At 34.5% G+C, this 57671-nt stretch carries 52 protein-coding genes and 4 tRNA genes (2 of these 56 cut by a window edge); 20 read left to right on the top strand and 36 right to left on the bottom strand.

Annotated features, from left to right (window positions below; translation table 11 throughout):
* Positions 1-175 carry the 5' portion of an RNA methyltransferase gene (locus K0R77_RS12270; RefSeq protein ID WP_300352644.1) on the bottom strand. It extends 497 nt beyond the left edge of the window, so the window shows 175 of its 672 coding nt (coding positions 1-175); its start codon is at positions 173-175; its stop codon lies beyond the left edge, outside the window.
* Positions 176-259: 84 nt separating this feature from the next.
* On the opposite strand from K0R77_RS12270, the gene K0R77_RS12265 reads away from it, so the two are divergent.
* Entirely contained in the window at positions 260-1276 is a 1017-nt protein-coding gene (locus K0R77_RS12265) for an asparaginase (protein WP_300352609.1), read from the top strand.
* Positions 1277-1331: 55 nt separating this feature from the next.
* Positions 1332-1418, top strand: a tRNA-Ser gene (locus K0R77_RS12260).
* Between the two features lie 217 nt (positions 1419-1635).
* Here the strand turns inward: K0R77_RS12260 and K0R77_RS12255 are convergent.
* From K0R77_RS12255 to K0R77_RS12235, 5 genes are all read right to left on the bottom strand, one after another.
* Entirely contained in the window at positions 1636-2331 is a 696-nt protein-coding gene (locus K0R77_RS12255; protein WP_300352606.1) for a hypothetical protein, read from the bottom strand.
* A 248-nt stretch (positions 2332-2579) separates the two neighbouring features.
* The gene (locus K0R77_RS12250) at positions 2580-4022 is read right to left on the bottom strand and encodes a TolC family protein (RefSeq protein ID WP_300352604.1); all 1443 of its coding nucleotides are present in this window, start codon (positions 4020-4022) and stop codon (positions 2580-2582) included.
* Positions 4009-7203 (bottom strand): efflux RND transporter permease subunit, encoded by a 3195-nt coding sequence (locus tag K0R77_RS12245; protein ID WP_300352602.1) that lies wholly within the window; start codon positions 7201-7203, stop codon positions 4009-4011. The genes K0R77_RS12250 and K0R77_RS12245 overlap by 14 nt, the downstream gene beginning before the upstream one ends.
* 7 nt (positions 7204-7210) lie before the next feature.
* Positions 7211-8296 carry an efflux RND transporter periplasmic adaptor subunit gene (locus K0R77_RS12240; RefSeq protein ID WP_300352599.1) on the bottom strand — a complete coding sequence of 362 codons (1086 nt, stop codon included), beginning with the start codon at positions 8294-8296 and terminating at the stop codon, positions 7211-7213.
* 134 nt (positions 8297-8430) lie between these two features.
* Positions 8431-8820, bottom strand: a complete 390-nt coding sequence (locus K0R77_RS12235) for a hypothetical protein (protein WP_300352596.1) — start codon at positions 8818-8820, stop codon at positions 8431-8433.
* A gap of 247 nt (positions 8821-9067) precedes the next feature.
* Between K0R77_RS12235 and K0R77_RS12230 the strand changes: the two genes are divergently transcribed.
* Complete coding sequence (locus tag K0R77_RS12230; RefSeq protein ID WP_300352593.1) at positions 9068-9448, top strand: hypothetical protein; 381 nt, start codon at positions 9068-9070, stop codon at positions 9446-9448.
* A 33-nt stretch (positions 9449-9481) separates the two neighbouring features.
* Here K0R77_RS12230 and K0R77_RS12225 read toward each other — a convergent pair whose 3' ends face one another.
* The 8 genes from K0R77_RS12225 to K0R77_RS12190 all read right to left on the bottom strand — a co-directional run bounded on the left by K0R77_RS12225 (position 9482) and on the right by K0R77_RS12190 (position 19662).
* Positions 9482-10513 carry an FAD-binding oxidoreductase gene (locus K0R77_RS12225; protein WP_300352591.1) on the bottom strand — a complete coding sequence of 344 codons (1032 nt, stop codon included), beginning with the start codon at positions 10511-10513 and terminating at the stop codon, positions 9482-9484.
* 54 nt (positions 10514-10567) lie between these two features.
* Positions 10568-11506: a gliding motility protein GldN gene (gldN, locus tag K0R77_RS12220; protein WP_300352589.1), complete on the bottom strand. Its 939-nt coding sequence runs from the start codon at positions 11504-11506 to the stop codon at positions 10568-10570.
* Between the two features lie 22 nt (positions 11507-11528).
* Positions 11529-13121 (bottom strand): gliding motility protein GldM, encoded by a 1593-nt coding sequence (gene gldM, locus K0R77_RS12215; RefSeq protein ID WP_300352586.1) that lies wholly within the window; start codon positions 13119-13121, stop codon positions 11529-11531.
* A gap of 41 nt (positions 13122-13162) precedes the next feature.
* Complete coding sequence (gene gldL / locus K0R77_RS12210) at positions 13163-13855, bottom strand: gliding motility protein GldL (RefSeq protein WP_300352584.1); 693 nt, start codon at positions 13853-13855, stop codon at positions 13163-13165.
* A gap of 63 nt (positions 13856-13918) precedes the next feature.
* Positions 13919-15331, bottom strand: coding sequence for a gliding motility lipoprotein GldK (gldK, locus tag K0R77_RS12205; RefSeq protein ID WP_300352582.1), 1413 nt, complete (start codon positions 15329-15331; stop codon positions 13919-13921).
* Between the two features lie 108 nt (positions 15332-15439).
* Positions 15440-17293: a glutamine--fructose-6-phosphate transaminase (isomerizing) gene (gene glmS / locus K0R77_RS12200; RefSeq protein ID WP_300352579.1), complete on the bottom strand. Its 1854-nt coding sequence runs from the start codon at positions 17291-17293 to the stop codon at positions 15440-15442.
* A 25-nt stretch (positions 17294-17318) separates the two neighbouring features.
* On the bottom strand, positions 17319-18866 hold the full coding sequence (locus tag K0R77_RS12195; RefSeq protein ID WP_300352576.1) for a DUF4270 family protein: 1548 nt from the start codon (positions 18864-18866) through the stop codon (positions 17319-17321).
* Positions 18867-18891: 25 nt separating this feature from the next.
* Positions 18892-19662 carry a glycogen/starch synthase gene (locus K0R77_RS12190; RefSeq protein WP_300352573.1) on the bottom strand — a complete coding sequence of 257 codons (771 nt, stop codon included), beginning with the start codon at positions 19660-19662 and terminating at the stop codon, positions 18892-18894.
* 168 nt (positions 19663-19830) lie between these two features.
* Between K0R77_RS12190 and panC the strand changes: the two genes are divergently transcribed.
* The gene (panC, locus tag K0R77_RS12185) at positions 19831-20679 is read left to right on the top strand and encodes a pantoate--beta-alanine ligase (RefSeq protein ID WP_300352570.1); all 849 of its coding nucleotides are present in this window, start codon (positions 19831-19833) and stop codon (positions 20677-20679) included.
* 99 nt (positions 20680-20778) lie between these two features.
* Here the strand turns inward: panC and K0R77_RS12180 are convergent.
* The 3 genes from K0R77_RS12180 to K0R77_RS12170 all read right to left on the bottom strand — a co-directional run bounded on the left by K0R77_RS12180 (position 20779) and on the right by K0R77_RS12170 (position 21105).
* Positions 20779-20851: transfer RNA gene (locus tag K0R77_RS12180), tRNA-Lys, on the bottom strand.
* Positions 20852-20915: 64 nt separating this feature from the next.
* Positions 20916-20998: transfer RNA gene (locus K0R77_RS12175), tRNA-Leu, on the bottom strand.
* 34 nt (positions 20999-21032) lie between these two features.
* Positions 21033-21105: transfer RNA gene (locus tag K0R77_RS12170), tRNA-Lys, on the bottom strand.
* Positions 21106-21220: 115 nt separating this feature from the next.
* Here K0R77_RS12170 and K0R77_RS12165 point away from each other — a divergent pair.
* Complete coding sequence (locus tag K0R77_RS12165) at positions 21221-21736, top strand: shikimate kinase (RefSeq protein WP_300352567.1); 516 nt, start codon at positions 21221-21223, stop codon at positions 21734-21736.
* On the opposite strand, the gene K0R77_RS12160 is transcribed toward K0R77_RS12165, so the two are convergent.
* Positions 21731-22177: an RNA-binding S4 domain-containing protein gene (locus K0R77_RS12160; RefSeq protein ID WP_300352565.1), complete on the bottom strand. Its 447-nt coding sequence runs from the start codon at positions 22175-22177 to the stop codon at positions 21731-21733. The two genes, K0R77_RS12165 and K0R77_RS12160, sit on opposite strands and share 6 nt — an antisense overlap.
* A 54-nt stretch (positions 22178-22231) precedes the next feature.
* On the opposite strand from K0R77_RS12160, the gene K0R77_RS12155 reads away from it, so the two are divergent.
* Positions 22232-22978 carry a hypothetical protein gene (locus K0R77_RS12155; protein WP_300352563.1) on the top strand — a complete coding sequence of 249 codons (747 nt, stop codon included), beginning with the start codon at positions 22232-22234 and terminating at the stop codon, positions 22976-22978.
* 59 nt (positions 22979-23037) lie between these two features.
* Here the strand turns inward: K0R77_RS12155 and K0R77_RS12150 are convergent, their stop codons facing one another.
* From K0R77_RS12150 to K0R77_RS12140, 3 genes are all read right to left on the bottom strand, one after another.
* Positions 23038-24540 (bottom strand): FMN-binding glutamate synthase family protein, encoded by a 1503-nt coding sequence (locus tag K0R77_RS12150; RefSeq protein WP_300352560.1) that lies wholly within the window; start codon positions 24538-24540, stop codon positions 23038-23040.
* 56 nt (positions 24541-24596) lie between these two features.
* On the bottom strand, positions 24597-25943 hold the full coding sequence (gene mtaB, locus K0R77_RS12145) for a tRNA (N(6)-L-threonylcarbamoyladenosine(37)-C(2))-methylthiotransferase MtaB (RefSeq protein ID WP_300352558.1): 1347 nt from the start codon (positions 25941-25943) through the stop codon (positions 24597-24599).
* A gap of 67 nt (positions 25944-26010) precedes the next feature.
* Positions 26011-26652, bottom strand: coding sequence for a hypothetical protein (locus tag K0R77_RS12140; RefSeq protein WP_300352556.1), 642 nt, complete (start codon positions 26650-26652; stop codon positions 26011-26013).
* A 134-nt stretch (positions 26653-26786) separates the two neighbouring features.
* On the opposite strand from K0R77_RS12140, the gene K0R77_RS12135 reads away from it, so the two are divergent.
* The gene (locus tag K0R77_RS12135; protein ID WP_300352554.1) at positions 26787-27122 is read left to right on the top strand and encodes a nuclear transport factor 2 family protein; all 336 of its coding nucleotides are present in this window, start codon (positions 26787-26789) and stop codon (positions 27120-27122) included.
* Between the two features lie 47 nt (positions 27123-27169).
* Here the strand turns inward: K0R77_RS12135 and K0R77_RS12130 are convergent, their stop codons facing one another.
* Positions 27170-29272, bottom strand: coding sequence for a T9SS type B sorting domain-containing protein (locus K0R77_RS12130; RefSeq protein ID WP_300352551.1), 2103 nt, complete (start codon positions 29270-29272; stop codon positions 27170-27172).
* Between the two features lie 136 nt (positions 29273-29408).
* Positions 29409-30206, bottom strand: a complete 798-nt coding sequence (locus tag K0R77_RS12125) for a hypothetical protein (RefSeq protein ID WP_300352548.1) — start codon at positions 30204-30206, stop codon at positions 29409-29411.
* Between the two features lie 201 nt (positions 30207-30407).
* On the opposite strand from K0R77_RS12125, the gene glgP reads away from it, so the two are divergent.
* Entirely contained in the window at positions 30408-32072 is a 1665-nt protein-coding gene (glgP, locus tag K0R77_RS12120) for an alpha-glucan family phosphorylase (RefSeq protein ID WP_300352545.1), read from the top strand.
* Between the two features lie 48 nt (positions 32073-32120).
* Here glgP and K0R77_RS12115 read toward each other — a convergent pair whose 3' ends face one another.
* The gene (locus K0R77_RS12115) at positions 32121-32312 is read right to left on the bottom strand and encodes a DUF6496 domain-containing protein (RefSeq protein ID WP_300352542.1); all 192 of its coding nucleotides are present in this window, start codon (positions 32310-32312) and stop codon (positions 32121-32123) included.
* Between the two features lie 12 nt (positions 32313-32324).
* Positions 32325-32798, bottom strand: a complete 474-nt coding sequence (locus tag K0R77_RS12110; RefSeq protein ID WP_300352540.1) for a hypothetical protein — start codon at positions 32796-32798, stop codon at positions 32325-32327.
* Positions 32799-33013: 215 nt separating this feature from the next.
* Here K0R77_RS12110 and K0R77_RS12105 point away from each other — a divergent pair, with 215 nt between their 5' ends.
* Positions 33014-35143: a S9 family peptidase gene (locus K0R77_RS12105; protein ID WP_300352538.1), complete on the top strand. Its 2130-nt coding sequence runs from the start codon at positions 33014-33016 to the stop codon at positions 35141-35143.
* Positions 35144-35194: 51 nt separating this feature from the next.
* On the opposite strand, the gene K0R77_RS17185 is transcribed toward K0R77_RS12105, so the two are convergent.
* The gene (locus K0R77_RS17185) at positions 35195-35497 is read right to left on the bottom strand and encodes a type II toxin-antitoxin system RelE/ParE family toxin (protein ID WP_367182739.1); all 303 of its coding nucleotides are present in this window, start codon (positions 35495-35497) and stop codon (positions 35195-35197) included.
* On the bottom strand, positions 35487-35732 hold the full coding sequence (locus K0R77_RS12100) for a hypothetical protein (protein ID WP_300352536.1): 246 nt from the start codon (positions 35730-35732) through the stop codon (positions 35487-35489). The genes K0R77_RS17185 and K0R77_RS12100 overlap by 11 nt, the downstream gene beginning before the upstream one ends.
* 84 nt (positions 35733-35816) lie before the next feature.
* Between K0R77_RS12100 and K0R77_RS12095 the strand changes: the two genes are divergently transcribed.
* From K0R77_RS12095 to K0R77_RS12070, 6 genes are all read left to right on the top strand, one after another.
* Positions 35817-37466 carry a peptide MFS transporter gene (locus K0R77_RS12095; protein ID WP_300352534.1) on the top strand — a complete coding sequence of 550 codons (1650 nt, stop codon included), beginning with the start codon at positions 35817-35819 and terminating at the stop codon, positions 37464-37466.
* 134 nt (positions 37467-37600) lie between these two features.
* Positions 37601-39289, top strand: a complete 1689-nt coding sequence (locus K0R77_RS12090) for a peptide MFS transporter (RefSeq protein WP_300352532.1) — start codon at positions 37601-37603, stop codon at positions 39287-39289.
* Positions 39290-39426: 137 nt separating this feature from the next.
* Positions 39427-40905 carry a peptide MFS transporter gene (locus K0R77_RS12085; RefSeq protein ID WP_300352530.1) on the top strand — a complete coding sequence of 493 codons (1479 nt, stop codon included), beginning with the start codon at positions 39427-39429 and terminating at the stop codon, positions 40903-40905.
* A 29-nt stretch (positions 40906-40934) separates the two neighbouring features.
* On the top strand, positions 40935-41468 hold the full coding sequence (locus K0R77_RS12080) for a thioredoxin fold domain-containing protein (protein ID WP_300352528.1): 534 nt from the start codon (positions 40935-40937) through the stop codon (positions 41466-41468).
* 113 nt (positions 41469-41581) lie between these two features.
* A complete protein-coding gene (gene recG, locus K0R77_RS12075) occupies positions 41582-43666 on the top strand; it encodes an ATP-dependent DNA helicase RecG (RefSeq protein WP_300352834.1) in 2085 nt (694 codons plus the stop codon).
* 19 nt (positions 43667-43685) lie between these two features.
* Positions 43686-44177 (top strand): hypothetical protein, encoded by a 492-nt coding sequence (locus tag K0R77_RS12070; protein WP_300352526.1) that lies wholly within the window; start codon positions 43686-43688, stop codon positions 44175-44177.
* Positions 44178-44186: 9 nt separating this feature from the next.
* Here the strand turns inward: K0R77_RS12070 and K0R77_RS12065 are convergent, their stop codons facing one another.
* The 3 genes from K0R77_RS12065 to dapA form a co-directional block, all read right to left on the bottom strand.
* Positions 44187-44849 carry a hypothetical protein gene (locus K0R77_RS12065; RefSeq protein ID WP_300352524.1) on the bottom strand — a complete coding sequence of 221 codons (663 nt, stop codon included), beginning with the start codon at positions 44847-44849 and terminating at the stop codon, positions 44187-44189.
* A gap of 10 nt (positions 44850-44859) precedes the next feature.
* Complete coding sequence (locus K0R77_RS12060) at positions 44860-45360, bottom strand: GNAT family N-acetyltransferase (RefSeq protein WP_300352522.1); 501 nt, start codon at positions 45358-45360, stop codon at positions 44860-44862.
* 279 nt (positions 45361-45639) lie between these two features.
* Complete coding sequence (dapA, locus tag K0R77_RS12055; protein ID WP_300352520.1) at positions 45640-46512, bottom strand: 4-hydroxy-tetrahydrodipicolinate synthase; 873 nt, start codon at positions 46510-46512, stop codon at positions 45640-45642.
* Between the two features lie 170 nt (positions 46513-46682).
* On the opposite strand from dapA, the gene K0R77_RS12050 reads away from it, so the two are divergent.
* Genes K0R77_RS12050 through recO form a run of 4 tightly spaced genes read left to right on the top strand, consistent with a single transcriptional unit; the run spans position 46683 to position 51346 of the window.
* Positions 46683-47438 (top strand): 5'-nucleotidase C-terminal domain-containing protein, encoded by a 756-nt coding sequence (locus K0R77_RS12050; RefSeq protein WP_300352518.1) that lies wholly within the window; start codon positions 46683-46685, stop codon positions 47436-47438.
* Positions 47438-48388 (top strand): bifunctional UDP-sugar hydrolase/5'-nucleotidase, encoded by a 951-nt coding sequence (locus K0R77_RS12045; protein ID WP_300352516.1) that lies wholly within the window; start codon positions 47438-47440, stop codon positions 48386-48388. Before K0R77_RS12050 ends, K0R77_RS12045 begins: the two co-directional genes overlap by 1 nt.
* A 1-nt stretch (position 48389) precedes the next feature.
* Positions 48390-50660, top strand: a complete 2271-nt coding sequence (locus K0R77_RS12040; RefSeq protein WP_300352515.1) for a hypothetical protein — start codon at positions 48390-48392, stop codon at positions 50658-50660.
* Positions 50660-51346, top strand: coding sequence for a DNA repair protein RecO (gene recO, locus K0R77_RS12035; protein WP_300352514.1), 687 nt, complete (start codon positions 50660-50662; stop codon positions 51344-51346). Before K0R77_RS12040 ends, recO begins: the two co-directional genes overlap by 1 nt.
* Positions 51347-51349: 3 nt before the next feature.
* Here recO and K0R77_RS12030 read toward each other — a convergent pair whose 3' ends face one another.
* The 6 genes from K0R77_RS12030 to K0R77_RS12005 form a co-directional block, all read right to left on the bottom strand.
* Complete coding sequence (locus K0R77_RS12030; protein WP_300352513.1) at positions 51350-52159, bottom strand: glucose 1-dehydrogenase; 810 nt, start codon at positions 52157-52159, stop codon at positions 51350-51352.
* A gap of 61 nt (positions 52160-52220) precedes the next feature.
* Positions 52221-52712 (bottom strand): GNAT family protein, encoded by a 492-nt coding sequence (locus K0R77_RS12025; protein WP_300352511.1) that lies wholly within the window; start codon positions 52710-52712, stop codon positions 52221-52223.
* Between the two features lie 4 nt (positions 52713-52716).
* Entirely contained in the window at positions 52717-53343 is a 627-nt protein-coding gene (locus tag K0R77_RS12020; protein ID WP_300352509.1) for a DUF1684 domain-containing protein, read from the bottom strand.
* Positions 53344-53346: 3 nt separating this feature from the next.
* On the bottom strand, positions 53347-53742 hold the full coding sequence (locus K0R77_RS12015; protein WP_300352507.1) for a hypothetical protein: 396 nt from the start codon (positions 53740-53742) through the stop codon (positions 53347-53349).
* Between the two features lie 85 nt (positions 53743-53827).
* A complete protein-coding gene (gene mqo, locus K0R77_RS12010; RefSeq protein ID WP_300352505.1) occupies positions 53828-55333 on the bottom strand; it encodes a malate dehydrogenase (quinone) in 1506 nt (501 codons plus the stop codon).
* A gap of 636 nt (positions 55334-55969) precedes the next feature.
* Positions 55970-57010 (bottom strand): NAD(P)H-dependent glycerol-3-phosphate dehydrogenase, encoded by a 1041-nt coding sequence (locus tag K0R77_RS12005; protein WP_300352503.1) that lies wholly within the window; start codon positions 57008-57010, stop codon positions 55970-55972.
* 220 nt (positions 57011-57230) lie between these two features.
* On the opposite strand from K0R77_RS12005, the gene K0R77_RS12000 reads away from it, so the two are divergent.
* On the top strand, positions 57231-57671 hold the 5' end (the start) of the coding sequence (locus tag K0R77_RS12000; protein WP_300352502.1) for a M23 family metallopeptidase. Its footprint extends 585 nt past the window's final position; 441 of the gene's 1026 nt are visible here — the first part of the coding sequence; it begins with the start codon at positions 57231-57233; its stop codon lies beyond the right edge, outside the window.

Below are 57671 nucleotides of genomic sequence, written 5' to 3'. Positions count from 1 at the left end.
AACCACAAGCTTCAACAGAACGTACAATTGCCGCCGCATTCCTAAACTGATAAACATCTTCCAAAACGGGCAGCACAAAATCTGAACTTTCCGGAGCAAAATGTTCGATTTTTCTCAATCTTTCTTCCGTTAAAAACTGTTTTAAATACTCGTAGGTTTTAGCTAAATCTTCCATCTATTTTCAAATCTTTGCAAATTAACGTAATTTTGAAATTCTGAACCTGAAAAGAAACTCAAAATCTTTAATTTAAAGTAAAAAATGAAGCGAAAAGTCCTTCTTATTTATACCGGTGGAACGATCGGTATGGAAAAAGATTACGAAACCGGAAGTCTCCGTGCCTTTGATTTCGGAAATATTTTTGAAAAGATGCCCGAAATGAAACTGATGGAATGCGAAGTTTTTGTACATCCCTTTGCAAAACCGCTCGACTCTTCCGATATGGGACCAGAAGAATGGAGAATTATCGCCAATTATATCTTTGATAATTATAAAAAATATGACGGATTTTTAATTCTTCACGGGACAGACACGATGTCTTATACTGCTTCAGCATTAAGTTTTATGCTAAAAGGTTTGACAAAACCTGTTATTCTTACAGGTTCACAACTTCCGATCGGAGATTTAAGAACGGATGCGAAGGAAAATCTTCTGACAAGTTTGTATTACGCAAGTTTGTATGAGCAAAACGAAGCAGTGATTCAGGAAGTGGCGATTTATTTTGAATATAAATTGTTAAGAGGAAACCGTACTTTGAAATATTCCGCGGAATACTTTGATGCATATTCGAGTCCGAACTACCCTATTCTAGGACAATCCGGAGTTCACCTTAAAATTGACAAAGACAATTTGCTCCGTTGTGACGGACGAATTGAATTTCATGTGGACGGACATATTTCTGAAGATGTTTTGTTCTGGAGAATTTTTCCCGGAATGAAACTGAATCATTTTAAAGAAATCCCGAAAATGAAAGTTCTGATTTTGCAGGTTTTCGGTTCGGGAACAATTTTCAGCAGTGAAAAAACTTTGCAAACGCTTCAGGAAATTAGAAATAACGGAACTGAAATCGTGGTGGTAAGTCAGTGTATTTCAGGAGGTATATCATTTGGAAAATATGAAAACAGTAATATTTTTGCAAAGATCGGAGCAATCAGCGGAAAAGATATGACCGCTGAATCTGCGATCACAAAATCAATGCATTTGATTGATAACCCGAATTACAAAGGAAGTTTTGCGGATAATTTCTCAAGAAATATTTGTGGAGAAATCAGCGAATAAGGAGATAAGAATTTGTTAATTCGATAAAATAACCTATTTTTGCAGTCTTCAAAACAGAGAGGTGTCCGAGTGGTTGAAGGAGCTACCCTGGAAAGGTAGTATACGGGTAACTGTATCGTGGGTTCGAATCCCATCTTCTCTACAAAACAAAAACCAGATCAATCGATCTGGTTTTTTGCTTGAAATGCAGTTTCAAAAATGCACTTCGACAATATAATGAAGTATGAATGTTGGTGTTTGCTTGACTGAATTACGGACTTCTTTCCTAGCCCGGATTGAACGGTCTGTTTGAGCTCTTTTTATATGCAAAGCAATATAAAAAAGCGAGTAGTGAAAGCCGGATTAAGCTCCTGAAAAAATCAATTACAAACCGTAAGGAAAGTCTGGTTTCTCATGTGAATTTTGATCATCGCTTCAGATCTCAACTCGCTATACGTACTTTTTTCGAAAGCTTCAACGGCTTTCAGTTTGTAATCGATGAAATCTGCAATTCTTACGACCGAAAAATAGAAATTTCTGTACAAAGCCATATCGACTGTACTTCCAAAATGAGGCAGAAAAGCATTTAAAAACGGAAGTTTCTTTTGGTGCAAATTGTAATCCGGGCAGAAGCCTGTCTTTTCTTTTGCCGTGATGATTTCGTAATGATTGATATAGTTTAAAATTGTCTCATTTTCTTTCATTGAAATTTTATTTTTCTGAAAGTAATGATGAATTCTGTCTAAAATATGTTGGGCATATTCCATCATGCTGATGGTTTTCCACTCTGAAACATGGTTGATCTTAGTTTTAAAGTTTTTAGCTTTTTCGTGATTGTTAAATGAAATTCCGAAATTTTCGTTGTATGGAAAAAAACAGTTTTTTACTCTAATAACAGCTTCTGTCTGTAATTTATCTTCCGAAAAATTGTAACACAGATAAGGTTTATAAAGTTCTTTTGTGGCGAGAAGAAAATCTGTTTCGTTGGTATTTTGATAGTTCTCAAACCACTTTTCAAGATTGTTATAATATTCATTTTCAAATTCTCTGAAACTTAAATAGAATGGAATTTTCATAGCTCTAATATTTATAATGCAAAGCTATTGGTGTAATGCGACAAAACTTGACGTGTTTTATTTTGATATAAATATTTTTAAAAACAATTTGTTTTTATTATTTTAAAACCTGAAAGCCAGCTTATTACAAACAACCCTTTTTTTGAATTTCATAATTTTCTTTTGAAATCATTTTTAATAAAAGTCCGGCTCTGAAAACAGAACCGGACTCCACGATTGAAATAATGATATATGAATAAAAAACTAACTTACTTCCAGCCGCCGCCTAAGCTTTTGTAAATATCGACAACGGTACTTAATTGTTTCTCTTTGGCTTCAATTAACTCCATTTTCGCGTCTAAAGCATCTCTCTGGTTTAATAAAACTTCAAGATAATCTGCTCTTGAGTTCATAAAAAGCTGATTGGCAATATTGATAGATTGGTCTAAAGCCTGAGTTTCCTGAGACTTTAACTGATAATACTGATCAATATTTTTCACTTTAGACATCAGGTTTGAAATATCCAGATATGCATTCAGAATAGTTTTGTCGTATTCGTACAAAGCCTGAATCTGTTTTGCATCTGCTGTCTGAAAGTTGGCTTTGATCGCACTTTTGTTGATCAGCGGTCCTGCCAATTCGCCAACTAAACTTGTAACGATTGACTCGGGCAATTTAACCAGATAAGAAGGCTTAAAAGCTTCCAAACCTAAAGTTGCTGAAATTTCCAGTGAAGGATAGAACTCTTTTCTTGCTGCTTCAACATCTAATTTCGCTGCTTTTAATTCTAATTCTGCCTGCTTAATGTCAGGACGATTTGCCAATAACTGAGACGGAATCCCAGTATAAACCGTTTGCGGAATGATCGACATAAAACTTTCTTTCGTTCTCACGATCGGTTGCGGATAACGGCCACAAAGCGCATTGATCTGATTTTCTTTTTCAGTAATCTCCTGACGAATCGTATATTCTGTCGCTTTTGATTTTGCCAGTTCAGCTTCAAACTTTTTCACTGCCAACTCTGTTGCAGCTGCTGCCTGCTTCTGAATTTTAGCAATTTCTAAAGCTCTCGTCTGCAATTTGATATATTGCTGAATGATATCCAGCTGATTATCCAGAGCCAACAATTCGTAATAATTATCAGCCACTTCTTCAATAAGATTAGAAAGAACAAAATTTTTCCCTTCAACAGTCGAAAGATAATGTGCAACCGCAGCATCCTTCTCGGTTCTTATTTTTTTCCAGATGTCAATTTCCCAATTGGCCATCAAACCTCCTTCAAAATTCCCAAGTGGATCTGGCATTTCTTTTCCTGGTTCTATTTCTGTACTCGCATCTCCGGCTCCTGTACTTGTGTAGCGACCTACTTTTTCAACTCCGACACCTAATCCTGCCCTTACAGTCGGACTTAGTCTGCCTTTTTTGGCAACAATTCCGCTTTTTGCAATCTCTATTTCCTGAAGCGTAATCATTAACTCCTGATTATTCTTTAAGGAAGTTTCAATTAAACTTACCAAATTCGGATCTGTGAAAAACTGTCTCCACGGTGTAGTTCCGCTGTTGTTATTTGTGTCCTGCTGTTCGTTTTGATTAAAATTTTCAGGAATATTATTTTTTACTTCATCGTTGATGACAGTCGCCATTGGCGCCTTACAACTTGCTAAAGCAAGCGATAAGGCGATGGTTGCTATATATTTATTATAAATCTTCATGTTTATCATCGTGTTGGTAAGGTTCTGTTTGTTCGGTTAAAGGATTTTCTTCTTCATATTTTGCCAATCGGGATTTATCGGCAATGGTTCCGAAAATGTAGTATAATCCCGGAATAATCAGCAGTCCGAAAACGGTTCCGATGAGCATCCCCCCTGCTGCTGCAGTACCAATCGTTCTGTTTCCTACAGCTCCAGGTCCCGTTGCCATTACTAATGGAATCAATCCGGCAATAAATGCAAATGAAGTCATCAGAATCGGTCTGAAACGTATGGCTGCACCTTCAATAGCTGCCTGCGCCACAGGAATTCCTTCTTCTGCTTTTTTCTGAACGGCAAATTCAATGATCAATACGGCATTTTTACCTAAAAGTCCAATGAGCATCACCATCGCAACTTGTGCGTAGATGTTATTTTCTAATCCTAATAATTTCAGGCATAAAAATGCTCCGAAAATACCTGTTGGTAATGAAAGGATAACCGGTAGAGGAAGAATAAAGCTTTCATACTGCGCAGAAAGAATTAAATAAACAAATCCTAAACAGATCAGGAAGATGTAAACAGCTTCGTTTCCACGGCCTACTTCATCTTTTGAAATTCCTGCCCAGTCGATTCCAAAACCTCTTGGTAAAGTTTTATCGGCAACTTCCTGAATGGCTTTAATTGCCTGCCCAGAACTATAACCCGGTGCTGGAGTTCCGCTCACCTCAGAAGAATTATACATATTATGTCTCGTGATTTCAGAAAGACCATACACTTTTTCCAAATGCATAAAATCTGAATACGGGACCATCTGATCTTTGTCGTTTTTCACATATAATTTCAACAAATCACTCGGTAAAGCACGATACTGAGGACCAGCCTGAACAATTACTTTATAAGGCCTATCGAAACGGATGAAACTGGTTTCGTAGTTTGAACCGATTAATGTTGACAAATTATCCATTGCTTTCTCGATACTTACGCCTTTTTGCTCGGCTAAATCATTATCAATTTTAAGCATATATTGAGGGAAACTCGCAGAATAAAAAGTGAAGGCAGAACCTAATTCCGGACGTTTTTTCAATTCTTTTACGAAATCGGTGCTTACCTGTTCCATTTTTTGGTAATCACCACTTCCTGCCTTATCCAAAAGTCTTAATTCAAATCCACCTGCGGCTCCATAACCAGGAATAGAAGGCGGCTGGAAAAATTCAATATTGGCTCCCGGAATATTTTTAGCTTTCTCTTCAAGCTTTTCAATGATTTCGGCGGCAGATTCTGAACGTTCTTCCCAACTTTTAAGGTTAATTAAACATGTTCCAGAGTTTGAACCCGTTCCTTCCGTCAGAATTTCGTAACCAGCTAAAGATGAAACCGATTGTACTCCGTCAATATCTTCAGATTCTCTTAAGAGTTCTTTAGCAATCTGATTGGTTCTTTCTAATGTAGAACCTGGAGGAGTCTGAATAATCGCATATATCATTCCCTGATCTTCTCCCGGAATAAATCCTGAAGGCAATGAGTTGCTTAAAAAGTAAGTACAAGCACAGAAAATCAATAACAGAGGAAGCGTAATGAATTTTTTAGTCACCGTTTTACTCAGTAATTTTTCATATTTTCCTGCCCCTTTTGTAAATACATTGTTGAATTTATCCAAAAGAATGGTAATGGGGCTTTTCTTTTTTGCTTTTCCGTGGTTATTTTTTAAAATTAAAGCACATAAAGCCGGGGTCAACGTCAACGCCACAACTCCCGAAAGAATGATTGACGACGCCATTGTAATGGAAAACTGACGGTAGAAAACCCCAACCGGACCCGACATAAATGCCACCGGAATAAATACAGCTGCCATTACCAAAGTAATTGCGATAATTGCTCCGCTGATTTCATGCATCGCTTCCTCAGTTGCTTTTAATGCGGAAAGACCTTTTTCTTCCATTTTGGCATGAACGGCTTCAATCACGACAATAGCATCATCGACGACAACACCGATTGCCATAACCAATGCAAAGAGCGAAATCATATTTAAAGTAATTCCAAATGCGGACATCACGGCAAATGTTCCCACCAATGAAACCGGAACTGCAATCGCCGGAATCAATGTAGAACGCCAATCTCCAAGGAATAAAAACACCACAATCGCCACTAAAATAAAAGCTTCAAACAAAGTATGAACTACCTTTTCAATCGAGGCATCCAAAAATCTTGAAACGTCATAACTGATATCGTAATGCATTCCTTTCGGAAAATTGGTTTTCTCAAGATCAGCCATCAACGTTTTTACGTTTTTGATAACGTCACTTGCATTTGACCCGTACGATTGTTTTACCGTGATTGCGGCAGACGGTTTTCCGTTTAATGTAGAATAAATATCATACATTGAAGAACCAAATTCTATGTCGGCAACATCTTTTAATCTTACAAATTCTCCTGCAGATTTAGCTTTAAGAATGATATTTCCGTAGTCTTTTTCATTATTAAAACGTCCGGGATATTTTAGAATATACTCAAATGACTGAGAACGTTTTCCCGAGCTTTCACCTGTTTTTCCCGGTGAAGCTTCTAGACTTTGCTCGTTCAAAGCTTCCATTACTTCATCAGCTGAAATATTGTAGGCTGTCAAACGATCCGGTTTCAGCCAAATACGCATTGCATATTCTCTTGTTCCTAAAATATCGGCAAAACCAACTCCACTTACCCTTCTCAATTCAGACATCACATTAATATCTGCATAGTTGAAAAGGAATTTCTGATCAGCTTTGGGATCATCACTGTACAAGTTAATATACATCAGCATATTGGGTTCTTCACGGGTGATCTTTACCCCTTCGCGCACTACCAAAGGCGGAAGTTTGTTAACCACCGAAGATACACGGTTCTGAACGTTTACTGCTGCTACGTTCGGGTCAGTTCCCAAGTCGAAAACCACCTGAATTGAAGCTTCACCGTCATTTCCGGCATCGGAAGTCATGTATTTCATTCCCGGAACGCCATTCAAGCCTCTTTCTAATGGAATAACTACGGATTTGATCAACAATTCGTTGTTGGCCCCAGGATATTCTGCGGTAATATTTACTTTTGGCGGAGAAATCGCAGGAAACTGAGTAATAGGAAGTTTCATTAAGGATAAAACTCCCATAAATACAATAATCAGTGAGATTACGATTGACAGAACAGGTCTGCGAATGAATTTTTTAAACATAATTCTTCTATTCTGCTTTTAATTTTAAATTCTGAAGAACTTTCTTCGGATCCTGGAATTTCACTTTTACCCTCTGATCGTCTTTCACTTTCTGAACACCTTCCAGCAAGATTTTTTCGTCCGGAGAAATTCCTGAAGAAATAACATAGATGTCTGGAAGTTCATAAGACACTTTAATATTTTTAGATTTTGCAACACCGTTCTTATCAATCACGAAAACATATTTCTGATCTTGAATTTCGTACGTCGCTTTCTGAGGAATGATTAAAGCATTTTTAAGCGGTAAAGTCATACGAACTTTTCCTGTTTCGCCATTTCTTAAGAGCTTTTCAGGGTTTGGAAATTTGGCTCTGAAAGCAATATTTCCTGTTTCGTTATCAAACTGCCCTTCAATCGTCTGAATTTCTCCCTGCTGATTAAACATTTCACCATTTGCCATCATCAGGCTTACATTCTGGCTTCCGCGGTCTGCAACATGAGTTTGATAATTAAGATATTCGGGTTCAGAAACATTAAAATAACTGTAAATATTGGTATTATCTGAAAGCGTCGTCAATAGATCACCTTCATCAACCAGACTTCCCAATTTCAGAGGAATTCTGTCGATAACTCCAGAAAACGGAGCTTTGATATCTGTAAATGAAAGATGAATTTGTGCTAATTTCATTTCGGCATTCGCAGCATCCAGTTTAGCTTTTGCCATTGATCTTTCGTTTTTAGAAACAATGTTATTACTGGCAAGTGTGCTTGCATTTTTAAGCTCAATAGAAGCTTGCTCAACTTCCGCTCTTGCTTTGAGTAATTCAGCCTGATAAATCTGTGGCATAATTCTGAACAAGGTCTGTCCGGCTCTTACATATTGACCTTCATCGACATAAATCTTCTCAAGGAAACCTTTTTCCTGAGCACGTACTTCGATATTCTTCACCGACTGAATCTGAGCGACGAAATCTTTGTTAATAATCGTATCCATCTTTACGGGTGATGTTACCGGATACACAGAATCTTCCTGTTTTTCTTCCTTTTTTCCGTTGCAGCTAAAAAACAACAGAACTGCGCTAAGTACAACGCCTGAGACAACTCTTTTCATCATAATCTAGAGTATTATTAAAATCGTTAAATGTTTAATTTGAAATAATTCCGGGAATTACATTGCAATATCAAAATTGTAACAACGTAAAACTTCTTGCCCGATTTGGAGCAAAAAAATAATCGAAAAATGAAATTTTAAATTCTGATAGAACGAATCAGAATGAATGTTTTTACAGAATTAACGTGCTGTAAAAAATTGGAAATTAAAGGTTTGAATCTTTTTTTGAATAGAAGTCCGAAAGAATAAATCAGCCCAAAAACACATGCAAAAGTAATTACCGTCTGCAAACTGTCTGCAAACTGAAAATCATCTTCTGTAACATCGTACGAAAAATTATCTGCACTATCAGCAGATTGCTGAACAGAAAATTTCTGTGCCGAATGAGTTGACTGGTTTGTTTTTTCAGGATAATTATGAGAAATATGACCAGAAAAGTCATTGTATAAAGTTTTGACATTAAGCTTACTTTCCACTACGAATAGCAGAAAAAGCGTTGTCAAAAAGTATACGATATAGTTTCTCATTACAAGTTGCAAATGTAAGCTGAGATTTTAACACTTAATTCATTGTTAACAAAGTTTAACGCTTCTTTAAATAACCTAAAAAGTGAATGATAGAAACAGAATTTGCGTTTACCATAAAATTTAAACACAAAACTTATAGTAAAAACTTTTAAATTATTAGAAATTAACATATTTTAAAGAAAAATAGTTGTAATTTTGTCACACCACACCAATATTATATGAAACCCTTAAAAAACCACAACTACAAATGAAAAAATCAGCTTTCGGATTATTCGTAATCCTCACATTAGCAGCGTGTAAACACTCTGCAAAAGATCCCGATCTTGCAGTTACAAACACAGAAACTGCTATTTCTACAGATGACATCACAAAGCAAACTATTTCTGACCGTCATGGCGATGAAATGGAAATTATCATTAATAATACCAAAGAAATCATTACTGTACATCTGAACGGAAAAACATACGAGCTTAAAAAAAATCACGAATCACCCGGATTTTCTACGGAAGACAATAAATATCTTTTTACGAACACTAAAAGTGAAGTAACTTTTCTGCAAAAAGATGTAGATATGGTTTTATTTCATGGTAAAAAAAATCAGGCTGAAACTAAAATGGCCTCACAATAAAACAAAAAGACGCTATGAAGAGCGTCTTTTGTTTTAAAATCTGTTTAAAGAAATTTCCTGCGGTAGATCGACATTATTTTCTATGAATTCATACAAACTTCTTGAGAAATAACATCCATTAAGAATTCCCCTTGCTCCAAGACCATTAAAAACGTAAAGATTTTGATGCTTAGAATGTCTTCCCAAAATTGGTCTTCGATCTTTTACGGTTGGTCTGAAGCCAAAATGAACTTCTTCTATGTCAAAATCATTTGGATAAAATTCACATAAGCCATTTTTCAACTGCTCAACTGCAGAATCGTCAATATTTTCATGCATTTGCTCTCTGTCATACGTTCCACCATAGAAATATAAATCGTTATTTAAAGGAAACAAAAAATGTTTCTTCTTTATGGTTATATTTTGAGGCATTAGCTCAGAAAGTTTAACTCTGATGTGATGTCCCTTATTCGGAATCACCTTAATGTCTGAAAAATACGGATTGTTTTTAACTCCCATTCCTTCACAAAAGATAATGTTTTTAAATTTGAAATTCTGATAAGTAGATTCCGCAACACTTAATTGATTATAATTAAATCTCTCATTAACTAATTGAGAATTATTTTCGTGAAACTTCAATAGGTCGCTAAAAAATCCATTAACATCTAATCTGGCTGACTGTTTAACGATTCCAGCATTGAAGTTATTTTTAACAACCTTTAAGTGCTCAAAATTGTCATTTAAAAAATTTGAAAGCTCTAAGGTTTGTGATTTTTTCAACCATAATTTCTGCTCATTTTCATCATGGAAAATTCTGTGAATAGAGGCATTAATTAAATAATTTTTATCTGTATACTTTTCAATTTCAGTAAGAGAAGTTTTAAGAAAATCTAATTGTTCCTGAGCCAGCCAAAAAGTAGTAAACTTTTTTAAAACAACAGGATTTATAATTCCTGCCGATATTTGCGAAGCGCTTTTTTTGCCTTCAGAAAAAATAATAAATGACTTCTTATTTTTGGTAAGTTGATGAGCGAAAAACAAAGCTGCATATCCGTCTCCTACAATGATATAATCTACATTTTTCATAATAAAAAAACCTGAGTAAAAGTACTCAGGTTTTTTATAAATATCAAGTGAAATTTAGTAATTCCACATATCATTCTCCATTTGAAGAATTTGTTCTTTGATTTTGTCGCTTTCTTCCAACTGCTCTTCAGCATTTCTAGGAATGTAGTCTTTGATAACCCCATCACCTAAACCGTTTGAAGATTTGTAGATAACAGAAGAAAATCTTCTTGCATTGATTATATCGTCAAAAGATAAGTCTGCAGATGAGTTCTTTCTGTTGAAAACATAATTGTTTGCTAAAATCTCTCTAGCTTTTGGATAGTAAACCCAGAATAAATCTACTAATTCATCAGCTCCAATCAATGGTTGACCATCAGGACCTACTCTTCCAATCGAAGTTGGATCTGGGCCCATTGCTGCAATGCCAAGAGGTCTGTATTTCATTTGGCCATCTCTCTTGTCAATAAACCACATTCCCATTATTTTAAGAACCTTAACTTTTTCAGTTGTAGTTTTTATATAATCAGTATATTGTTGTTTTTCAGCTTCTGTTAATGGTCTACCGGAGTTAATAATTTCGATTGCTTCATCATCTAATCTTACACTTTCTAATTTTTTCTGAATTCCTTCAGGACTTAGTTTAGTAGTAAAGTTTTCATCATCATACACTTCATCAATCTGTTGATTAAGTGCTGCATCAAGCAGAATTTGATATAATGATCTAGTATTTTTAGAAAGTAATCCGTTTGGATTATCATAATAGAATGGTTGATTTATTTTATCATTCATATCAATAATCTCCCAAACCATCATGCTTTTAAGGATGTCTTTATCATCCACAAATCCGTACTCAAGTGGTTTTACCTTATTGCTAATAACAGTATCTCCCACTTTTCTCATGTTTTCAGCTCTCATTTGTCTGAATTCTTCTGGAGAAGAAGCATTTAGTATAGTTTGGGAAAATGCAAACCCAGAAGCTAAAACTAAAAGACTGCTAATATATTTTTTCATAATATGATTTTTCAAATTAATCTTATTGAACATTGATTACAACAGGTGAAATTTCTTTCAACCTCTGGTTTCCTAGACCTGTAGCAGTTGCCTGAATATCATAAATATAAACAACGTCTCCTGGTCTTAAATTTCTTGTTAATCCTTCAGCAGCAGATAACGAACTACCTTGTATCATTGTACCTGCTCTACCCGGAAGTTTCAAAATAAAGCTATTGACAGTAAATGAAACTGGGAAGTCGAAGTCTGGTAATGCTGCAGTAACAATTTGATTCTTAATTGATTCAGCAGGCATATTATTAACAGATTTTGATCTAATCTGACCTTGAGGTCTAGGAATACCTTTAATTCTGTATTCAAATACCTGAGAGACAGTTTTACCTGTTGGGTCTGTACCTGACAATGTTAATTTGACAGTATTACCAGTAGAAGGAGTAACATTCCATTTACCTTTTCCTGTACTCTTAACAACTGCACCCGGAGCAGAAAGTGATAATTTAGCATTGTCTGCACCAAGAATAGATCCAGTTACTGGGTTTTCTAATCCTCTGTACATTACATTCATCTTATCGGCAGAAAGCAATAGACCTTGCTCAAGTTTTACTTGTTGAGGACCTGCAATTACATTATAGGTATGTGTGAATGGGAATTGCTGAGCTTTTCCTGTTGCATCTGTTAAAGTAATTACACCTCCAATCTTTCTCTCTCCAAGACCTCCGGTATTTAAAGGAAGATATCCTTTACCATTTTCTTGTCTGCTTACACCGCTGATGCTGATTTTATTACTGTTAGAATAAGTTCCTAACATAATAACTGCTTCAGCTTTTTTACCAGACTGAATGTCTGAAGGAGCAGAAACAATTGCTTCATACTGATTAAACTTAATGCTTGCATCAACTTTTTCCTGAAGCATTAATGCCAATGCATCAGACTGTACGTTTCTTGCATCATTCTGAATAATTTCTAAGTTTGAGATCGCAGCGATAAGCGGCTGATGATAGAATTTATTCTGAAACCAAGTTTTTCCGTTTGGAGATTTTCCTTGAGGATACTCAGCAACAATAGATCTATTTGCTCTATCAACCAATTTCAATAACTGTGGGTTATTTCCAAAAGTAGATACAATATATGACCTTACTTCATCCATTTTCTTCTTAAGCTCTAAAGCTTTTGGAGAAGGACTGTTCTCGTCACCATCTCTGAAAAAATATTCTGTAGTTGCCTCGTTATTATTTAGTGCAGAAAAATTCTCACTAACATCCATATCCTTTCCAGTTTTTGGATCTTTGTCAAAAAATTCTGAATTTTTCTTCAAAATCACCTTAACATCTTCTGCAGAACTAACTAAACCGTCGATTTTACTTTTTAAAACTTTGTATTGTTCCCAAGGCTGAGCATAAGTATCTGGTACTTGTTGTGCCTTTGCTTCTAAAGTAACTTCAAAGATATCCTGATTTTTATCTTCAGTTAAATGTCTTGTTTCATTTAATGCTCTTGTAGAATCGTAATATGATCTGATGATTTCAACATCAATGTTTAGGGCCATCATTGCGATGAACACCAAATACATTAGGTTGATCATCTTCTGACGTGGAGTCTGTTTTCCTTTTGCCATTCTCTTTTCTTTAGTTTTTTATTAAATTAATGGGTTAAGGATTACGACTTCATTGCAGTTAACATACCACCATAAACTCTGTTTAAGCTGTTTAAGTTTGTTGTTAAACCTTGTAATTCTTGGTTAAATTTTTCAGAATGCTCAGCAGATTTTTGCATATCTTCTACATATTTTTTAGCAAAATCAGATTGTCTCTGACCGTTTTCTAACTGCATTGCATATAAAGCATTCATGCTTTCCATGTGTTGAGCAGCTTTGTTTAACTGATCGTTATACTTATGAGTAGAAGCAGAAACGTCAACAGTCTGGTTGATCTGATCTACCGAGTTTGAAAACTTATCAATTCCTGTTCTCAATCTGTCGAATAATTGTACATCAAGTTTTGCATCCTGAAGCATTTTATCCAATTTAGTCGATAAAGAATTTTCTAATTCTGCAAATTGAGCATTTGCATTTTTAGCAGAAATATTTGAGTGTAAAGGGTTTGGGTTTGCATGCTTATCTAATAATTCAGGATAAACATTTTCCCAGTGGTAAGACTCTTCAGCTGCTGGAGGGTCAAAAGCGAAAATAATAAAGATAATTGCCTCAGTAACAAGCCCTACTGTAAGTGCGATGTTACCGTTAATTGGGCCAAAAGAAATGTGAGTAATTTTAAGCCAAGCTCCAAGAATTACAATTGCAGCACCGAATGAATAGAAGAAATTCATCCAAGCATCTTTAGTCTTAAACATATAAGTTAGTTTTTTTTAATGTTAAATAATATTGTTTCAGCAAATAATTTAATTGAAAGAATCCTATCTGTTAACTCTCTTAAGTTTAACAGCAGCTTCAGGGATATCCTGTACTGTTCTGAATCCGATGTAGCTTCTTGCAGAGTCTTTCATTTCGAAATCTCTAGCTCCAGTCATCAACATATATCCAACATCTTTCCAAGAACCACCTCTTACAGATCTCTTAGTGTCTACTTTATCTTTAGTAGAAGGATTCAAAGTAGAAGAGAAACCGTATGATGAGTTGTTGTATGCAGATACCGTCCATTCAGAAACGTTTCCTGCCATATCAAATAATCCGAAACTATTTTTTTTGAATTTTTTCACAGGAGCAGTATAGGTATATGTTCCTTTTTTCTCATCTTCCATATAGTTACCTCTCTTCGGTTTGAAGTTTGCAAGGTAACAACCTCTGTCATCCATTAAATAAGGACCTCCCCAAGGATAAGTAGCATTTTGCTTTCCTCCTCTTGCAGCGTATTCCCATTCTAATTCAGTTGGAAGACGGAATTCTAAAGGTCTTTGTTTTCTTCTTTTTAAGCTTTCGTTGTAATCAGATTTCAATTTAGATCTGAAATTACAGTAAGCTCTTGCCTGATCCCAAGTTACCCCAACAACAGGATAATCTTTGTAAGCTTTGTGCCAGAAATACTGCTCAAACAATGGCTCATTATATGTAAAGTGGAAATCTTTTACCCAAACGGTAGTATCCGGATAGATTGCGATGCTTTCACTTCTAAGGTAATTGATACCTCTTTCATTTTCAGCAAGGGCAACATCCATATCTCCCCACTTATAGTTGTATTTTAATTTACTAACATCAAGAAGTCTTTCACTACCTACTCTTGAAGAAGCCGGTAAGTACATAGATTCTAAAACTTCAGCATATTCTACATCAGGATATTTTGAAGTATTCCAATGTAAAGGAATTTTCCAGTCTAATCTTTTTGTATCATCAAAACCGTCTCTTCCTCCTGCACCTTCAAGATATTCCTGATAAGCAGTAAGATTTTCTTCTTTTTTTGCAAGGTATGCGTAATCTCCGATTCCCGTACCTTTACCGCCTCCTTCTCCACCTTCTCCGGCAGCTTCAGCTAGCATAGTTCTTGCAATAGAGTCTCTTACATAATTAATGAACACCCTGTATTCTGCATTTGTAGTTTCTGCCTCATCCATAAAGAAAGATGATACAGTTACAGTTTTCAATGCTGCTTTTTCAGGACTGTCTGTGAAATCCACATCAGCTAAACCTGCAACGAAAGATCCACCAGGAATGGCAACCATACCATATGGTCTTTCTGCAACAAATGATTTTGTTTTTTCTCTAGGTATCAATTCCCCTTTTGTTCCTGGCTTCCCAACAGAAGAAGATCCACCACCTGAACAAGATACCGATGCTACCGACGCAGACAATAATAAAAGAAATATCCTTTTCATGTTAATTTTTATAATTAAGCCGTAAATATATAATTTTTTTAAGAAACTTTTAAGATTTTTTTTAGAATAACGAAAAAAATCTAAATTTATTTTATTTGCAAGTATTTTTTACTCTACAGTCACAGATTTTGCAAGGTTTCTCGGCTGGTCAACATTTGCGCCTCTGTATACTGCGATGTAATATGCTAATAACTGCAAAGGAACAGATGCTACAATGGGTGAGAAGCATTCTGAAGTTTCAGGAATCTCGATCACGTAATCTGCCATTGCACTTACCTGCGTGTCTCCTTTATTTACAACAGCAATCACTTTTCCTTTTCTTGCTTTAATTTCCTGTACATTACTTACAATCTTGTCATAATGTCCCTTTTTAGGTGCAATGATAACAATTGGCATATTTTCATCAATCAATGCAATCGGACCATGCTTCATTTCTGCTGCAGGATATCCTTCTGCGTGAATGTAAGAAATTTCTTTCAACTTTAAAGCTCCTTCCAAGGCTGCAGGATAGTTGTAACCTCTTCCTAAATAAAGGAAATTGGTCACATTAATAAAATCCTTTGCAATACTTTGAGTCAGCTCATGAGTAGCTTCTAAAACTTCTTCAATTTTTTTAGGAATAGCATTTAATTCTGCGATTAAACTCATAAATTCTGCGTTTCCTAAATTCCCATTGTGCTTTCCTAATTTCAATGCTATGAGTGAAAGAATAGTAAGTTGTGCAGTAAATGCTTTTGTAGAAGCAACCCCAATTTCCGGACCTGCATGTGTGTAAGAACCCGCATCTGTAATTCTTGCAATTGAAGAATCAACTACGTTACAAATACCGTAAATAAATGCTCCTTTTTCTTTTGCAAGCTTTAATGCTGCCATGGTATCAGCAGTTTCTCCTGACTGGGAAATGGCAATCACTACATCTTTGTCTGTAATAATCGGGTTTCTGTATCTGAATTCTGAAGCATATTCAACTTCTACAGGAACTCTGGCAAATTCTTCAATCAAATACTCACCAATAAGACCTGCATGCCAAGAAGTACCACAAGCGATAATGATGATTCGGTTTGCATTTTTGAATTTTTCAAGATGATCCCATATTCCGGCCATTTTAATAATTCCTTCTTCAACGAGAAGTCTTCCTCTCATCGTATCATGAATTGATTTTGGTTGTTCAAAGATTTCTTTAAGCATAAAATGCTCATATCCACCTTTTTCTATCTGCTCTAAATTTAATTTAAGTTCCTGAATTTCAGGAATAATTTTAGAATTATCTTTGATTGTTCTGATATCTACGCCATTCTCTAAAGAAAGAATTGCCATATGACCTTCTTCTAAATAAATAGCCTCTTTTGTAAATTCTACAAACGGTGATGCATCTGAAGCAATGAAATATTCTTTATCACCAATTCCGATCGCCAAAGGAGAACCTAATCTTCCCACAACCAAAACTCCGGGGTAATCTTCGTGCATAACCGTAATAGCATAGGCACCATACACTTCATTTAGTGCATATCTTACTGCTGTAGGAAAATCTGTTTCAACATTCAGATCCATAAAATACTGGACAAGATTTACCAAAACTTCAGTATCAGTTTCTGATTTGAAAGTGAAACCTTTATCTGTAAGCATAATTTTGATCGTATCATAATTCTCGATAATCCCATTATGAACGATCGCAATTTTACCGTTGTTTGATAAATGAGGGTGAGAATTTCTATCACTTGGAACACCATGTGTTGCCCAACGTGTATGGCCCATTCCTACTTTTGCAAATCCCTTCAACTTGCTTGAAATATTAACAAGATCATCAACTTTACCTTTTGTTTTTTCAACGTCAAATGCATTATTTTTGCCTTCCAAAACAATACCCGCGCTGTCATAACCTCTGTATTCCAGCCTTCTGAGCCCGTTGATAACTATATCGTAGGCATCTTGAAAGCCTGTATAACCAACTATTCCGCACATAACTTAATCTAGTGTTTTTTTATTTTTATTTTGTACCGTAGGTAACTCTTAACTGAATTTTATTCGCATTTGCCGGATCTGATCCTACAAAAACAGCTCTATCCAAAGCGAAAGGTCTAGAAGTATATTGATATCCTGCCAAAGTGCTTCCTGTAGAAGAAGATAGGAAATTCCCTAAATCTACTCTGAAATATTTGTCATTATCTTCTACATAGTTACCACTAGATTCAACAATATTCTTAACAGACTGAGTTACTGTAAAGTCGTAATAAGCCTGATCTTTATCTAAATTGTATGCTTTAATATATGCAAAATTAGGCGTTGAACTTAATTTCAATAAATCTTCTGTAAAGTTTGTTGTAATCTGTGCAGGATTTTTAGTACGATCTATGTCTTTTTGAAGGATAGTTAATATCGTAGGTTTTCGAAGATTTTTCGAATCTACCGATGTATACATTCTGATTTTTGCACTGATAATCGCTGCTTTATTAGTTTGATATAATGCTTTCAACTGATCAATTGTTGCTTTAGGAAATCTGATGCCGATAGAATTTCCTCCCATTCCTTGAGCAAAAAGCTTAGCATCTCCTGTGACAGTATTAATAGCTGAATTCGCACTCTTTACCACAGAGTTATCTCGGTTATAAGTATAATTTCCAATATGAGCGTTTCCGTTACCTATTGAGAAAGCGTATTTCTTTTGAGTCTTTACCGTTGCACCAGTATCAAGGGATTTATAGTACATAATCAACTCAACTGCTGAAGGTGAAAACTGAACCAAATATCCATCGGTATCGGTTACAGAAATTTTTAAACCTCTAAAATATCTGATGAAACTTGAGACATCCTTTAATTCTGGCTGTCCTTTTTTATCAATAATCTTCGTTTTAAAGAAACTTGCAGATAATGGTATTCTAAAACCAACTTCAGAAGAAAACAATGAAGTATTATCTGAATCCTTTGTAATGGCAACAGAACTTACATACCCATTGAATACTTTAGAACCTAATTCCTCATTTGCAGCATAACTTTTATTTGAATAGGCAATATCACTGTATCCATTTAAAAATTCGGTAACTTCCTGTACTTTAACAGTCAGGTTCCCTCCATTTGCTTTCGTTCTTCCATATTTGGTTGCAGGATATCTGTTAAATACTTTTTTAGCAGGTACTGCCCCATCCGGATAAACATAATTTTCATCGGTAGTTGTTGTCAAAGAATCTGAAGCATATGTCGGTTTAATCACCAATACTACAGAATCAACTTCTGCACTTGCACCAAAATCAGGATCATAAGCTGGAAGTCTTACCTGTGTATAGTAAGCAGCTTTCTGCATTCCAAACTGGCTTTCAGAAAAAGCACCTAAAGTAGCTAAACCTAATTTTGAAGCGTCACTTCTTATACTGTCATTATTATCAATGTTATAAGCAATAACATCATAAGGAACTTCATTACCCTCTGCAGCGCCATCTAAAAATAATTGCTCACCCAAAGAATCAGGATCCGGTTCGCAATTGTACACCAACATTCCGCCAAAAATCACCATAGAAAGTATAGTGAAGGCTCTTTTCATATTATAAATCATCAAAATGTTCTTTTTAATATAGTTTATTGATAGAATCTATGTCTAAATATTCTGATTTCGAAGTTGAAGTTTCGTTAAAAGCTTTATCTAAATCTCCTTCTAAAAACTCGTCACCTTTTACCACTTCATCCACATACTTCATGCTTTCGATAACAAAACTTTGAAAGCTTGGATTATTTAACGCATCTAATCCTGAAATATTATCAAACTGTAGTTTTTCTGCAATACTTTTATCCAAAGGAGCATCTTTCTCATTATATAATGAAAGGACGATTTTAGCATCTTTGAAATATGAATCTGATTGGTAGAACGTTTTTAAATAAACAGGAATAAAAGAAGCCATCCAACCGTTAAGGTGAATAACATCCGGAACCCAATTTAATTTCTTAATGGTTTCTATAACTCCTCTCGCAAAGAAAATTGCACGCTCGTCATTATCCGAAAAACCAACACCTTCATCATCAAAATAATATTGTTTTCTTTTGAAATATTCTTCGTTATCGATAAAATAAACCTGAAGTCTTTCTCCCGGAAGAGAAGCTACTTTAATAATAAGGGGCTGATCTAAATCGTTGATGATGATATTCATCCCAGAAAGACGGATTACCTCATGAAGCTGGAATTTTCTCTCACTTATCTGTCCAAATCGTGGCATAAAAACTCTTACATCATTGCCTTCTTGGTGCATTTTAAGTGCCATTTTGTTTACCACTGTTCCTAAGTTTGTATCTTCCTGATAAGGGTACATCTCTGTGGTAATGTACAGTATTTTCTGATTGGGCATATAATTTTTGTATAATTTAAATAATGCTATAAGTTGCAAAATTACAAAAAAACATCCAACATCAATGTAATTAACATTTTTTTACGATAATCATAACAATCAAACTGCTAAATCGTAAAAATTAATACCAGATAATTTAGTATTTTTGAATTGCTATTAAAATAAATTATGGAAGTTCTAAAAAATAAAAAAACACTTCAGGATTTTATTGAAAGACAGAGAGAAATGGGTAAAAAGATTGGCTTTGCCCCAACTATGGGTGCATTACATGATGGTCATCTCTCCCTTTATGAAGCTGCACGTGCAGAAAATGATCTGGTCATTTCTTCAATATTTGTAAATCCGACTCAGTTTAACAATGCTGAAGATTTAAAAAAATACCCTAGAGACACCAACAGAGACATCAAGATTCTGGAAAAATCAGGTTTGGTAGATGCTGTTTATATTCCGGAAGTTCAGGATATTTATCCCGAAAAAGCAGAAAGTCAGCATTACGATTTTGATGGCCTGGAAAATGAAATGGAAGGAAAATCACGACCCGGACATTTTGATGGTGTAGGAACTGTGGTTGAAGAACTTTTCACTCAGGTAAAGCCCGACAATGCCTATTTTGGTGAGAAAGATTTCCAACAATTAGCAATCATAAAAAAAATGGTTGATAAAAAACATCTTCCTATTAAAATAAAAGGAGTTGATATCTACAGAGCAGAAAACGGTCTGGCTCTAAGCTCAAGAAACCAAAGACTGACCGAAGACCGAAGAAAAGATTCAAAAATCATTTATGAAACATTGGTAAAAGTGAATGATTGGTTCAGAACCGTTTCTGTATCTGAAATAAAAGACAGAGTGAAAGATATTTTTGACGACCAAAAAGGTATGCAGCTTGAATATTTTTTGATCGCTGATGAAAATACTTTGAAAGAAACCGATTTCTTTTATACAGACAAAACCTACAGAGCATTTATTGTAGTGATGGTAGACGGAGTAAGATTAATCGACAATATGCATTTAGATTAATCAAATCAACAACAAAAATCAAAGGCTTCCTGAAGGAAGCCTTTGAACACCAAATCACAAAATATTAATATGAAAAAAATTTACTTTTCAGTAAACTTGTGACCCGGCTGGGATTCGAACCCAGGACCCATACATTAAAAGTGTATTGCTCTACCAGCTGAGCTACCGAGTCGGTCTTGATTTTAATTTGATAAATATAAAATAAATTTCAGACTTAACAAATATTTTTTTTGCAGTGCCTGCGACTGGACTCGAACCAGCACATCCTTAGGAAACCACCCCCTCAAGATGGCGTGTCTACCAATTTCACCACGCAGGCAAAAAATTATAAAAATATATAATATTTTTGCTAGTGACCCGGCTGGGATTCGAACCCAGGACCCATACATTAAAAGTGTATTGCTCTACCAGCTGAGCTACCGAGTCGGTCACTTATTATCAAGTTTTCATCGTAAGTAATGTCCCTTGTTTTTAGTGGTGCAAAGATAGGACTTTTTTCATTATCTCAAAACTTTTTCGCAAATTTGTTCAAAATAAATTCATGATAATTTCACTGGTTGGATACATGGGAAGTGGCAAATCTCACATTTCCAAAATTTTAAGCGAAAAAATTAATTTTAAATTAATTGACCTTGATAAAGAAATTTCCAGGCGAAACAAACTGACGATCCCGGAAATCTTCGATAAAAAGGGTGAAATCTACTTTCGCAAGCTGGAAAGAGAAACTTTGGAAGAAATTTTAGCCACAGAAGAAAACATTGTTTTCAGTTTGGGTGGAGGTACCCCTGTATATTATAATAATATGGAAATCATCAACCATAACTCAAAAAGTGTATTTCTCAGAACGTCTATCAATACTTTAATAGAAAGAATTTCAAAACAAAAAGAAAAAAGACCTTTGATTGCTAACATTTCAGATGAAAACCTCCCCGAGTTTATCGCCAAACATTTATTTGAAAGAAATGAATTTTACAGCAAAGCACAATTTCAGATCAGTACAGATTCTAAAGAACCTGAAGAGATCATGAATGAAATTATTGAAAAGCTATATTTATAACTCCTTTTCTTCTTCCTTCTCCGATGAATCATTCTCTCCAAAAAAATCATCCCAATCTGTAAAGTCAGCATCTACATCGTTTCCTACATAACCGTCGATCTCTCTTCTGTCTTTTTTGGTGGGTCTTCCCTCGCCTCTGTCTCGGTAATAGCTCTGAGACATTTTGCGGAGTTTTAATAATTCATATTGTTCTTTGTCTGTAACATCTTTAATGTGTAGCGAAACCAATTTTGCTCCAATTCTGCTTTTAGGGATTTGTATGACTTTAATTTTATAGTCAATCTGATTTTTACGGATCTTGATTACATCTCCTTCTTTTACCTCTTTAGACGACTTTACAACCGACTCTCCTATTGATACTCTGTTCTTTTTGATCTCGTCGGTAGCAATACTTCTTGTCTTGTAAAAACGAATACTCCATAAAAATTTATCTATTCTCATAATTTTTTATACTTTTGCCGTTATATTATTTGTAAAGTAATTAAAGTTTTTGAAATGAAAAAAATATTTTTGTATATCCTTGCTGGATCTTTGTGTTTTTCAGCTTGTAAGAAAGATGATGAAGTGGAAACATTTATTGAACCGGATAACATTGAAGTGAGAAACACTCTTGATGAACAGGCTATCCAAAAATTTATGGATAACAACTACTTAGACACACAGGGAAACATCAAGGCGTTTAGCAGTACAGATACTACCGATGATAGCTATAAGAAGTTATCTGAACTAAATCCTGTAAAACTTCCTTCCGGAGTTATTTATATTAAAAGAGATGGAGCTCAACCAACTCCTGGAAAAACTATAGACACCAACTCAACATCAAGCACAGCAAGCCTTATCAAAACCATGATGAGAGCTACTTACTATCGTGCTACAGATACAGATGGAAATGTAAATCTTACCTCTGGCGGAAATCTTTTAAACACCATTGATCTGGAAGCTTCTCCTGCAACTGATCCTAAATTCTATTACGTAAAAAAATCAGTCTTAGATGCAGCAACTACTGATGCAGCTAAACAAAGAAGCTATTACGAAATCGAAGGACTTCAGGAAGGATTAAAATATTTCAACGGTTTTGAAAATTTACCTAATGAAACTTTACCTAATTTACAAGGTGTAATCATTGTTCCGTCAAAAGCAGCTTTTGCGAGAGATGCCAATTATTATAGTCTTCAAAATGCAACACTTATCTTCAACTTCCAGATTTATCATACTGAAGTAAGACCAGCAGGTCAACAATAACAAATAAAAAATCCGCTTCAAATTTTATGAAGCGGATTTTTTATTTTATTGAAATTTAATTATCTCACATTTCCCAAAATATCCGGGAAATATTTATCAGAAAGATGCTCAAACTCATCACCACGCATGAACATTGTAGCATCAACTTCTTCATAAGAATCTCTTCCTGCCGCTGCAATCAATTCATTACAGGTGTGTAATGTATTTTTGTGAAAATGGTACACTCTTTCAGCTTTATCCGTCACATCAAGACCTTTGATCAGCATCTTATCCTGTGTTGCAACGCCTGTCGGACAATTGTTGTTATTACATCTCAAAGCCTGAATACAACCTAAAGAAAACATAAACCCTCTCGCATTATTGCACATATCGGCTCCCATTGCAACTGCTCTCAAAATATCTAAACTTGTCAGAACTTTTCCGCTGGCAATCACTCTCAGCTTATTTCTGACATTATAATTCTTCAATGTTTTATTTACAAAAATCAAAGCTGGTTCCAGAGGCATTCCTACTCCATCAGAAAATTCGGGCGGTGCGGCTCCCGTTCCTCCTTCAGCTCCGTCAATGGTTATGAAATCAGGATAAATCTTCAGAACGTTCATCTGAACGCAGATATCTTCAAACTCTTTCGTATCACCAATACAAAGCTTAAAACCAACCGGTTTTCCACCAGAAAGCTCTCTTAAGTGGTGTACAAATCTCAACAAACCTGCTGCATCAGAAAAAGATGAATGTGATGGCGGAGAAACAATCGTTAAACCTGGTTGTACGTGACGTATTTTTGCAATTTCCGGAGTATTTTTCACCCCGGGTAAAACTCCGCCGTGACCTGGTTTTGCACCCTGAGATAATTTAATCTCAACCATTTTTACGTTGGGAAGATTTGAATATTTTGTGAATAATTCCGGATTAAATTTTCCTTCATCATCTCTACATCCGAAATATCCGGTTCCGATTTGCCAACAAAGATCTCCTCCTTCCAAATGATGGGGAGAAATTCCACCTTCACCTGTATTATGATAGAAATTTCCTTTTTTTGCACCTCTGTTTAAAGAAATCTGAGCTCTGTCACTCAACGCACCAAAGCTCATTGCCGAAATATTAAATAACGAAGCATGATAAGGCTGCGAACATTGTTCACCTCCTACCCAAACTCGCGGAAGTTCTTCCTTCGGAGATTTGGCATAAATAGAATGTTTGATCCCTTCATACTTTCTGTGATTAACCTCTAACTGGGTTCCGAAAGGCACAGTATCACTCAGGTTTTTTGAACGTCTGTACACTGCAGAACGCTGATTTCTTGGAAATGGTTTCCCGTCTGTTTCTCTTTCGATAAAATACTGCTGCATTTCAGGAGAAATATCTTCAAAAAAATATCTGAAATATCCTAAAACAGGGAAATTTCTGAGAATTGCGTGTTTGGTTTGATATGTATTATAAACCCCTAATGCATAAATTGCCGTTAAAAGGATCGGAATCCAATAATGTGCTCTGATCAGCAATGCAACGATCCACGTTACAATGACCAACACAATTCCCCAAGATAAAAATTTATCTCTCATAAGAATGTAGATTTAAAAAAGTTAAAAATAAATTTAGTGGAAATAAAGCAAACAGACTATGCTTTTGCTAAAAAACTTTCGTAAGACGATTGCACAGAAACCGTGCCATCTGACAGTATTTTTTCTAAATTCAGAAATTCAATCTGATTGACAGAAGATTGATCAAAATCTTTTTGTACCCTCACGTAATTTTCTGTGAAGCCAAACATTTTTCCTTCTTTATTTTCGTGCTCCCAAAGTACGGGAAGTGTCTGCCCGAGCTGAGTCTGATAGAATGCCATTTTCTTTTTCTCAGAAAGAATTCTCAGCATTTTGTTGCGTCTTTTTCTCTCAGGAATCGGTACTGCTCCATCCATTTCGGCAGCTTCCGTATTTTCTCTTTCAGAATAGGTAAAAACGTGCAGATAACTGATAGGAAGCTCGTTCAGGAAATTATAGGTTTCCATGAACAGTTCTTCGGTTTCTCTCGGAAATCCAACGATGACATCAACGCCAATCGCTGCATGAGGCATCACTTCACGGATTTTATTGACTCTGTCTCTATATAATTTGGTTAAATAACGACGTTTCATTTTTTTCAACAAATCATCGCTCCCCGATTGCAAAGGAATATGAAAATGCGGAACAAAACTCTTACTTTTAGAAACCAGTTCAATACTTTCATCCTTCAAAAGATTCGGTTCAATTGAAGAAATACGGATTCTTTCGATGCCCTCAACCTGATCGAGCTCTGAGATAAGATCTAAAAAGGTATGTTCGTGTCTTTTGTTTCCAAATTCACCTTTTCCGTAATCACCGATGTTTACACCGGTAAGAACGATCTCTTTAATGTCTCTCTGAGCAATTTCTTTAGCATTTTTTAAAACATTTTCGATAGTATCTGAACGCGAAATCCCTCTTGCTAAAGGAATCGTACAGTAAGTACATTTGTAATCGCAACCATCCTGAACTTTCAGAAAAGCCCTGGTTCTGTCACCAATAGAATAGCTTCCTATGAAAAAGTCAGTTTCTTCGATTTCGCAGGAGTGAACAATACCTTCATTTTCAGATTTTTCCAAATCATCAAGATAACTCAGAATATTGAATTTTTCTTTGGCTCCAAGAACCAAATCAACACCATTAATTTGTGAAATTTCTTCCGGTTTCAACTGTGCATAACATCCGACAATCACCACCAAACCTTCAGGATTTGCTTTCATGGCTCTTTTTACGTGAAGTTTACATTCGCGGTCTGCATTTTCTGTTACCGAACAGGTATTGATGACATAAACATCTGCTTTATCATCAAAACTCACCTTATCATAACCTGCATCTGTTAATTGACGGGCAATAGTAGATGTTTCTGCAAAATTTAATTTGCAGCCAAGGGTATGAAATGCGGCAGTTCTGTGAAAATGAGACATTTATTATTACTGAATTTTAATGGGTGCAAAGATAATAATTTAAATATGAATACTAAATTGATTCGGTCTATAGTTTGTAATCGTCTCGCAGTTCCTGACTTTTCGCAAAGCAAACGGAAGAAGAATTCTGAATTTCAACCTCATCATTCTTCTGTAAATCTTCAATACACTGCTCTCTGATATTCCAGATTTCTTCTAAATTATAAGGAATCTTTTCTTCAACAATCCATTGCTTTAAAAAATCTTTGTGAAATAAAATTTTCTCTGCGAAAATTTGATCATACTCTATTTCTTTTTTAATTAAAATCTTGTTCCGGAATTGTCTGTAATCCGAATCAGGTTTAGTAAAATCAAAATATTCATTTTTAATTTTGAGATAATTGTGTGCTTCGGGAATATAATTTAAATGATATTTTCCCAGCGTTTTCTTGATTTTAAAAGTATAATCAGTATTCATTTTAAAAATACCGAGAATCAACTTTACTTCAGGATGATTATTTCCAAGTGCCAATTTTCTTAAAACTGCGTGTTTTGTACTGCAGGTTCCGGCTAATTCATCGAAAACACATTTGATATTACTTTTGTTTAAATTTCGTTTATAAGGTAATTCGGAAATGTATTTACAAGCTGAGGAAAAATCAGTAATCTTTTGACTTAGAAACTGATCAGAAATAATTCCTTTATGTTGAAGAATTGAGAAGTTTTTCATTCTTTTACTTTAATTGTATTAAAAACCCGATTATTAACCCTACATTTCCCTGATCGAATTTAAATCCAAGTTAACAAATTCCCCGTATATAAAGATAAAAGAAGTAATTTATGGTGTGCAAAATCAGTGATTTTATGAAAGATTTAAATTCTCTGAAAATTGATCAGCTGGAAAAGTGGTTTATTGACGAAAGCATAATCTGGATTCCACCTTCAAAAGAAATTTCAGGCAAAAACAGAATTTTAGCTTTATTCCGGGCTATTTTCAGGCGTTATGAGAAAATTGAATGGCATGTTTCGGAGATTTTTCACTTAGGGAATGAGAAATACTTTTATCAGACAACATCAATCGGAAACATGCCGGGATCGGGTGAATATGAAAATAACATCTGTACGATCGTTCAGTTTTCAGAACATGGTAAAATCATCTATCTTTCTGATTATTTTAAAGATACTAAAATTTTCAACTAAAAAGACCACCTTTCTCAAGATGGTCTTTTTTCTGTATTTATAACTTCTTATTCTCTATTTTTAACCATTACCCAACCTGTATATTTGAATAATGTGTTCTTTTGGTCATTCTCATTCCATGTTACAGAGTACCAATAATTTCCGGTAGGAACTTTTTTGTTTCCTGTAGTTCCGTCCCATTTAAAATTATTGAATTTATCTGCCTGGAAAATTTTATTTCCGTAACGGTCAAAGATATTGAATACCAAATTCTGTTTATTGGCTAATGCAGAATAATCAATGACATCATTTACTCCGTCTCCGTTTGGCGTGATTACGTTAATTAAATTAGGCACCACAATATCTACCTTAATCGGTTCACAATCATAAGCATCTTTCACATAGATCACATGATCACCTCTTGTGATGTTTGTAAAGACATTAGAATCCTGCCAGTTGACATTATCCATAGAATATTTATACGGTGCTTTACCCCCGTTAACATTAACAGTAACTGTAGTATTCGAAATATCAATACTTGAAACAACCGGTTGCTCAGAAGCATATACTTTTACCGTCTGATAAGAAATACATTCGCCAGTTTTTAACTTCACCCAATAATTACCAACTCCAACATCAGAAATTGTTTGTGTAGTTGCACCCGTACTCCATTCATATCCGTCAAATCCTGCACCCGCATCAAGAAAGGTCTTATCTTCGATACAGATGATTTTATCTTTTAAAACAGAAGAATAAACAGGAGGAATTACCTGCAAAGTGATTTTTGCAATAGCATAACATCCGTTTTCATTAAAAACCTTTACATAAACCACTCCATTTGGAGAAACGTATGCTGCAGCCATTGTAGCTGGTATTTCATTAGTTCCGCCGATTGCATCCTGTACTGATTTATAATATTTTTTTGTAGTTCCTGTTTGCAATGTAACATTTGCAGTAGTAAGATCAAAAGATGCAGTTACCAAATTTTCCTGCAATGCACAAAAACGTAAAACAGCATCATTTACAACCACTTCAGGATAAAAACTCAAGGTAATCGCCGCCGAATCTGAGCAACCTTCAGATGTGGTCACAAGAGCATAAACCACTCCCGGTGCAGAAACATACTGTGTAGGATTGGTAATTTGTGCAGTTCCGGCATTCAGGTTTGCCATAGTCGGATAATATTTTATGGTAATATTAGAACCAGTAAAAACATTAGCTGAATTTAAATTGAAAGTTGCCGTACCTGCTTTATTATTATTACAGGCAAATATAGTTTTGTCAAGAGCCGTAATATTTCCTTGTTTAAATTTGAACGGACCAATCTGACGGCAAAAGTTGATCGGATTATTTGGATTGACAGGATCCTGATAATGAATACTGTAATAATAAATTGTTGTCGTGTTTACAGTAATCGGAGCTGTAATAGGACTGGTTCCGGCAAGTGCATCATTCTGAGTAGTGTGATAAGAAACAATAAAATTAGGATTACCATTCAAGATTCCTGCTGTAAGCGTACTGAAATCAAAAACTGCAGGACTTACACAAATCAAAACTTCTCTCGGATCTGCGGGATTTGCTGCAGGTAATCCCGGCGGAGTAAACGCATTAGGTTGCAAAGCAGGATCAGTAAACGGAGAAGCCAATGTTGCCGTTCCGCCCCAAGTCAGAGAAAACGGTGCCGTAACTGAGCTTCCTGCACCAACCCAGTTATCAATGTATAAATAATAGGTTTGACCTGCCAAAACATCCATATACTGACAATATGGTGTAGCAGATCCTCCCGGAGCATTAGTTATTGTACTGGTCATATTTAGACCGGTAGATGCCCCGACTCCAATGACCGTTGCAGCATTACAGCGTATTGGTGAACCTAAAGTTCCACAAGTTACATTAGGACCATACACTGCCCAGTCATAATCTGCATCAGGATCGTTGGGAACCAAATTAAAAGTTAGAGTTCCGCTTGTAGCAATAGTCAGTTTGTACCAAATAGAATTGTGCTCTCCGGAGATCAGACAACCTCCTAAAGATTCGTTTACAGAACCAATTCCTGTAGGATTGTACGTAATACTTGAATTTCCACAAACCGACAATGCAGTAGAGCAGTCTGCCTGAGAAAAGAAAGTTTGAGAGATCAGGAAAATAAGCAGGAGTAAAGTTTTTTTCATATCAGATTGGTTATTAAGGTTTAAACTTTATCAAATATAATGAAATTTAATTATAATCACCAAATAATGACAAAAACAAAATATTTAACACAAAAAATATTATTTATTTAAATATTCTATATTAAATATTCAAAAATCACTTAATACTCGTCATATTCCCACAAAGATTTTCAAGGTGGAAAATTTTATGAAAAGGACTTTTGACTTCCTTCAAATGTTCCTTATCCTGGATAAAAGTGTAACGCGATGCCAGAGAATTCATATCTGAAACAATAACCAGCCAACATTCATCAACAGATCTGTCATAGTAAGGAAATTTCTCATTCTTTTTTTCTATCAATTCTAAAATTTTCTCAGAGCAGAGCTCATCAAAGAGATTCATGTTGTATTCGTGAGTGATAAAAACATTTCTGCGATGAGAAGATTTTCTAATGCTTTTCACGCATCCGAATGCTTTATTTTTTTTAATGCTTTTATAGATATTTAGAATAATTTCCTGTTGCTGTTCAGGAGTATCAAATTTTAAGTGGGCGTGAAAAGACAAAAAATAAACACCACGATATTTCGTGGTGTCTTCATGTTCTAACAATATTTCTGCCTGACGGAAAATTTTATTCAAATTGCTCTCAACTTTTTTCATTTCAAGATGATTGATCACTTCGGTCAATTCTATTCCAATTTTTTTGTCGTTGAATTTTGCGATGAAGTCGGGGCTTTCGCAGGTGAGATTCTCAAAGGTCACTTCAGGAAAATGGTGCATGAAAGAATTCAGCAATAAAATTTCAGCTTTTTTCTTGTATTTTTCTCTGTCGTGGAGAGGTGATGCATCGATTGTACGATGATATTTCTCCATTGGCTTTTTCTTCAAATGTCGGTTGAGGTAATATAAACTTAGATTTTTAATCAAATCTTCCTCTGAGAATAATTTTTTCATGAAGTGATTTTTAATTATTAAAGAATACTCTGAAACCCCCGTTTCAATATTGAAGTTTTTGATTATCAAAAATTTACATTTAAAGATAGTTAAAAAAACTATTCGATAGATTGTTTTAAAAATAATTTATCATATAATTAATGTAAAGTTTATTTTCTTAATTAATACCTTTACCCTTTTAAACACAAAACTGAATCTTTTATGGATTTTAAAAATTTTAAAATACCTTACAGCGTTAACGAAAAATACACTAAAAAAGTAGCCTATTTTTCTATGGAGTTTGCCATAGAGCAGGTGCTTAAAATATATTCCGGTGGCCTGGGATTTTTGGCGGGCTCACATATGAGAAGCGCTTACAATCTGAAGCAGGATTTAATAGGAATCGGAATTCTCTGGAAATTCGGTTATTACGATCAGGCGAGAAACCACGATCAGACCTTACAGCCAACGTGGACAAGAAAAATGTACAGTTTTCTCGAAGATACGGGAATAAAATTCCAGATCGAAATTCACAGTGCGCCGGTTTGGGTAAAAGTATGGTATCTTGATCCTGAAATTTTCCATACCGCACCGATGTTTTTCCTTTCTACAGATGTTCCGGAAAATGATCATGTCTCAAAAACAATTTGCCACAAATTATATGATGCCAATGAATCTACAAAACTGGCGCAATATATTTTATTAGGAAAAGGTGGCGCAAAACTTCTTGACGAGATGAATATCGAAAGAGAAGTTTATCACCTTAATGAAGCACACGGGCTTCCTGCAGCATTTTATTTATTGAAAAAATTTAACGGAAATCTTCAGAAAGTAAAAGAAAAGCTAGTTTTCACAACCCATACTCCGGAAGAAGCCGGAAACGAAAAACATAACCTGAGATTGTGTTACGATATGTCTTATTTTTCGGGCTTAAGCATGGAAGAAGCCAAAAAGCTGGAAGGTTCGGACGGAGAATTGTTTAATCATTCTCTCTGTGCATTGAAAATGGCAAGAATTGCAAACGCAGTTTCTCAACTTCACGGTGTTGTTTCGAGAGCAATGTGGAGCAAATATCCCGGAATTTGTGAAATCAAATCAATTACCAATGCTCAGGAATTCAAATATTGGGGTGATAAAGAACTTTATATTGCCAAAGACGAAAATAACGATACTATTTTTGATTACCGCAAAAAACTTTTAAAGAAAAGATTGTTTAAAATCGTTGCAGACCAAACCGGAAATTTATTTGATCCGAATATTTTCACTATTGTCTGGGCGAGAAGATTTGCAGGATATAAACGTGCAGATTTATTACTGCATGACAAAGACCGTTTTTACAAACTTTTAAACAATCCGAAATATCCTGTACAAATTATTTGGGCCGGAAAGCCTTATCCTATGGATTATTCGTCGATCTCAACCTTTAATACCCTTGTTGAGGAAAGTAAAAATCATAAAAATATGGCGGTTCTCACGGGATATGAATTGTCTTTAAGCAAATCTTTAAAGCAAGGTTCAGATCTTTGGTTAAACAATCCGAGAGTTCCGAGAGAAGCTTCGGGAACATCAGGAATGTCTGCTGCGATGAATGGATCTGTCAATCTTTCAACCGATGACGGCTGGATTCCTGAGTTTGCAAAGCCTGGTGAAAATTCTTTCGTAGTACCGAAGTGTGATTACGAAAACATGAGCATCTACGAGCAAGATAATTATGATCTGAATACATTATACGAAATCCTTGAGAATGAAATTCTTCCATTATATTATGATCAACCTAAAAAATGGAGAAAAATACAGCAAAATGCAATGAATGATGTGAAAGATCAATTCAACAGCGACAGAATGGCTGATGAGTATTATGAGATACTTTACAATCAGAACAAGTAAAAAAAATAAAACCGTTCGTGACAATTCACGAACGGTTTTTATTTAAGATTAATCTTTTTTCTTCTTTTCCTTAGGTACTTTCAGACCTTTTTCACGGGCTTCAGATATTCCAATGGCAACTGCCTGTGTTTTATCTGTGACTTTCTCGCCGGAAGATGATTTAAGCTTTCCTTCTTTGAATTCTTCCATCACCTTCCCGACTTTTTCCTGAGCTTTTTCTGAATATTTTGCTTTGCTCATCATCTTGATTTTTTAAGATTTGGATATCGAAACTCCTATTTCGTAAACATGTGCATGCTTGAGATACTTTGAACGTTCTCTTGACGTCACAGATTCAAATTGATCATTCTTCAGAACAACGATAGGATCTTCAGCATTTTCAATTTCAAAATTTGCTAAATATCTTTCATCAGGTGGTGATTGCTGCAGTTTTGCTTTGATCTTCTGCAATTCGTCTGCATACTGTTTAAAACCGGGATCAGAAGAATGAATAAATTTATACTCATCACCAGCATCTACAAAATAATGTAACTTTTTTTCAACCAGTCCTGCTTCGGTTGTAATTTGGGGATTATCATTTCCGTCTTTAAAACCTACTTCCACCACAGTTCCGCCCTCTCTGCCTGCATAGTCTTCTGCGTCCTTAAAGGTAGAAAATCCTGTATATATTGTTTGGTTTTCGAGCTGGTACTTGTTAAGTTTCTTGTTGTTTGCCTGCGTTTCCATAATTATCATTTTAATGTAAGAGAATAGCTTCAATTTTTTTGCCAAACCTTTATATTCTACAATAATCTTATCAAAAACAACATTTATTCACGAGTAATTTCCGTACTTATTATTTTGCTTTATTAAAACATTCAAAAAGCGGATAGAATTTTTCTGTCAGCTTTTTTTTATAAAATCACTATATTTGAAAACTTACGATATTTCTATTTTTGAAAATGAAAAAACTCTTACTTACGCTTACGATTGTTGCTGCACTTCACAACATTTCAGCACAGGAAATCACTCTAGATAAAATATATTCGGGATATTACCGCGGAAAAGGAATTGCCGGAATCACCTCAATGAAAAACGGTGAAAATTATCTTGTCATCGAACAAGATGGAATTGCAAAATATTCTTATAAAACTTCCCAGAAAGAAGGAAATCTGGTTGACGGAAATTTCGAAAGCTACGAGTTTTCTGATGATGAGTCTAAAATTCTTTTGTTAAAACAAAGTCAGCCGATTTACAGACATTCTTTCTTAGGTGTTTACGACATTAAAGATTTAAAATCTGGAAAAACAACCAGTCTGAATGAAGGAAAACCTGTTCAGGAGCCGAGATTTTCACCTGATGCAACCAAAGTTTCCTTTATCGTTGATAATAATTTATTTTATCAGGATTTAAATTCAGGAAAGATCACTCAGATTACAGAACACGGTATCAAAAACAAAGTACTCAATGGTTTGGCAGACTGGGTTTACGAAGAAGAGTTTGGTCATGCAAGATTGTATGAATGGACGAAAAATTCAGCTGACATTCTGTTCGTGAAATTGGTAGAAACCGATGTTCCGGAAATTTACATTCCGATCTATGAAAAATCTTTGTACCCGACAGAAATGCGCTATAAATATCCGAAAGCAGGGGAAAAAAACTCTGTTGCAACGGCACATATTTATCATTTGGCAGATGGAAAAAAGACTAAGGTCAATTTAGATCAATTTAAAAACTACTACATTCCAAACGTTATTCAGACTTCAAATCCTGATGAAATTGTTTTGATTACTTCACAGAGAACACAAAATGCTTCAGATGTTTTGAAAGTAAATACAAAAACTGGAGAAGCAACAAAACTGTTCACAGAAACTGACGATAAATGGATCGATACAGATAATGTAACTCTTGAATTTTTGGAAGACAACTCTTTCCTTTGGGCATCTGAAAGAGACGGCTTCCGTCATTTATATTGGTATAACAAAGACGGCAAACTAAAAAAACAGATTACAAAAGGAAACTGGGAAGTAACAGATTATTACGGTTACAATCCTAAATCTAAAGAAATTTACGTTCAGACCACAGAAAAAGGAAGCATCAACAAAGTAGTTTCTAAAATCAATATTGAAAACGGAAAGGCTCAGTTAATTTCTAATGCAGAGGGAAATAACTCCGCAAATTTCAGTAAAAATTACAATTATTTTATTGAAACTTCTTCTACTGTTGCAAAACCATACACTTTTGTTCTGAAAGACGGATCAGGAAAGACTTTGAAAGAGCTTCAGAATAACAATGATCAGTTGAAAAAACTTCAGGCTGATAATTTTACAGTAAAAGAATTTATCACGATTCCAAACGGAGCCGGAGATCAGATGAATGCATGGATTATTAAGCCGAAAAACTTTGATCCGAAGAAGAAATATCCATTATTTATGTTCCAATATTCAGGACCGGGATCTCAACAGGTTTCAAATTCTTGGGATAATGGAAATGCTCTTTGGTTTGAAATGTTGGCTCAGAAAGGTTACATCGTAGCTTGTGTTGATGGTCGCGGAACAGGTTTTAAAGGAGCTAAATTTAAGAAAGTAACGTATAAAAATTTAGGAAAATACGAAATCGAAGATCAGATTACCGCTGCAAAATGGTTGGGAACTCAATCTTACATCGACAAAAGTAGAATAGGAATTTTCGGATGGAGTTTCGGAGGTTATATGGCGAGTTTGGCAATGACGAAAGGCGCTGATGTTTTCAAAGCAGGAATTGCTGTTGCACCAGTTACCAACTGGAGATATTATGATTCAGTTTATACAGAAAGATTTTTGTTAACACCACAGGAAAATCCGGCTGGCTATGATGACAATTCACCGACAACTTATGCCAATTTGTTGAAAGGTAAATTCTTATTAATCCATGGAACTGCCGATGACAACGTACATTTCCAGAATTCTATGGAGTTTTCTGAAGCTTTGATTCAAAACAAAAAACAGTTTGAATTTATGGCTTACCCGGATAAAAACCATGGAATTTATGGTGGACAAACCAGACCACAATTGTATCAGAAAATGACTGATTTTATTTTGGAGAATCTTTAGTTTTTCAGATATAAATAAAAATCCGAATCTCTTTATACGAGATTCGGATTTTTATTTTCTTTTTTTCCAATTTTCGGGATTTTTGGAAGTGTGAAAAACGGAATATATTTCTAATAAATTTTCCTCTTTATTATAAAAATAATGAATTCCATAAGGAAATTTTTTAAGGAAAATAATTCTGTTATCATCATATTTCAATTCTAAAGACAACGGATTTTCTTTAATGAAATTGATTTTCGAACGAAATTCTTTAATAAAATTATTCCACAGCTTTTTATCAATTTTCCTATCCCAATCATTAATTTCTCTTAAATCCTGTTTTACAAAGTGACTATATATTATTTTAATCTCCACTTTCTAAATCATTCAAATAGTTATTCATTTCGGATTCAGAAACAAAACTTTGAGGATTATTTTGAGCATAATCCATTCTTCTTCTTACTTCATTTTTTTGCCATTCGGGAACTTCATATTCCCTTTCTTTAAAATGTTTATATTTAAGAAAATCAATAAAATCATTGACTTCATTTAAAAATTCTTTCGGTAATGTTTCCAAATTACTTTGTATATCTTTTACTGTAATTTCCATTTTTGACACTTAATTTACTCAAAGTTAATAAAATTCGTTTATTATATTAAATATTTTATATTTGTGAAAATTGAAATTTGAATTATGAAGACTAAACATCCTAAAGGACTTCCCTATCTATTCTTCACAGAAATGTGGGAACGTTTCGGCTATTATCTCATTCTCGGAATTTTTGTACTGTACATGATCGACAGCGAAAAAGGAGGTTTGGCATTTGATGATAAAAATGCAGATGACATATTTGGAACTTTTATTGCCTTAACCTATCTGACTCCTTTCTTGGGCGGATTTTTAGCCGACAGAGTTTTAGGATATATCAAAGCAATCTACATTGGAGGTTTTTTAATGGGATTAGGTTATCTCGGAGTTGGTTTCTTTAAAGAATTGCCACTTTTCTATGCATCATTGGCTTTAATTATCATTGGAAACGGTTTTTTTAAACCAAGTATTTCTACATTATTAGGAAATTTATACAACGAAGAGCCTTATAAAGCCAATAAAGATGCTGGTTACAATATTTTCTACATGGGAATCAACATCGGAGCTTTTGTATGTAATATTATCGCTGCATTTATGCGTAATAAATACGGATGGGGTCCTGCATTTATGACAGCTGGTGTCGGGATGTTTGTTGGGCTTTTGGTTTTCACCATCGGAAGGCAACACATTCTTCAGGCAAATATTTTAAAACCCGCACAAGAAGGAGATACTAAAATTTCTGATGTTTTGGTAAAAGTCTTTTTACCTGCAATTATTTTCGGACTGATTGGATGGTTTATTCCAAATAATATTTTCGGAAGCGACAGTACAGATGCATTTATCTTTGCGTGTGTTCCGGTGATTTATTTCTATGTCATGCTCTATGTAAAAGCCAATGCCGAAGATAAAAAACCAATTGGTGCATTATTGGCAATTTTCGCAGTAAGCTTAATGTTCTGGGCAGTTTTCAAACAAAATGGAACTGCGTTAACACGTTGGGCAAATTATTATACAGACAGAACAGTTCCTTCATTAGAAAAACCTTTGGAAGCAATTTATCTGGTTGACAAAAAAGACTTTCAGGATAAGGAAGTTTCTGTTTATGATGACCAATATCAGGTTAAAAAAGATGCAAACGGAAAAGCTTTAAAAGAACAAGGAAAAGATATTTATTTTAGAAATATTTCTCAATCTGATCGCACAAAGCTAGAGGCAAATCCTACAGAGAAAGTAAATCTTTATAATACAGAATTATTTCAATCCATCAATCCGGGTTGGGTGATTGTACTGACGCCGGTTGTTGTAGCATTTTTCATGATGCTGCGCAGAAAAGGAAAAGAACCGAGCACACCATCAAAAATAGTTTTGGGATTATTTATTTCTGCATTATCATGTCTGGTAATGGTCGGTGCAGTTTATGCAGGACAAAACGGATTGATCAAAGTTTCAGCTTTATGGCTCGTTGCAGCTTACGGAGTCATAACTGTGGGTGAACTCTGCCTTTCTCCGATGGGATTATCTTTGGTTTCAAAACTTTCTCCACCAAGGTTAACTGCTTTGATGATGGGAGGTTTCTTCCTCTCGACCTCTATCGGAAATAAGCTTTCAGGAGTTTTAGCAAGTTTTTGGTACGATTATGATAATAAAGCCAATTTCTTTATTGTAAATTTTGGGTTGTTACTTTTAGCAACACTCTTAGGTTTATCAATTTTAAAAAGGTTAAATAAAATAATGAAAGAAAAAGGTGTAAGCTAATTTCTTTATGATTCAATAAAACAAAAGCTGTAGATTATTCTGCAGCTTTTTTGTTTAAAATAAAATTAAAACCTTGTCAAAAACTCAAAAAAAACTATATTTGTCAGTCTTAACAAAAAATTAACAAGGAATATATGGATACAGCACAAAAGAAAGGCCATCCTAAAGGTTTATACTTTCTGTTTTTCACAGAAATGTGGGAAAGATTCAGTTATTATGGAATGAGAGCAATCTTCATTCTCTTTATGACTAAAATATTATTGATGAAAGATGCCGATGCATCTGAAATATACGGAAGTTATACAGGGTTAGTTTATCTGACACCGCTTTTAGGAGGATATTTATGTGATAAATTCCTAGGAAACAGAAGAAGTATTGTGATTGGTGGGTTATTAATGGCAATCGGACAGTTTTTCATGTTCTTTAGTGCATCCGCTGGTACAAATGGTGGAGTTTCTTTAATGTGGATGGGTTTAACATCTATTATTATCGGTAATGGTTTCTTTAAGCCCAACATTTCTACAATGGTTGGTCAATTATATCCTGAAAATGATAGAAGAATCGACAGTGCATTTACTATTTTCTACATGGGAATTAACTTAGGGGCTTTTTTCTCACCATTAGTTTGTGGTTCTATGGATTTCAAATGGGGCTTTTTAGCAGCAGGTGTAGGAATGTTATTAGGACTAGTTGCTTTCGTTTTAGGACAAAAAAAATATCTAGTATCTGAAGACGGAAAAGCCATAGGTTTACCCGTTAAAAAATTAGATGCAAAGAGTATCGGAATGATTATAGGCTCAATTGCAATCATATTTTTTATGCTGAACTTTAAACAAATGTTTAAAAGCGATATAGATATAATAAGTTATTTTATCTACGGAGCAATGGTAGCAATGCCTATTTTGATTTTAACCGACAAAAGTTTGAACAAAGTTGAAATGCAAAGAATTATTGTGATCTTCATTCTTGCATTTTTTGTAATTTTCTTTTGGGGAGCTTTTGAACAAGCCGGAGCTTCATTAACATTATTTGCAGATAGACAAGTAAATAGAGATGTAGCTATAAATATTCCTGCCTGGCTAATTTTAATTATTGGGTTAGTTGCAACTTATTTCCTTTCGAAAGGATTAGCATGGTTTTTTGATTGGTCAAAAAAGGTAAGTTTGATTATTACAGCATTCATAAGTTTGATTCTAATAGCACTATTTGCAACAGGAAGTATTGCTGATTTTGCAAAAAGTGAATTTCCAGCGAGTTGGTTTCAATCAGTAAATCCTTTAGCTGTGATCATATTGGCTCCAATTTTTTCTTTAATTTGGGGGTTTTTATACACACGGAAATTAGAACCATCTTCTCCAAAAAAAATGGCTATTGGTTTAGCTTTGGTTGCATTAGGTTATGCCGTGATTGCAATTGCAGTTAAAGGCTTAGGTATTGGCGACAAAGTTTCCATGAACTGGCTATTTGCTTTATATATTATCCATACAATGGGAGAATTGTGCTTATCTCCTATTGGCTTATCAATGGTTTCAAAATTAGCACCATTAAGATTGTCTTCATTGATGATGGGAACTTGGTTTTTGGCTAATGCCGCTGCTAACAAATTCGCAGGAACTTTGAGTGCTTTAATACCTGGTGGTGAAGATGGTTCTGGTGGCGCAACTTCATTTTTAGGTTTTCAAATTACAAATCTATATGAGTTCTTTGTACTCTTTATAATTATGTCAGGTACAGCTGCTGCAATTTTATTTGTCTTAAGCTCATGGTTACAAAAAATGATGCACAATGATAAATTGGGTATGGCTGAAGAATTAGCTAAATAATTTTAAACAAATTTTAAATTATACAAAACCTCTGATTTTTCAGAGGTTTTTTTTACATTAGTAGATTCTAAAAGTGATGCTAATTTAAACAGATTTACTTATCAATTAATCATTACTTCAAATAACTTAATTTACCTATGAGCTTAACATTAGAAGAAATACAAAATTTTAAAGGAAAATATCCAAAACAATTATGGACACTTTTTACCGTAGAAATGTGGGAACGTTTCTGTTTTTACGGAATGAGAGGAGTTCTGACATTTTTCATGGTAGATCAGCTTTTGCTGAAAGATGACGTTGCCAATCTTCAATATGGTGCCATTCAGGCTTTTGTATATGCTTTCACTTTTATAGGCGGAATTTTTGCTGATAAAATTTTAGGTTTTAAAAAATCATTATTTTTCGGTGGTATCGTCATGATTCTTGGGAATTTATTGATCGCTTTAGCTCCACAAGAAATGTTCTATTATGGTATTGCATTTTCTATTATTGGAACGGGATTTTTCAAACCAAATGTATCATCGATGGTTGGAGAGCTCTACGACGAAAAAGATCCGAGAAGAGATGCCGGCTACGGTATGTTCTACGCAGGAATCAATATTGGCGGACTTTTAGGAGGTGCTTTGTGCATCTATTTAGGAAAATACCATTCATGGACTTTATGTTTTCTTGCCGCAGCAGTAGTGATGATTATCGGTTTGCTTACTTTTCTTTTTACTAAGAAAAACTTAGGACCGATTGGTAATTCCCCGTTAATGAAAATGGATTCTGGTAAAAGAAGAATCAGAGAAATTGCAGTTTATGCCTTATCAATTTTAAGCATTCCATTGATTTTTATAATGGTTAAAAATACTGACTATACAGATTATTTCATGTATACTATAGGAATAATCGCTGTCGGATACTTTATTTTTGAATTATTAAAATTAGAGCAGGTTAGCCACAAGAAAAAACTGATTGCCGCATTTGCATTTATCTTTTTCTATTTTTTATTTAATGCAATTTATGAGCAAAGTGGTGGTTCTTTGTCTTTATTTGCGAAAGACAATTTAGATCACAATTTATTAGGATTTAATATAGATCCAAATGTTGTCAACAACAGTTCAAATACGCTTTTTGTTATTATTTTAAGTCCAATTATCGGCTTGCTTTGGCTTTGGCTGGCAAAGAAAAAACTAGAACCCAACACACTTATCAAGTTCGGAATCGGGTTTTTATTCCTTTCAGCTTCATTTTATATTTTTTATTATACTAAATTTTTTGCCAATGTAAAAGGTATTACCTCTTTAAATGTTTTTGCATTCGCATATTTTATCACTACAATTGGTGAACTTTGTCTGGGACCAATCGGAATGTCAATCATCACCAAATTATCTCCAAAAAGATTATTCGGAATGATGATGGGACTTTGGTTTCTGGCAAGTGCATTTGGACAATTGGCAGCAGGAAAACTGGGTGCAGAAATTTCAAAATCAAATACAGGAAATGATTTAGTATCTAAATTACAATCATATACAGACGGTTACTATCAACTTGCTATTTATGCATTAATTGCCGGAGTGGTACTGATTTTGATATCTCCATTAGTCAAAAAACTGATGCAGGAAGTAAAATAAACATCAGTAACCTGTACAAACATTAAATCATGAAAAAGATTTCCACCATACTGTTCCTTTTTTTTATAAGTTTAAATTTTGCTCAGGTAAAATGGATGACGATCGAAGAAGCCCTAAACGCACAGAAAGTTCAACCAAAAAAAATCCTGATTGATTTTTATGCAGATTGGTGTGGACCGTGCAAAATTATGGATAAAAAAACCTACGGACATCCCATTATTTCAGAGTTTTTAAATGAAAATTATTATCCTGTAAAATTTAATGCAGAAGAAAAAAAGCAGATCGAAATTTTTGGAAGAAAATTTTCAAATGAAAATACCGCACATAAAAAAGGAAGAAACTCATTGCATGAATTTACACAGTTTATGAATGTAGGAGCTGTTCCAAGTACCGTATTTTTAGACGAAAACGGAGCTCCGATTACTATTTTACAGGGTGAATTGTCTGCAAAAGAACTCGAACCATACCTTACTTTGATTTCAGATGACCTGTTTAAAAAAATTAAAACAAGACAGGAATGGGAAGATTTTCAGAAAAAATTTAAATCAAACATCAAAGAGTAGCTTCTTTGAAATCTTAGTAATCAGCGAGAATAAATAAATTACAACTAAAGCTTTCAGATTTGAAAGCTTTTTTTATTTCTAAATTTTCCCGAAATTCGTGGCTTTCTACCCCATTGACTTTAGAAACTTCCATAGAATACATCAAAGGAATCGGTCCTGAACGAGCCAAACTCATCAAAAATGTGTTGGGAATTTCTACCGTGGAAGATCTTCTGCACTTCTATCCTATCCGATATATTGATAAAAACAAACTGTATAAGATCGGAAATCTTCAGGAAAGCAATCTTGAAATTCAATTGAAAGGCAAAATCTCCAACGTTCAGGAAATTCATAATGGGAAAATAAAAAGACTGACTGCCAAATTCAATGATGACACAGGAAGTATGGATTTGGTTTGGTTTCAATACTCAAAATGGCTGAAAGAACAGCTTCCGGTGAATCGTGAAGTGTTCATTTTTGGCAAGATCAATGCTTTCAATAATCAGTTTTCGATGCCGCATCCTGAAATTGAACTGGATGAAAACAAAGAAAAAGACAATCGTTTAAGGCCCATTTATCCAAGTTCGGAAAAACTGACGAAAAGAGGTTTGAATCAGAAATTCTTTCAGGTAATTCTGCGAAATATCTGCAAAGAAATTCCTAATTTAATTCAGGAAAATCTTCCGGAATACATGATAAAATCGATGAAATTTTTATCGAGACAACAAACTTATCTGAATATTCATTTTCCAGAAAACTTAGAACATTTCGAGAAAGCTGATTTCAGATTAAAATTTGAAGAATCTTTCTTTTTCCAGCTAGGTTTTGGTTTAAAAAAGGCTCATCATAAAACAAAATCACATGGAAATCCGTTTCCTATTGTCGGAGATTATTTTACAGATTTTTATGAAAATCATCTTCCTTTTGAATTGACCAATGCACAAAAAAGGGTTTTAAAAGAAATCCGTCTTGATATGAAAAAGCCTATTCAGATGAATCGACTTTTACAGGGTGATGTCGGTTCAGGGAAAACAATGGTTGCTCTACTGACGATGTTAATTGCGCTCGACAACGGTTTTCAAAGTTGCTTAATGGCTCCGACAGAAATTCTTGCCCAACAACATTACAACGGAATCAAAGACTTACTCAAAGACACAGAAATCAAAGTAAATATTCTGACAGGTTCCGTAAAAGCTTCTGCCCGAAAAGTCATTCACGAAGAGTTAAAAAACGGTGAACTTTCGATTTTGGTAGGAACTCATGCTGTTTTGGAAGATAAAGTTAAATTTAAAAATCTCGGATTAGCAATCATCGACGAACAACACCGATTTGGAGTTGCGCAAAGAGCAAAACTTTGGGCAAAAAATAAAATTCCACCACACATTTTGGTAATGACTGCAACACCGATTCCGCGAACTTTGGCGATGAGTTTTTACTCTGATCTTGATGTTTCTGTAATTGACGAAATGCCTGTCGGAAGAAAACCGATCATAACGGCTCACCGCAGAGAAAAAGACAGAACTTATGTCTATAATTTCTGTCGTGATGAGATCAGAAAAGGTCGGCAAATTTATTTTGTTTATCCGTTAATCGAAGAATCTGAAACGTTGGATTATAAAAATTTAATGGAAGGTTTAGAGCATGTCATGCAATCTTTTTCAGATTACAACGTTGCAATGCTTCACGGGCGAATGAAACCTGATGAAAAAGACATCGCCATGAATTATTTCGCATCCGGAAAAGCAGAAATTATGGTTGCAACAACTGTAATTGAAGTCGGTGTCAACGTTCCGAATGCTTCTGTAATGGTGATTGAAAGTGCAGAAAGATTCGGTTTATCACAGCTTCATCAGTTGCGAGGTCGTGTCGGAAGAGGTGCAGAACAGAGTTACTGTATTCTGATGACATCCGATAAATTATCGACGGAAAGCCGAACGAGAATCAAAACCATGACCGAAACCAATGACGGTTTTAAAATTTCTGAAGTTGATATGCAATTGCGTGGTCCGGGAGATATTCTGGGAACTCAGCAAAGTGGTGTTGTAGATTTCAAAAGACTTGATTTGGTCAATGATTCGGCAATCATTAAAAACACCAAAAATATGGTGGAGAAGATTCTTGAAGCCGATCCTTTGCTTTCAAGACCTGATCATCAGATTATTAAAAATTATTATCTACAGTATTATAAAGGGAAAAATAAGTGGAGTAAGATTTCGTAAATTTAATTTCATAACAACAATGGCACATAGAATTACACTAATCATCACTAAAGATGAAATAAATACACTTCTAATTGATGTTCCTCACTTCTATGAAGAGAATTTTTTAATTATCCCGACCGATGATGATGGATGGGAAGCAAAAATGATTGAAGACATTTGCCTTGAAGAGAGTTCTTTTGATAAAATTTTTGAAGCGTTTTTTAAAGAATTTTATTCAGATGATTTGGAAAGTGGATATTTCGAAGATATCTGTAACCGATTAAATACTTTCGAAGATTTATATATTTTGGAGATTATTGAAAAACTTCAAATTTCCAATTTTTTAATTATTCACTATTCAGAAGTTGGTTTTGATATTTATGAAAATTATATAGGTTTTGAGGATAAAAAATATATTGGAGAAGGCAAGTCTTGGACTAAATTTAATGAAACCAAATTAAATACTGGTAATTATTGGAAATTTGATTCCTGTAAAAAAAGATATTTAGAAAACTTAAATAAAAAGTAAAAACTGCAGTTATTTATCATTGTAAACCTTATAAATTAAAGGAATTTTATTTGAAAATATCTGTCCCACAAAAATAGAATCTTTATTATTTTTAGCTCTAATAGGTTGATAATATTTATCAACAATACACTTTGGTATCTGCAGGCTCATTTGGAAATAATATTCAGATTTGTTTTTCAAATCAATAAACCTTCTTTTATAGGCTGGAAAATTTACTTTCGTTGAAGAGTACTTTTCCTCTAGTGGTTTTAGTTTTACAATCTTTTTACTGATTCGAAACGCAATTTGCAAATCTTGCCGGCTAAAAAATTTAGAATATGAGCGCCTGAAATTTTTAAAATCACTGCTGTTTTTATCAACTTCAAATTTGTTTTCACCATTATGAAATGCGTACTGAACAGGTAGTAAGGTTTTCTTTTCAAAAATATAATAATCAGGAAATCCAACAAACTGTGGCTCTACATAATACTCCCCGTCTTCATTGAATTCATTATTATCTAAAATTATTAAATAAGTCTTATCAGAATTATTTTTTAGAGCATAAAAAATGTTATTGTCGTCAAATCCTGAAACTTTCTTAATCGTGTCATTAATTATTTTAAGTTCCAAATCATTTTGCGAAAAACAATTATTGCAGACCAAGATTGCTATAACTAATAATAAATGTTTCATAACAGATTTTTTATTTTATGAGAATCTCCATCAAATAATCATCCATCACATATCCATTTCCTATATCAAAAACTCCTTCATCGTAAATCTGATAACCTTGAGATTCATAAAAACTTTTTGCAGAATTGTATTTATTTACATTTAAAATAATTCTGTTATCTCCGCTATTTTTGACTTCTTCATTCAAAAATTCCAAAGTTTTTTTACCTAAACCTTTTCCTTTACTTTCAGGCACTAAATAAATTCGGTGAAGTTTTGTTGTTTGGTTTTCATAATGATTTTCGTAGCCTAAAAATCCATCAAATGAATTTAAAACCTCATCAAAAACCAAAAAATAATGATAATTAGAGTTTTTAAGATGCTCTGAAATTTCAGCTTCGGAATACATTGTTTCAAGCATATATTTCATCTGTTCTTTGGAAAGTATTTCTGCGTAGGCATTTTCCCAGGATCTTTTTGCTAAATCCTGAATTAAAGGAATATCTTTTTCTGTTGCTTTAATTAGTTTCATAATATTTGATGCTTTAACTTTAGATTAAATTTTTAATACGAGAGCGTAAATTTTTTTGACTACTAAATCTCAAGAGCTTTCTCAGCAAAGTTCACAAGATTTATCTAGTGATATTATTAAAAAAGTGGAAAGCATAAACCTTCCACTTTAATTTCACATTTTTATATTATAATTAAATACAAAGTTTGTCATTCCGTAGGAATCTAAATAGCTTTACAAAGATGCTTCCAGCATGACAAACTGAATTTTAATTAATTATGCTATTAAAATTATTTTCTTTTAAATTTTTGCCATTTCAGCTTTGATCTTAGCATAAAGTCCTTCTGAAGCAGGAACTAATGGAAGTCTTAAATAATTTTTAATCAATCCTTTTTCTGCTAAAATCACTTTAATTCCGCAAGGATTTCCTTCTGCAAAAATCAGTCTTGTGATTTCTACCAATTTATTGTGAATCTCGTAAGCTTCGTCTACTTTTTTATCAAAAGCCAATTGAACCATGGTCGAAAATTCTTTCGGATAACCTTGTCCTATAACAGAAATTACTCCGTTTCCACCAGCTAAAGTTACAGGAAGCGTAAATTCATCATCTCCCGAAACTAAATTAAATCCTTCAGGTTTTTTTCTTAAAATATCAAAATACTGAAGAATATTTGGAGCAGCTTCTTTAATCAAGAATAAATTTGGGAATTCATTTGCCAAACGTAAAGTCGTTTCTGCCTCAACATTTTGTCCGGTTCTAGATGGAACGTTGTAAATGATGATATTTTTCCCAGTAGAAGCCAAAGCTTTATAATGTTGGTAAAGCCCCTCCTGATTTGGTTTGTTGTAATATGGAGATACAGATAAAACTGCTTCAAAATCAGACAAATCTGTTTCTTCGATCTGCTGTTTGACTTCAAGAGTATTGTTTCCGCCAATTCCTAAAACTAATGGAAGACGTTTATTATTTACCTTAATGATGTGCTCAACTACCTGTTTCTTCTCTTCAGAAGAAAGTGTAGCAGCTTCCGCTGTAGTTCCCAATACCACCAAATAGTTGGTTCCGTTTTCGATGTTGTACTCAACAAGTTTTGTCAAACTTTCGAAATCTACGGATAAATCTTCATTAAAGGGCGTTACCAAAGCAACACCTACTCCTTTTAAAATGCTCATCTGTTAGAAATATTTTTTCCAAATTTAATAAATTAGACCAAGAATTTATCATAATTAATAATGTTTTATTATACATATAATTATATTTGCATATACTAAAAGAAATTATGAAATCGCATCGACTACTGAAAGTGATTCTGTATGATCTTTAAATTAAATGATTACAACATATGAAAAATAGATTCTTATTATTAGGAATTGCTTTGATCTTGCTCACTGCCTGCAAAACGACTTCGTTGCAGGTTGCCAATGTGCAGACTCAAAAGAATATTTCTATTAATAACGAGCTGAAAAATGATGAGAAATTTGTAAAAGTGATCAATCCCTACAAAGAAAAATTGGATAAAGAGATGAATCAGAAAATCTCTCACACCAATGTAGATCTTACAAAACAGGGGGATAACAGCAATTTGGGAAACCTTTTAGCAGATTACACGTTTGATGGAGCTGATCAATGGGCAAAAACCAATCTTAAAAATAATATAGATGCTGCTTTGATCAATATTGGCGGAATCCGAACAACAATCGGAAAAGGTGATATACTTTTAAAAAACGTTTTTGAAGTAATGCCTTTCGAAAATGAAGTCATTATTGTGAAAATGAAAGGAACAGATTTGCAGGGACTTTTTGATTATTACGCAAAAAACCAAGTCAATAATCCTGTTTCTCATTTATACATTGAAACAAATAACGGACAGTTATCCAAAACTTTAATCAACGGACAACCAGTAAATCCTTCGCAGGATTATTACATTGCAACATCTGATTATTTGGCTTTGGGTGGTGACAATATGAAGTTTTTCAGCAAAGGAGAATATATTTCGACAGGAATTAAATTAAGAGATTTATTTATTGAGTATTTTAAAAAAAATCAGCAGATCAATCCAAAAGAAGATATTCGTTTAAATTTTATCGGGAAGAAGTAATGGATAGAAAAGGCTTTTTAAGAACAATAACAGGCGGAACTTTAGCAATGACTTTGGCTCCGAATCTGATGATGGCAGAAGAATTGAATTTAAATTCTATTAAATCTGCCAATAAATTGACCATTCTTCACACTAACGATCAACACAGCAGAATCGAACCTTTTGATGAAAGCTACACCAGAAATCCCAATCAGGGAGGTTTTGCGAGAAGAGCAAGTTTGATCCAGAAAATCAGAGGCGAAGAAAACAATCTTTTGTTGTTGGATTCCGGTGATATTTTTCAGGGAACTCCTTATTTTAATTTTTTTGGAGGCGAACTGGAATTCAAACTGATGTCGATGATGAAATACGACGCTTCCACAATGGGAAATCATGATTTCGACAATGGTTTAAATGGATTTTTGAAAGCTTTACCAAATGCTAAATTTCCTTTTATCTGTTCGAATTATGATTTTAAAAATACTATTTTAGACGGAAAAACTTCGCAGTATAAAATTTTCAATAAAAATGGAATCAAGGTCGGGGTTTTTGGTGTAGGAATTAAACTGGAAGGACTTGTAGGTAAAAAGCAATACGGTGAAACTATCTGGACAGATCCGATTGATGTTGCTCAACATTACTCAAATTTCCTGAAAAACGAACAGAAATGCGACCTTGTCATTTGTCTTTCTCACATTGGCTATGATTACACAGACGAGCCTGAAAAAATAAGTGATAAAATTTTAGCTTCGAAAACAGAAAATATTGACTTAATTTTAGGCGGCCATACCCACACATTTTTACCGGCACCTGAAACTTATAAAAACAGAGAGGGAAAAAATGTTTTGGTCAACCAGGTTGGCTGGGCAGGTCTTCTTTTGGGAAGAATAGACTTCTTTTTTGATTCTAATAAAAATGTACAAAATATCTCCTGGAATAATCAGGTAATTGACAGCAGTATAATAGCATAATATGAAAAAAATTTTAATTTCTCTTGGTATTTTAGCATCCTTGCAGCTTGTAAGTGCGCAGAATATTTCTTCAAAAAAATGGGCAGATTTATTTTCGTACAACAATGTTCTTGCAGTAAAAGAAGATAATGGAAAAATCGTAGCTGCTACAGAAAACGGAATTTTTTATTATACTGTTTCAACAGGAGAAATTACAAAACTCTCAAAAGCAAACGGACTTCACGAAGTCAAAATTTCCGCTTTTGACTACAATCCTCAGACAAAAATCGGCTTAGTTGGCTATCAAAACGGAGCTTTAGATGTTATTACTCCACAAGGAGTTACTTATGTTGTCGATATCCCTATCGCAACAGGCTACAATGGAAGCAAAAAGATTAATCATATCTCAATAAGCGGAGACAGAGCTGTTGTTTCTGTAGGTTATGGTGTTTCTATTTTTGATTTAAAAAAGAAAGAATTCGGTGACTCTGCATTTTTTGTGTCAGGCGGAGTTTATCAGGCAAGTAATGAGGCGACGATAAAAGACAACAAAGTTTTTTCGGTGACCAATACAGGTTTAAAAACTCATGAGCTCAATACAACATTTCCTGTATTCTCTACATGGACTACTGAGTTGGCAGGGAATTTCACCCAAATCGACTCTGAAAATGTAGTGTCCTTTTCTTCACCAACAACGACATACATCTACAACAATGGAGTTTCTACACCTTTATCACAAATTTTTGGTAGTGTAAATGATGTTGTTGTCAATGCAGACAATATCGTCATCACAGATGCGAGCAGAATTTACAGTTACAATACCAACGGAACTTTTGCAGGTTCTGTCACAGTAGGAGAAGCATGCAATACCGCAACAAAAGTAGGTTCAAAAATTTATTTAGGAACAATTTTATCCGGTTTAAAAAGTGAAGACAATATTGCTTATAAACCAGATGGACCATATTTAAATTTTGCATACAAAATAAGAATTTTCAATGAAAATCAGCTTTTGGTTTCTACCGGCTCAAGAATCAATAATTTCAACGAGGGTTTCAATAATGCAAAAAATCCGGGATTTTATTATTTTACCGGTACAGAGTGGGTTTATCCTTCTTATTTTGTAGGCAGTTCTACAGCATTTAATGTTTTGGATGCTATTGCAGACCCTAATAATTTTTCTGAAGTTTACTTTACAAACTACAATACTGCTCCGGGGTATGGTATTTATAAAATGAAATACAATGCAGGTTCTAAAGATTTTGAATTTATTAAAAGATACGAATTAGACGCTCCTCATCCTTTTGTTAACAGGGCAGTAGGCTTTGCGTACGATGATCAAAACAATATGTTTGCGAGTCTGGCATTTGCTGGAAGCAACGCAGCAACTCCGGGTTTTGCTTATTATGACAGAGCAGCGGATAATTTTTTAATAAAATATGCAGTAGGTATCATTAGTAATGGTGTACAGCAGCCGGTTTATCACGAAAATAAATTCTGGACTCCGCTTCCAAGATCCAATAATTTTTTAGTGTATGACACAAAAAAAACACAGAGTATTAACGACGATACCTTCACCGTTTTAGCCGAAAGTAATGGTTTACCAGGTTCTGCTACAGGAAGTTTATCTGTCGCTTTTGACAAATCAAATGATGCTTGGATAGGGACTGATGTTGGGCTAAGAATTCTTCCCAACGCTGCTGCAGAAGTTGACAATAATCCTCAAATGGAGCCAATTGTGATTGAACAAGGAGGTCTTGCAGAAGAATTATTCAGAGATTCTCAGGTTTTACAGATAGAAGTTGATGCCGGAAATCAAAAATGGGTTTCCATCGATGGTGGTGGAGTTTATTATCTTTCAGCTTCCGGTGAGCAGGTTATTAAAAGGTTTACAAAAGAAAATTCACCACTTCCTACAAATACGGTTACAGATATTAAAGTTGATAAAAAAACAGGAAAAGTTTACTTCGTTACCTACGACGGAATTGTAACTTATCAAGGTGATGTTGCAGATGTGACTTCCAATTTCGGGAATGTTTTAGTGTACCCGAATCCTGTAGTTTATGCTCAGTTTAAAGGTAAAGTGACCATCAAAGGACTGGCAGAGAAAACCAATATCAGAATCACAGATGCTGCAGGAAACATTGTGCATTCTGCCGTTGCGAGAACAGGATATTACGAATGGGATCTTAATAATCAAAAAGGAAAAAGAGTGGCATCAGGAATTTATTTTGTGCTGATGACGAATGAAGATGCAAGCGATAAAGCAACTGCAAAAATAGCCGTTGTCAATTAATGAATTCTCAGAACGGTTTTTTACTTTCTTTTATAAAATATGGCGAAAACGATGCAATCCTGCATTGTTTTACAGAAGAGGAAGGTTTTCAGACTTATTTTCTCAAAGGAATTTATTCTCAAAAAAATAAGAAGAAAGCTTTTCTTTTGCCGTTAAATAAATTAAACTTCTCAGTAAGGCTTGGTAAAGGAAGCGGAATGCAGACTGTCTCAGGATTTGAGTTGCTCAATCTGCATGATGTGTATACAGACATTAAAGCCAATACGGTTGTATTTTTTATTTCAGATTTTCTCAATCAGATTTTACGAAATGAAAATAAAAATTTAGCCCTGTTTACCACAATTGATGAATTCACAAACCAACTCAGCAATAAAAACTACCAGTCGCATCTTATTTTTTTAATTAAAATTTTAAAAATCCAGGGTGTTGCACCACTTTTAGGAGACGGAAAATTTCTTGATCCGGAAACCGGAAATTTTATCTATAATTCTACGCACCCTATTTTTGATGAAGAAAATTCGCTATTGTGGAAAAGTATTATTTCATCACAAAACCCTTATGAAATCAAGGTTCCGTCATCAAAAAGAAAAAATTTTCTAGACAGCATTTTAGTATATTATCATTATCATATTCCGGACTTTAAAACTCCAAATTCATTAGAAATTATTCAGCAGATTTTTGAGTAAATCTTATCCGCCATCTGCAAAACTTTCAAGACTCGTCATTCCTCCATCTACGAAAATACTTGCTCCTGAAATATAATCTGCAAGATCACTCGCTAGAAAAGCAGCCAAATTTCCGATATCTTTTGGTTGCCCGATTCTGTTGTAGGGAATAAGCTCCAACAAAGAATTTAAAGCGTCTTTCGTTTCCCAAGCCTGTTTATTGATAGGTGTTTGTATCGCACCGGGACCGATTGAGTTGACCCGTATTTTGTCGGGACCATATTCCTGCGCCAAAGTCTGCATCAGCATTTTGATAGCACCTTTACTTGCCGCATAATTGGCATGACCTGCCCAGGGAATAATTTCGTGAACCGAACTGATGTGAATGATTTTTCCACAAGCAATTGAACGCGAAGTATCAATACCGCGTCTGAGAAACTCTTTGATGGCTTCCCTTGAACAAAGGAACTGACCTGTTAAGTTAACATTGATTACTGCATTCCAGTCATCGAGTGTCATTTCGGTAAATTTCGCATCTTTCTGAATTCCGGCATTATTGATTAAAATATCAACCGTTCCAAACTCAGCAACTACATCCCGAAACATTTTGATCACTTCATCTTCTTTGGAAACATCACATTGATAAGTCATTCCTTTTCCGCCTGTATCAGTGATTTCCTTTAATACTTCTTGAGCACTTTCGTGAGATTTTTCTGAAGAATGATTGATGATTACAGTAGCTCCGGCTTCGGCAATAGATTTTGCGATTCCCGTACCTATTCCGCTTGATGCACCCGTGATGATGGCGACCTGATTTTTTAGTGATACTTCCATAATTATATTTCAATAGTGTTTAAACCAAATTGAAAGTATCACGCCAAACTAAAAAATTGATTTAATTATTCTGAAGTTTTTTAAACATTAAAAACTGAGGACCGCTTCTGCCTTCTCTCATTTTACCTTCAAATTCATATCCGCTTTTGACATACAATTGAAAAGCTGAGGTATTTTTCTCGTTTACGGCTAAAACAATCTCGTTGCAATCTGCAAAATGTTCATTTACAAAGTGATCGACTTCAATCATTGCTGATTTTCCAATCCCTTTTCCCTGAAAATCAGGATTTACAGATAATGAACGAAGCAAAACCGAATCCGGATTTTCTGTAAGATCATATTTTTCTTCTCCAAAATCAAGCACAAAAAAAACCGCTACTTTTTCGTCATAAAAAATGGTAATCGGGTAAGCAAAAAAATCTCCATTGTGGTTTCTCTCTTCTATTCTTTCTAAAGATTGCTTTGCCGTTGCTGTATACTGCGATTGAATATCATCGAGAATATAATCAAGTTCAGGAAGATCTTCAGGTTGATAAAATTTTAATTCAGTCATATTTTTAATGATGATAAATATCTTCGTACATTACTCCGGCTCGTATTTCGACAGCCAGCTTATTTTCTTCAGGAACGATCGGGCAATTGTAATCATAAGCATTATAAGCGCAAAATGGCTGATACGACTGATTAAAATCCAGAATGATTATGTTTCCTGTCGGAATTTTCAGATCCATATATTTTCCACCACCGTAGGTTTCTTTATTGTTGGTTTCATCTCGAAAAGGCAGGAAAAGATAGTCTTTATATTCTTCTTTTTTCATTAAATCTAAGCTTTGGTAAATCGTTAAAGTATACGGTTTTCCATCTAAAATAAAAGTTGCTTTACCAAATTCCTGATACGATTTTGATTTTCCGGAAGATGTAGGCAAATCAAAAGGTTGTGGATTTTCAGTTTTAATAAAATTTGCAGTAACTCTGTATTTTAAATCAATGGGAAAGAAAGGATGCTGTTTAAATTGAATGAAATTATCATCTCTCAAAGGCGTTTCTTTAGGATCTGAATATTCTTTATTTAAATTTTTCTGAAATTTTTTGATTTCCTGAATTTCCTTAGACTGTTGTTTGTTTTTCTGAGAAAATAGAAGAACAGGAAGTAGCAAGAGTAAAAATAGAATGTGTTTTTTCATGAATTATTCTGAGATTTTAATTCTGTAAATATCTGATCCGTTTCGTTTAATTGATTTCACAAAAAAACCACCTTCTTCCGGAATAATTTCTTTAAAATCAAAGCTTGTACAATCCTTCGGAAGTCCTGAAAAGATTAAAGTAAACCAAAAGTCTCTCATAAAAGGAACTGCTGTCCAATTCGGATAAATCGTGATATTTTCTGCGTGAATCAATTTACTTTTATGGCTTGAAGTATTATCTAGAAGGTAAGTCGTATTCCATATTCGGATGAGATTTCCCAAAAACGGTGAGGCCGGGAAACAGCAGTGCACAATCACCTGCTTCTCTTCTTCAATTTTTGTCTGAAGAGATTCAAGCAATTCTTTTGCGATGACGGGTTTTACAACGACTTCTTCCATAGCTGATGAATAATGAGTAATGGGTAATGGGTAATTTTACAGCGTTCTCAAAATTACTTATTGCCCATTAATCATTACTTATATTTTAATGTTTGAGTTCTAATTTTTCTTTGCTGTATGCTCTTACTTTTTCGGTAAGTTCAGGATTTTCGGCTAATTTCTGTCCGTACGAAGGAATCATTTCCAATAATTTTTCTCTCCACTCACCATTGATTTTTTCAGGAAAACACTTTTCAAGAACATTGACCATTGCAAAAACTGCTGTGGAAGCTCCAGGAGATGCACCCAACAAAGATGCAATCGTTCCCTGCTGATTGACCACAACTTCGGTTCCGAATTCTAATTTCCCACCCTGTTTTCCATCTTTTTTAATGATCTGTACACGTTGTCCGGCAACTTTCAGTTCCCAATCTTCTTCTTTGGCATCTTTTACAAATTCCCTTAAATGCTGAATTCTCTGAGCCTTAGTCATTGCAACTTGCTGTACCAGATATTTTGTCAGAGGAATATTATGCCACCAAGCTCCGAAGAGCGATTTTATATTTTTTGTATTGACACTTGCTGGTAAATCCAGATAATTTCCTTCTTTTAAAAATTTAGTTGAAAATCCTGCGAAAGGACCGAAAAGCAAAGCCTTCTTTCCGTCAATAATCCTTAAATCCAAATGCGGGACTGACATTGGTGGCGCATCTACAGTTGCCTGAGTATACACTTTTGCCTGATGCTTTTCTACCAATTCAGGATTGTGCGTTACCAACCATTCTCCGGAAACCGGAAAACCGCCATACCCTTCACTTTCTTTAATTTCTGAACTTTCCAGCAAAGGAAGTGCGTAACCTCCTGCTCCGATGAAAACAAAGTCCGCAACTACTTCCTGCTTATGATTGTGAATTCTATCTTTCACTTTCATTTCCCATTTTCCATCGTTTCTCGGATCGATATCTTTTACTTCATGATAAAGGAAAACTTCAACGTTTGAATCTTCAAGTAAATGTCTTCCCATTTTTCGGGTTAGACTACCGAAATTCACATCGGTACCCAAATCCATTTTTGTGGCAGCGAGAATTTCGGCTTCGTTTCTTTTACTCATTACCAAAGGAATCCATTCCCGCAATTGGTCATGATCGGTAGAAAATTCCATTGCAGAAAATAATGGCGAATCTTTCATCGCTTCATGACGTTTTTTGAGATATTCAGCATCTTTTTCGCCAAATACCAAACTCATGTGTGCGCAAGAATTAATGAAATCCGACGGAGTCGATATATATTTTTTGTCAATCAAATAAGACCAAAACTGTTTTGAAATCTCAAATTGCTCTGCAATCTTTTCAGCTTTAGAAATATCAACTGTTCCGTCTTCATTTTCGGGCGTATAATTCAATTCGCAAAATGCTGAATGTCCTGTTCCTGCATTATTCCACGCTGCCGTACTTTCTTTGGCAAATCTTCCGAGTCTTTCAAAAATTGCTATATTTAAATTGGGATCAAATTCGTGAAGTAATGTTGCTAATGTAGCGCTCATAATTCCACCTCCGATTAAAACAACGTCATATTTTGGTTTTGGTGTTCTGCTTAAAATTGTATTCGGCATTCCATTAAATTTACTACGAATTTCGGGAAAAGTTTTTTATTAAATGGATGTTTAATGATTTTTAACACGGTAAATTTTGATTTAGAATGTTGAAATTTATTCTCTCGCAGATTGAATGGGTTTTTCAAATTTTTTAAATCGAATCTGCAAAAAGCAAATTATTGAATATCGGTTTTTGATAACTTTATTTATCGCAAAGTCAAAGAAAGAATTTTAAATTTTTCCCGTAATAAGTTATACAAAGGCGTAAACTTAATAAAGAAATACAAGGCATTTTTCATGATGACAGATTGTAGTCAATCATAAAAATTATATATGTTTGCTCGTAGGTGCAAAATGTTTGTAGAAATCAATATCATAGAAAAATTGGGAGCTCCGTAGGAGCGGGATGCTTGTAAAATTCAAATTATTTGTTCACACTTTATACTTGGCTCTTTTACTTTTTACTCGACTTTTAAACGCCGAATTGCAGCAGCCCGACTTGAACGGAGCTCTTTTTGCCGGAGCAAAGCGGAGACAAAAAAGCGGGAGTCCTTCGACTTCGCTCAGGATAAATTACAGGCGGAAATAGCTGCCATAAAAAAACACCAGCAAATAATTTACTGATGTTCTCTTTATATTTTATTTTTCTAAAACTTAATTCAGTTTTGCAGTCAGTTTTTTAAACTGTTTCTCGGCATTTTTACCTTCATATAAAATCGCATAAATAGTATCAATGATCGGTAATTCAAGATTTTTCTGTCTTGCCGTTTTATAGATGGAATCTGCGGCGTAATATCCTTCCGCAACCATGTTCATCGACTGAATTGCTGATTTTACGGTATACCCTTTTCCGATGAGGTTTCCTAAGTTTCTGTTTCTTGAGAATAAAGAATATGCCGTAACGAGTAAATCTCCCAAATAAGCGCTTTCATTCACATCTCTCGGAGCTTCGTAAATCGCTTCAAGGAAAGTTTCCATTTCACGGATGGCGTTTGATACAAAAACTGCGGTAAAGTTATCTCCATAACCCAAGCCGCTTGCAATTCCGGCTCCGATTGCAAAAATGTTTTTAAGGATTGCACTGTATTCATTCCCTAAAATATCTTTACTCGAATTGACTTTAATAAAATCTGAATTGAAAATTCCAACTAACTTGTCTGAAGTTTCGTCTTCTACGGTCGCAACGGTAAGATAAGAAAGTCTCTCCATCGCAACTTCTTCTGCGTGACAAGGTCCTGCAATCACGGCCTGATTTCTGAAACCGATTTGGAACTCTTCTTTCAGATAATGCGCAACAACATCATTCACTTTTGGAATAATCCCTTTAATCGCAGAAACAAAAATTTTGTCCTTGTAATCACACGTCATTTTATCCATCGTATCTGACAAATAAATTGACGGAGTTGCCAAAACCACCACATCGCAAGCAGAAACAAGTTCGTTAATATCAGTAGTAAGCTTTAAATTTTTAAGATTAAAATTAACAGCTGTAAGATATGTCGGGTTGTGACCGCGAAGTTCAATAGCACCTTTTACAAATTCACTTCTCACGCACCAATGTACTGTTTTGCAGTTTTCAACAAGCATTTTTACAATTGCCGTTGCGAAACTTCCGCTTCCTACGACACCGACAGAAATGTCGTGTTTAGCCTTTTTTGAGTTTGAAGATTCTAAAGTTGATTTCTTTTTCGCCATAATTGAAATGTGAATTGCAAATATATTAAAACAAAGAAATAAGTGGCTGTATAAATCTAACAATCCTTATTTTATTAAAAATTAACATTCTCATACAATTAAATGTTTAATATTCCGTTAAACATAAAATATTCCAGATTTTAATTAGAAATAATTCTTAAAATTAATTTTTAACTAAATTTGCACCCTTAAAACGGTTTTTAAATTCCAAGAAAGAAAAATGAAGAAATTTTTAGGAAGCAAAAAGAAAGTAAACATTCTGATCGGAGGACTTTTACTGGTAGTTTTTGCACAAAGTATTTTTATTGCCAAATTATATTCAGGAAAAGATGATAAAAATTATGAAGTCAATCTGGTAAAAATAAATACAGAAAAAGATAGTGTAGATTATCTGAAAATGAAGACAGACCTTAGCTTAGTAGATCAAACGGTAGGACAGCTGAATTCATTTTTAAAATCTAAAGACATTAAGAACGAAAAACTGATGGTTCTTGATAACGACAGTGTTTCAAACTCAATTTATCTTGCCAAACAATCAAACAGATACAGCCAATATTTGATGGATCTTCAGAAAAAACTGATGCAGGTTCCTTTGGGAATGCCTACTGAAGGCTATATTTCATCTAACTTCGGAATCAGAAAAAATCCTATTCCATTCAAA

It is taken from the genome of Chryseobacterium sp. (assembly GCF_029240215.1).
In the GTDB taxonomy this organism is placed as follows: domain Bacteria; phylum Bacteroidota; class Bacteroidia; order Flavobacteriales; family Weeksellaceae; genus Chryseobacterium.
The sequence above is the reverse complement of the archived record's forward strand: the minus strand, read 5'-3'. Positions and strand labels throughout refer to the sequence as shown.

Excerpts from the sequence above, each read along its gene's own strand:
- K0R77_RS12265 (WP_300352609.1), top strand. The coding sequence starts at position 260 with ATGAAGCGAAAAGTCCTTCTTATTTATACCGGTGGAACGATCGGTATG.
- K0R77_RS12255 (WP_300352606.1), bottom strand. The coding sequence starts at position 2,331 with ATGAAAATTCCATTCTATTTAAGTTTCAGAGAATTTGAAAATGAATAT.
- K0R77_RS12250 (WP_300352604.1), bottom strand. The coding sequence starts at position 4,022 with ATGAAGATTTATAATAAATATATAGCAACCATCGCCTTATCGCTTGCT.
- K0R77_RS12245 (WP_300352602.1), bottom strand. The coding sequence starts at position 7,203 with ATGTTTAAAAAATTCATTCGCAGACCTGTTCTGTCAATCGTAATCTCA.
- K0R77_RS12240 (WP_300352599.1), bottom strand. The coding sequence starts at position 8,296 with ATGATGAAAAGAGTTGTCTCAGGCGTTGTACTTAGCGCAGTTCTGTTG.
- K0R77_RS12235 (WP_300352596.1), bottom strand. The coding sequence starts at position 8,820 with ATGAGAAACTATATCGTATACTTTTTGACAACGCTTTTTCTGCTATTC.
- K0R77_RS12230 (WP_300352593.1), top strand. The coding sequence starts at position 9,068 with ATGAAAAAATCAGCTTTCGGATTATTCGTAATCCTCACATTAGCAGCG.
- K0R77_RS12225 (WP_300352591.1), bottom strand. The coding sequence starts at position 10,513 with ATGAAAAATGTAGATTATATCATTGTAGGAGACGGATATGCAGCTTTG.
- gldN (WP_300352589.1), bottom strand. The coding sequence starts at position 11,506 with ATGAAAAAATATATTAGCAGTCTTTTAGTTTTAGCTTCTGGGTTTGCA.
- gldM (WP_300352586.1), bottom strand. The coding sequence starts at position 13,121 with ATGGCAAAAGGAAAACAGACTCCACGTCAGAAGATGATCAACCTAATG.
- gldL (WP_300352584.1), bottom strand. The coding sequence starts at position 13,855 with ATGTTTAAGACTAAAGATGCTTGGATGAATTTCTTCTATTCATTCGGT.
- gldK (WP_300352582.1), bottom strand. The coding sequence starts at position 15,331 with ATGAAAAGGATATTTCTTTTATTATTGTCTGCGTCGGTAGCATCGGTA.
- glmS (WP_300352579.1), bottom strand. The coding sequence starts at position 17,293 with ATGTGCGGAATAGTTGGTTATACAGGCTTTCAAGATGCCTACGATATA.
- K0R77_RS12195 (WP_300352576.1), bottom strand. The coding sequence starts at position 18,866 with ATGAAAAGAGCCTTCACTATACTTTCTATGGTGATTTTTGGCGGAATG.
- K0R77_RS12190 (WP_300352573.1), bottom strand. The coding sequence starts at position 19,662 with ATGCCCAATCAGAAAATACTGTACATTACCACAGAGATGTACCCTTAT.
- panC (WP_300352570.1), top strand. The coding sequence starts at position 19,831 with ATGGAAGTTCTAAAAAATAAAAAAACACTTCAGGATTTTATTGAAAGA.
- K0R77_RS12165 (WP_300352567.1), top strand. The coding sequence starts at position 21,221 with ATGATAATTTCACTGGTTGGATACATGGGAAGTGGCAAATCTCACATT.
- K0R77_RS12160 (WP_300352565.1), bottom strand. The coding sequence starts at position 22,177 with ATGAGAATAGATAAATTTTTATGGAGTATTCGTTTTTACAAGACAAGA.
- K0R77_RS12155 (WP_300352563.1), top strand. The coding sequence starts at position 22,232 with ATGAAAAAAATATTTTTGTATATCCTTGCTGGATCTTTGTGTTTTTCA.
- K0R77_RS12150 (WP_300352560.1), bottom strand. The coding sequence starts at position 24,540 with ATGAGAGATAAATTTTTATCTTGGGGAATTGTGTTGGTCATTGTAACG.
- mtaB (WP_300352558.1), bottom strand. The coding sequence starts at position 25,943 with ATGTCTCATTTTCACAGAACTGCCGCATTTCATACCCTTGGCTGCAAA.
- K0R77_RS12140 (WP_300352556.1), bottom strand. The coding sequence starts at position 26,652 with ATGAAAAACTTCTCAATTCTTCAACATAAAGGAATTATTTCTGATCAG.
- K0R77_RS12135 (WP_300352554.1), top strand. The coding sequence starts at position 26,787 with ATGAAAGATTTAAATTCTCTGAAAATTGATCAGCTGGAAAAGTGGTTT.
- K0R77_RS12130 (WP_300352551.1), bottom strand. The coding sequence starts at position 29,272 with ATGAAAAAAACTTTACTCCTGCTTATTTTCCTGATCTCTCAAACTTTC.
- K0R77_RS12125 (WP_300352548.1), bottom strand. The coding sequence starts at position 30,206 with ATGAAAAAATTATTCTCAGAGGAAGATTTGATTAAAAATCTAAGTTTA.
- glgP (WP_300352545.1), top strand. The coding sequence starts at position 30,408 with ATGGATTTTAAAAATTTTAAAATACCTTACAGCGTTAACGAAAAATAC.
- K0R77_RS12115 (WP_300352542.1), bottom strand. The coding sequence starts at position 32,312 with ATGAGCAAAGCAAAATATTCAGAAAAAGCTCAGGAAAAAGTCGGGAAG.
- K0R77_RS12110 (WP_300352540.1), bottom strand. The coding sequence starts at position 32,798 with ATGGAAACGCAGGCAAACAACAAGAAACTTAACAAGTACCAGCTCGAA.
- K0R77_RS12105 (WP_300352538.1), top strand. The coding sequence starts at position 33,014 with ATGAAAAAACTCTTACTTACGCTTACGATTGTTGCTGCACTTCACAAC.
- K0R77_RS12100 (WP_300352536.1), bottom strand. The coding sequence starts at position 35,732 with ATGGAAATTACAGTAAAAGATATACAAAGTAATTTGGAAACATTACCG.
- K0R77_RS12095 (WP_300352534.1), top strand. The coding sequence starts at position 35,817 with ATGAAGACTAAACATCCTAAAGGACTTCCCTATCTATTCTTCACAGAA.
- K0R77_RS12090 (WP_300352532.1), top strand. The coding sequence starts at position 37,601 with ATGGATACAGCACAAAAGAAAGGCCATCCTAAAGGTTTATACTTTCTG.
- K0R77_RS12085 (WP_300352530.1), top strand. The coding sequence starts at position 39,427 with ATGAGCTTAACATTAGAAGAAATACAAAATTTTAAAGGAAAATATCCA.
- K0R77_RS12080 (WP_300352528.1), top strand. The coding sequence starts at position 40,935 with ATGAAAAAGATTTCCACCATACTGTTCCTTTTTTTTATAAGTTTAAAT.
- K0R77_RS12070 (WP_300352526.1), top strand. The coding sequence starts at position 43,686 with ATGGCACATAGAATTACACTAATCATCACTAAAGATGAAATAAATACA.
- K0R77_RS12065 (WP_300352524.1), bottom strand. The coding sequence starts at position 44,849 with ATGAAACATTTATTATTAGTTATAGCAATCTTGGTCTGCAATAATTGT.
- K0R77_RS12060 (WP_300352522.1), bottom strand. The coding sequence starts at position 45,360 with ATGAAACTAATTAAAGCAACAGAAAAAGATATTCCTTTAATTCAGGAT.
- dapA (WP_300352520.1), bottom strand. The coding sequence starts at position 46,512 with ATGAGCATTTTAAAAGGAGTAGGTGTTGCTTTGGTAACGCCCTTTAAT.
- K0R77_RS12050 (WP_300352518.1), top strand. The coding sequence starts at position 46,683 with ATGAAAAATAGATTCTTATTATTAGGAATTGCTTTGATCTTGCTCACT.
- K0R77_RS12045 (WP_300352516.1), top strand. The coding sequence starts at position 47,438 with ATGGATAGAAAAGGCTTTTTAAGAACAATAACAGGCGGAACTTTAGCA.
- K0R77_RS12040 (WP_300352515.1), top strand. The coding sequence starts at position 48,390 with ATGAAAAAAATTTTAATTTCTCTTGGTATTTTAGCATCCTTGCAGCTT.
- recO (WP_300352514.1), top strand. The coding sequence starts at position 50,660 with ATGAATTCTCAGAACGGTTTTTTACTTTCTTTTATAAAATATGGCGAA.
- K0R77_RS12030 (WP_300352513.1), bottom strand. The coding sequence starts at position 52,159 with ATGGAAGTATCACTAAAAAATCAGGTCGCCATCATCACGGGTGCATCA.
- K0R77_RS12025 (WP_300352511.1), bottom strand. The coding sequence starts at position 52,712 with ATGACTGAATTAAAATTTTATCAACCTGAAGATCTTCCTGAACTTGAT.
- K0R77_RS12020 (WP_300352509.1), bottom strand. The coding sequence starts at position 53,343 with ATGAAAAAACACATTCTATTTTTACTCTTGCTACTTCCTGTTCTTCTA.
- K0R77_RS12015 (WP_300352507.1), bottom strand. The coding sequence starts at position 53,742 with ATGGAAGAAGTCGTTGTAAAACCCGTCATCGCAAAAGAATTGCTTGAA.
- mqo (WP_300352505.1), bottom strand. The coding sequence starts at position 55,333 with ATGCCGAATACAATTTTAAGCAGAACACCAAAACCAAAATATGACGTT.
- K0R77_RS12005 (WP_300352503.1), bottom strand. The coding sequence starts at position 57,010 with ATGGCGAAAAAGAAATCAACTTTAGAATCTTCAAACTCAAAAAAGGCT.